Origin of the sequence: Stenotrophomonas nitritireducens, from assembly GCF_001431425.1 — a bacterium.
Lineage (GTDB): Bacteria > Pseudomonadota > Gammaproteobacteria > Xanthomonadales > Xanthomonadaceae > Stenotrophomonas > Stenotrophomonas nitritireducens.
In genome coordinates this window covers 1-45,392 of sequence record NZ_LDJG01000026.1, presented here as the reverse complement: position 1 = coordinate 45,392, position 45,392 = coordinate 1, and the positions used below count along the sequence as shown (strand labels likewise).

At 67.2% G+C, this 45,392-nt stretch carries 44 protein-coding genes and 1 riboswitch; of the genes, 23 read left to right on the top strand and 21 right to left on the bottom strand.

Annotated elements, in window-relative coordinates; translation table 11 throughout:
- Positions 1-125: 125 nt before the first annotated feature.
- Positions 126-1,334 carry a beta-ketoacyl-ACP synthase I gene (gene fabB / locus ABB22_RS15070; RefSeq protein WP_057505315.1) on the bottom strand — a complete coding sequence of 403 codons (1,209 nt, stop codon included), beginning with the start codon at positions 1,332-1,334 and terminating at the stop codon, positions 126-128.
- The gene (gene fabA / locus ABB22_RS15065; protein WP_055772609.1) at positions 1,334-1,849 is read right to left on the bottom strand and encodes a 3-hydroxyacyl-[acyl-carrier-protein] dehydratase FabA; all 516 of its coding nucleotides are present in this window, start codon (positions 1,847-1,849) and stop codon (positions 1,334-1,336) included. The genes fabB and fabA overlap by 1 nt, the downstream gene beginning before the upstream one ends.
- 202 nt (positions 1,850-2,051) lie before the next feature.
- On the opposite strand from fabA, the gene dinB reads away from it, so the two are divergent.
- Complete coding sequence (dinB, locus tag ABB22_RS15060) at positions 2,052-3,128, top strand: DNA polymerase IV (RefSeq protein ID WP_055772608.1); 1,077 nt, start codon at positions 2,052-2,054, stop codon at positions 3,126-3,128.
- 52 nt (positions 3,129-3,180) lie between these two features.
- Positions 3,181-3,828: a phosphoglycolate phosphatase gene (gph, locus tag ABB22_RS15055; protein WP_055772606.1), complete on the top strand. Its 648-nt coding sequence runs from the start codon at positions 3,181-3,183 to the stop codon at positions 3,826-3,828.
- 469 nt (positions 3,829-4,297) lie between these two features.
- Here gph and btuB read toward each other — a convergent pair whose 3' ends face one another.
- The gene (btuB, locus tag ABB22_RS15050) at positions 4,298-6,154 is read right to left on the bottom strand and encodes a TonB-dependent vitamin B12 receptor (protein ID WP_055772604.1); all 1,857 of its coding nucleotides are present in this window, start codon (positions 6,152-6,154) and stop codon (positions 4,298-4,300) included.
- A gap of 113 nt (positions 6,155-6,267) precedes the next feature.
- Positions 6,268-6,509, bottom strand: a riboswitch (cobalamin riboswitch).
- Positions 6,510-6,642: 133 nt separating this feature from the next.
- Between btuB and cobT the strand changes: the two genes are divergently transcribed.
- Genes cobT through cobS form a run of 3 tightly spaced genes read left to right on the top strand, consistent with a single transcriptional unit; the run spans position 6,643 to position 9,046 of the window.
- A complete protein-coding gene (cobT, locus tag ABB22_RS15045; protein WP_055772602.1) occupies positions 6,643-7,713 on the top strand; it encodes a nicotinate-nucleotide--dimethylbenzimidazole phosphoribosyltransferase in 1,071 nt (356 codons plus the stop codon).
- Positions 7,710-8,306, top strand: coding sequence for a histidine phosphatase family protein (locus ABB22_RS15040; RefSeq protein ID WP_055772599.1), 597 nt, complete (start codon positions 7,710-7,712; stop codon positions 8,304-8,306). Before cobT ends, ABB22_RS15040 begins: the two co-directional genes overlap by 4 nt.
- On the top strand, positions 8,303-9,046 hold the full coding sequence (cobS, locus tag ABB22_RS15035; RefSeq protein WP_055772672.1) for an adenosylcobinamide-GDP ribazoletransferase: 744 nt from the start codon (positions 8,303-8,305) through the stop codon (positions 9,044-9,046). Before ABB22_RS15040 ends, cobS begins: the two co-directional genes overlap by 4 nt.
- A gap of 30 nt (positions 9,047-9,076) precedes the next feature.
- Here cobS and ABB22_RS15030 read toward each other — a convergent pair whose 3' ends face one another.
- From ABB22_RS15030 to queD, 4 genes are all read right to left on the bottom strand, one after another.
- A complete protein-coding gene (locus ABB22_RS15030; protein ID WP_055772596.1) occupies positions 9,077-9,454 on the bottom strand; it encodes a TfoX/Sxy family protein in 378 nt (125 codons plus the stop codon).
- Complete coding sequence (locus ABB22_RS15025) at positions 9,451-9,933, bottom strand: GAF domain-containing protein (RefSeq protein ID WP_055772594.1); 483 nt, start codon at positions 9,931-9,933, stop codon at positions 9,451-9,453. The genes ABB22_RS15030 and ABB22_RS15025 overlap by 4 nt, the downstream gene beginning before the upstream one ends.
- A gap of 430 nt (positions 9,934-10,363) precedes the next feature.
- Complete coding sequence (locus ABB22_RS15020; RefSeq protein ID WP_055772591.1) at positions 10,364-10,732, bottom strand: phasin family protein; 369 nt, start codon at positions 10,730-10,732, stop codon at positions 10,364-10,366.
- A 91-nt stretch (positions 10,733-10,823) separates the two neighbouring features.
- A complete protein-coding gene (gene queD / locus ABB22_RS15015; RefSeq protein WP_055772588.1) occupies positions 10,824-11,180 on the bottom strand; it encodes a 6-carboxytetrahydropterin synthase QueD in 357 nt (118 codons plus the stop codon).
- Positions 11,181-11,240: 60 nt separating this feature from the next.
- On the opposite strand from queD, the gene ABB22_RS15010 reads away from it, so the two are divergent.
- From ABB22_RS15010 to ABB22_RS14990, 5 genes are all read left to right on the top strand, one after another.
- Positions 11,241-11,504, top strand: coding sequence for a hypothetical protein (locus ABB22_RS15010; protein WP_055772585.1), 264 nt, complete (start codon positions 11,241-11,243; stop codon positions 11,502-11,504).
- Between the two features lie 239 nt (positions 11,505-11,743).
- Positions 11,744-12,535 carry a DUF4198 domain-containing protein gene (locus ABB22_RS15005; RefSeq protein ID WP_055772582.1) on the top strand — a complete coding sequence of 264 codons (792 nt, stop codon included), beginning with the start codon at positions 11,744-11,746 and terminating at the stop codon, positions 12,533-12,535.
- Positions 12,536-12,561: 26 nt separating this feature from the next.
- Positions 12,562-13,422 (top strand): EF-hand domain-containing protein, encoded by an 861-nt coding sequence (locus ABB22_RS15000; protein WP_055772579.1) that lies wholly within the window; start codon positions 12,562-12,564, stop codon positions 13,420-13,422.
- A 16-nt stretch (positions 13,423-13,438) separates the two neighbouring features.
- The gene (locus ABB22_RS14995; RefSeq protein ID WP_161809374.1) at positions 13,439-14,911 is read left to right on the top strand and encodes a DUF2271 domain-containing protein; all 1,473 of its coding nucleotides are present in this window, start codon (positions 13,439-13,441) and stop codon (positions 14,909-14,911) included.
- A 121-nt stretch (positions 14,912-15,032) separates the two neighbouring features.
- Positions 15,033-17,363 (top strand): TonB-dependent hemoglobin/transferrin/lactoferrin family receptor, encoded by a 2,331-nt coding sequence (locus ABB22_RS14990; protein WP_055772573.1) that lies wholly within the window; start codon positions 15,033-15,035, stop codon positions 17,361-17,363.
- A gap of 121 nt (positions 17,364-17,484) precedes the next feature.
- Here ABB22_RS14990 and ABB22_RS14985 read toward each other — a convergent pair whose 3' ends face one another.
- The gene (locus ABB22_RS14985; protein ID WP_055772570.1) at positions 17,485-18,897 is read right to left on the bottom strand and encodes a DEAD/DEAH box helicase; all 1,413 of its coding nucleotides are present in this window, start codon (positions 18,895-18,897) and stop codon (positions 17,485-17,487) included.
- 476 nt (positions 18,898-19,373) lie between these two features.
- On the opposite strand from ABB22_RS14985, the gene ABB22_RS14980 reads away from it, so the two are divergent.
- The gene (locus tag ABB22_RS14980) at positions 19,374-20,363 is read left to right on the top strand and encodes a fumarylacetoacetate hydrolase family protein (protein ID WP_057505314.1); all 990 of its coding nucleotides are present in this window, start codon (positions 19,374-19,376) and stop codon (positions 20,361-20,363) included.
- A gap of 113 nt (positions 20,364-20,476) precedes the next feature.
- Positions 20,477-21,133: a maleylacetoacetate isomerase gene (gene maiA / locus ABB22_RS14975; RefSeq protein ID WP_057505316.1), complete on the top strand. Its 657-nt coding sequence runs from the start codon at positions 20,477-20,479 to the stop codon at positions 21,131-21,133.
- A gap of 189 nt (positions 21,134-21,322) precedes the next feature.
- Here maiA and ABB22_RS14970 read toward each other — a convergent pair whose 3' ends face one another.
- On the bottom strand, positions 21,323-22,456 hold the full coding sequence (locus tag ABB22_RS14970) for a PilT/PilU family type 4a pilus ATPase (RefSeq protein WP_057505313.1): 1,134 nt from the start codon (positions 22,454-22,456) through the stop codon (positions 21,323-21,325).
- Between the two features lie 96 nt (positions 22,457-22,552).
- Here ABB22_RS14970 and ABB22_RS14965 point away from each other — a divergent pair, with 96 nt between their 5' ends.
- The 5 genes from ABB22_RS14965 (at position 22,553) to ABB22_RS14945 (ending at position 27,245) form a co-directional block, all read left to right on the top strand.
- A complete protein-coding gene (locus tag ABB22_RS14965) occupies positions 22,553-22,939 on the top strand; it encodes a DUF4398 domain-containing protein (RefSeq protein ID WP_055772561.1) in 387 nt (128 codons plus the stop codon).
- Positions 22,939-23,823, top strand: coding sequence for an OmpA family protein (locus tag ABB22_RS14960; RefSeq protein WP_055772558.1), 885 nt, complete (start codon positions 22,939-22,941; stop codon positions 23,821-23,823). The genes ABB22_RS14965 and ABB22_RS14960 overlap by 1 nt, the downstream gene beginning before the upstream one ends.
- Positions 23,824-24,215: 392 nt before the next feature.
- Positions 24,216-24,434 carry an HP1242/YdcH family protein gene (locus tag ABB22_RS14955; protein WP_055772555.1) on the top strand — a complete coding sequence of 73 codons (219 nt, stop codon included), beginning with the start codon at positions 24,216-24,218 and terminating at the stop codon, positions 24,432-24,434.
- A gap of 185 nt (positions 24,435-24,619) precedes the next feature.
- On the top strand, positions 24,620-25,990 hold the full coding sequence (locus ABB22_RS14950) for a pyridoxal-phosphate dependent enzyme (protein WP_055772553.1): 1,371 nt from the start codon (positions 24,620-24,622) through the stop codon (positions 25,988-25,990).
- A gap of 70 nt (positions 25,991-26,060) precedes the next feature.
- Positions 26,061-27,245, top strand: coding sequence for a cystathionine gamma-synthase (locus ABB22_RS14945; RefSeq protein WP_057505312.1), 1,185 nt, complete (start codon positions 26,061-26,063; stop codon positions 27,243-27,245).
- Positions 27,246-27,328: 83 nt separating this feature from the next.
- Here ABB22_RS14945 and ABB22_RS14940 read toward each other — a convergent pair whose 3' ends face one another.
- The 12 genes from ABB22_RS14940 to ABB22_RS14895 all read right to left on the bottom strand — a co-directional run bounded on the left by ABB22_RS14940 (position 27,329) and on the right by ABB22_RS14895 (position 38,662).
- Entirely contained in the window at positions 27,329-29,461 is a 2,133-nt protein-coding gene (locus tag ABB22_RS14940) for a secretin N-terminal domain-containing protein (protein WP_161809373.1), read from the bottom strand.
- Between the two features lie 32 nt (positions 29,462-29,493).
- Entirely contained in the window at positions 29,494-29,982 is a 489-nt protein-coding gene (locus ABB22_RS18435; protein WP_161809372.1) for a hypothetical protein, read from the bottom strand.
- Positions 29,979-30,563 (bottom strand): hypothetical protein, encoded by a 585-nt coding sequence (locus ABB22_RS14935; protein WP_057505310.1) that lies wholly within the window; start codon positions 30,561-30,563, stop codon positions 29,979-29,981. Before ABB22_RS14935 ends, ABB22_RS18435 begins: the two co-directional genes overlap by 4 nt.
- Positions 30,560-31,678: a PilN domain-containing protein gene (locus tag ABB22_RS14930; RefSeq protein ID WP_152984207.1), complete on the bottom strand. Its 1,119-nt coding sequence runs from the start codon at positions 31,676-31,678 to the stop codon at positions 30,560-30,562. The genes ABB22_RS14935 and ABB22_RS14930 overlap by 4 nt, the downstream gene beginning before the upstream one ends.
- The gene (locus tag ABB22_RS14925; RefSeq protein ID WP_057505308.1) at positions 31,599-32,702 is read right to left on the bottom strand and encodes a type II secretion system protein GspK; all 1,104 of its coding nucleotides are present in this window, start codon (positions 32,700-32,702) and stop codon (positions 31,599-31,601) included. Before ABB22_RS14925 ends, ABB22_RS14930 begins: the two co-directional genes overlap by 80 nt.
- Positions 32,683-33,327: a PulJ/GspJ family protein gene (locus ABB22_RS17920; RefSeq protein WP_082592183.1), complete on the bottom strand. Its 645-nt coding sequence runs from the start codon at positions 33,325-33,327 to the stop codon at positions 32,683-32,685. Before ABB22_RS17920 ends, ABB22_RS14925 begins: the two co-directional genes overlap by 20 nt.
- Positions 33,314-33,751 (bottom strand): PulJ/GspJ family protein, encoded by a 438-nt coding sequence (locus ABB22_RS14920; RefSeq protein WP_057505307.1) that lies wholly within the window; start codon positions 33,749-33,751, stop codon positions 33,314-33,316. Before ABB22_RS14920 ends, ABB22_RS17920 begins: the two co-directional genes overlap by 14 nt.
- Positions 33,748-34,194: a prepilin-type N-terminal cleavage/methylation domain-containing protein gene (locus ABB22_RS14915; RefSeq protein ID WP_082592182.1), complete on the bottom strand. Its 447-nt coding sequence runs from the start codon at positions 34,192-34,194 to the stop codon at positions 33,748-33,750. Before ABB22_RS14915 ends, ABB22_RS14920 begins: the two co-directional genes overlap by 4 nt.
- Positions 34,160-34,615, bottom strand: coding sequence for a type II secretion system major pseudopilin GspG (gene gspG, locus ABB22_RS14910; RefSeq protein WP_057505305.1), 456 nt, complete (start codon positions 34,613-34,615; stop codon positions 34,160-34,162). Before gspG ends, ABB22_RS14915 begins: the two co-directional genes overlap by 35 nt.
- Before the next feature lie 148 nt (positions 34,616-34,763).
- Positions 34,764-35,969, bottom strand: a complete 1,206-nt coding sequence (locus tag ABB22_RS14905; RefSeq protein ID WP_057505304.1) for a type II secretion system F family protein — start codon at positions 35,967-35,969, stop codon at positions 34,764-34,766.
- 7 nt (positions 35,970-35,976) lie between these two features.
- Positions 35,977-37,674 carry a GspE/PulE family protein gene (locus ABB22_RS14900; RefSeq protein ID WP_057505303.1) on the bottom strand — a complete coding sequence of 566 codons (1,698 nt, stop codon included), beginning with the start codon at positions 37,672-37,674 and terminating at the stop codon, positions 35,977-35,979.
- A 196-nt stretch (positions 37,675-37,870) separates the two neighbouring features.
- Complete coding sequence (locus ABB22_RS14895; RefSeq protein ID WP_057505302.1) at positions 37,871-38,662, bottom strand: ABC transporter permease; 792 nt, start codon at positions 38,660-38,662, stop codon at positions 37,871-37,873.
- Positions 38,663-38,973: 311 nt separating this feature from the next.
- Between ABB22_RS14895 and ABB22_RS14890 the strand changes: the two genes are divergently transcribed.
- The 6 genes from ABB22_RS14890 (at position 38,974) to ABB22_RS14865 (ending at position 45,392) form a co-directional block, all read left to right on the top strand.
- Entirely contained in the window at positions 38,974-40,356 is a 1,383-nt protein-coding gene (locus ABB22_RS14890) for a hypothetical protein (protein WP_152984206.1), read from the top strand.
- A 319-nt stretch (positions 40,357-40,675) separates the two neighbouring features.
- Positions 40,676-41,188, top strand: a complete 513-nt coding sequence (locus ABB22_RS14885) for a hypothetical protein (RefSeq protein WP_152984205.1) — start codon at positions 40,676-40,678, stop codon at positions 41,186-41,188.
- Positions 41,189-41,196: 8 nt separating this feature from the next.
- Positions 41,197-42,471, top strand: a complete 1,275-nt coding sequence (locus ABB22_RS14880; RefSeq protein ID WP_057505299.1) for an ABC transporter ATP-binding protein — start codon at positions 41,197-41,199, stop codon at positions 42,469-42,471.
- Positions 42,468-43,238, top strand: coding sequence for a sulfotransferase family protein (locus ABB22_RS14875; RefSeq protein WP_057505298.1), 771 nt, complete (start codon positions 42,468-42,470; stop codon positions 43,236-43,238). Before ABB22_RS14880 ends, ABB22_RS14875 begins: the two co-directional genes overlap by 4 nt.
- A complete protein-coding gene (locus ABB22_RS14870; RefSeq protein ID WP_057505297.1) occupies positions 43,235-43,915 on the top strand; it encodes a sulfotransferase family 2 domain-containing protein in 681 nt (226 codons plus the stop codon). The genes ABB22_RS14875 and ABB22_RS14870 overlap by 4 nt, the downstream gene beginning before the upstream one ends.
- A 160-nt stretch (positions 43,916-44,075) precedes the next feature.
- On the top strand, positions 44,076-45,392 hold the full coding sequence (locus ABB22_RS14865; RefSeq protein ID WP_152984204.1) for a sulfotransferase family protein: 1,317 nt from the start codon (positions 44,076-44,078) through the stop codon (positions 45,390-45,392).

Here is a 45,392-nt window from a genome sequence, read left to right as displayed (position 1 = left end):
CTCCTGGCAAGTGAAGGGTGGGCATGGGCGCGCAGCTGGAAAGGCGGCTCGATCCCCGTCCCTCACATACGACAACGGCGCCAAAAGGCGCCGTTGCTTCAATCGCCACCGCTCGAGCGCGAAGGTCACACCCGGCCGAACACCAGCGTCGCGTTCGTGCCGCCAAAGCCGAAGCTGTTGGACATCACCGTATCCAGCTTCGCTTCCTGCGACTGCCGCAGGATCGGGAAGCCTTCGGCACGCGCGTCCAGCGTCTCGATGTTCGCCGAGCCAGCCATGAAACCGTCGCGCATCATCAGCAGGCAGAAAATCGCCTCGTGCACGCTCGCGGCGCCCAGCGAATGGCCCGACAGCGCCTTGGTCGAGGAGATCGGCGGCAGCTTGTCGCCGAACACCTCCCGCACCGCACCCAGCTCGGTGATGTCACCCAGCGGCGTCGAGGTGCCGTGGGTGTTGAGGTAGTCGACCCGCCGATCCAGACCAGCCAGCGCCATGTTCATGCAGCGAACCGCGCCCTCGCCAGACGGCGCCACCATGTCGGCGCCGTCGGACGTCACGCCGTAACCGATCAGCTCGGCGTGGATGCGTGCACCGCGCGCGACGGCGTGGTCGTAGTCCTCCAGCACCAGCATGCCGGCGCCACCGGCGATGACGAAGCCGTCGCGGTTGGCGTCATACGGGCGCGAAGCCTGGGCGGGAGTGTCGTTGAAGCCGGTGGACAGCGCGCCCATGGCGTCGAACATCACGCTCATCGACCAATGCAGGTCTTCGCCGCCGCCGGCGAACACGATGTCCTGCGCGCCGTGGCGGATCAGGTCCGCCGCCGCGCCGATGCAGTGCGCCGAGGTGGCGCAGGCCGCGGACAGCGAGTAGCTCAGACCCTTGATGCTGAAGGCGGTGGCCAGATTGGCGGACACCGTCGAACACATCGTGCGCGGCACCATGTACGGACCGACCTTGCGCACGCCGCGGTTGCGCAGCAGGTCCGCCGCTTCCACCTGCCACTGGCTGGAGCCGCCGCCGGAACCGGCGATCAGGCCGGTGCGTACGCTGCTGACCTGCGCCTCGTCCAGATTGGCGTCGGCGATGGCATCGCGCAGGGCGATGTAGCTGTAGGCCGCCGCGTCGCTCATGAAGCGCTTGAGCTTGCGGTCGATCTGCGCGTCCAGGTCGATGTCGACGCGGCCGCCGATCTGGCTGCGCAGGCCGGCCTCGGCGTGGTCGGGCAGGGCGACGATGCCGGAACGGCCTTCGCGCAGGGCGCTGGATACGGTGTCCAGATCGTTGCCGAGGCAGGAGTTGATCCCCATGCCGGTAATGACGACGCGACGCATCAGAAGCTCTCGGTGGAAGTGAACAGGCCCACGCGCAGGTCCTTGGCGGTGTAGATCTCACGGCCGTCGACCAGCATGCGGGCGTCGGCCTGGGCCATCACCAGCTTGCGGTTGATCACGCGCGAGATGTCGATCTCGTACTGCACCAGCTTGGCGCTGGGCAGCACCTGGCCGGTGAACTTGACCTCGCCGCAGCCCAGCGCACGGCCGCGGCCCTCGGCGCCCAGCCAGGTCAGGAAGAAGCCGGTGAGCTGCCACATCGCATCCAGGCCCAGGCAGCCGGGCATCACCGGGTCGCCGATGAAGTGGCAGCCGAAGAACCACAGGTCCGGGCGGATATCGAGTTCTGCCCGTACCAGGCCCTTGCCGTGCGGACCACCGTCATCGCGGATGTCGGTGATGCGGTCGAACATCAGCATCGGGTCGTTGGGGAGGCGGCCCTTGTTGGGCCCGAACAGCTCGCCGCGGGCGCTGGCCAGCAGCTGTTCGCGCGAGAACGCATTGAGACGGTTCATCGAAGCGGTAATCCGGAGCACGGAAACGTGGGTTAACGTCCGAGCATGCATGATGCGCGGGCTTTCAATCAACAGTTTTAACCGTACGCGTCCGTAGTGTTGCAGGGAAAAGCCGGCATGTTCGTTGCAGATCGTACCGGTGCGTATGGGGCGCCGGGCTATCATCATGGCCGTCCTCCGTTCCGCGGCCGCGTTTCCCGTCATGCGCAAGATCATCCACATCGACATGGACGCGTTCTATGCGTCGGTCGAGCAGCGGGACGATCCGGCGTTGCGCGGCAGGCCGGTGGTGGTGGCCTGGCGGGGGAACCGCTCGGTGGTGTGCGCCGCGTCTTACGAGGCGCGTAGATTCGGCGTGCGCTCTGCGATGCCGGCAGTGCGCGCCGAACGGCTGTGCCCCGATGCCGTGTTCGTGCCGCCGGATTTCGCCCGCTACAAGGCCGTGTCGCGGCAGATCCGCGAGATATTTCTGCGGCACACGCCGCTGGTGGAGCCGCTGTCGCTCGACGAGGCCTACCTGGACGTGACCGATTCCCCGACCTGCGACGGCATCGCCACCGAGATCGCGCGCACCATCCGCGCGCAGATCCGCGAGGCGACCTCGCTGACCGCCTCGGCCGGAATCGCACCGAACAAGTTCCTGGCCAAGATCGCCTCGGACTGGCGCAAACCCGACGGCCAGTTCGTGGTGCCGCCGGCGCGCGTGGAGCAGTTCCTGACGCCGTTGCCGGTGAGTCGAGTGCCCGGGGTGGGCAAGGTGATGGAGGGGCGCCTGGCGGCGCTGGGCATCGCTACCGTGGGCGACCTGCGCAGTCTGCCTGCCGAGCAGCTGGAAGCCCTGTTCGGCACGTTCGGCCAGCGCCTGTACCGGCGTGCGCGCGGCATCGACGAGCGGCCGGTGGAGCCGGACCAGCCGGTGCAGTCGATTTCCTCCGAGGACACCTTCAGCGAAGACCTGCGGCTGGGCGAGTTCGACGAGCTGATCGCACAACTGGCCGCGCGGACCTGGCGCGCGACCGGGCGCACCGAGCGCGTCGGCCACACCGTGGTGCTCAAATTGAAGACCGCGCAGTTCCGCATCCTCACCCGCAGCTTCACCCCGGATGCACCGCCGGCCTCGGAGGAGGAGCTGCGCGACATCGCACTGGCGTTGTGCCAGCGCGTGCAGCTGCCGCCGGAAACGCGCTACCGGCTGGTGGGCGTGGGCCTGTCGGGCTTTCGCGACCGTGAGGATTCGGCGGTGCAGGGCGATCTTTTCCGGGACACCTCCGTGGGCTGAAGCGCTTCCGCGCCCCGTTACAATCGGCCGCTTCCTGTCATGGAGTGGATGCGTGGGCATTGCAGCGCTGGTATTCGACCTGGACGGCACGCTGGTGGACAGCGCCGACGACATCGCCGAGGCGGTCAACCGCACGTTGGACGACCTGTCGTTGCCGCGCGTATCCGAGGCGACGGTACGCAGCTGGATCGGCGAAGGCGTGCGCAGGCTGGTGACCACCGCATTGGCGCATGCCCGTAGCACGCGCCCACTGGACGAGGTGATGCCGACCTTCATGCGCCACTACCGTGACTGCCTGCTGCGCAGCCCGCGCCTGTACGGGGGCGTGGTCGAAGTGCTGCAACAGTTGCAGGCGCGCGGCCTGCCGATGGCGATCTGCACCAACAAGCCCTCGGCGCTGGTGCCGCCGCTGCTCGATCACCTGGGTATCGCCGGGCACTTCGCGTACATCATCGGCGGCGACACGCTGCCGCAGCGCAAGCCGGCCGCCGAGCCGCTGCTGCATGCAGCACAGCTGCTGGGGCAGGCGCCGGCGCATTGCCTGATGGTCGGCGATTCGGCCACCGACCTGGGCGCGGCGAACGCGGCCGGCATGCCCATCGTGCTGGTGCGCTATGGCTATCCGCGCGATCTTGATCTGGAGGCTGCCGATGCGGTCGCGGTGATCGACGATCTGCGGCAGCTCTCCGCTTGCATCTGAACGCGGAACGCATCTCTGCCCGATGGCGGTGAATCCCATCGGGTACGCAGGGGAGACCTCTGCCGCATGCGGTCCGGCGCCGTGCGCTGTCGCCGGCAACCGCGTGTCTTCGGCCGTCGCCTGACAGGTGTCTCCATGCCGGCTTCCCGCTGCAACCGCTGCTTTCCGATGGCCGCGGCCGCGTGCCCCAGCTCCAGTTTGTCCGCCAGTCGCCGTGCCGCTGACAGGCCGTTTCATCCATCGCCGCCGGAGCCATGGGATGCCGGCGGGGTCGATACGGCATGGGCCCCTGCCGGGGCCGGATGCGGGGGGATGACCGGAGCCGTATGCGAACTGCCCCGTCGCAGCCCTGGGCAGGGTCCGGCCGGGCGAGGCGGGAGTGGCGGCGGGGCGCTGCCCGGCGCCGCATGAAACAACGCCCCGGCTGGCAGGCCGGGGCGTCGGGAGGAACTCAACCGTCCAGGCCGGCTCAGCGCGAGCGGTAGCGCAGGGTCAGCTGGTACTCGCGGCCGGGCTGGTTGTACCAGGCCACGGTTTCGTACTCGCGGTCGAACACGTTGGCAGCCTTGGCCTGCAGGCTCCATGCCTCGTTGATGGCGTATTCCACGCGCAGATCGACGGTGCCGTAGCCGGCCAGGCGCATGCTGTTGGCAGCGTTGTCGAAGCGGTGGCCGGTGCCGGTGGCGGTCACGCCCACGCGCAGCGGGCCGAAGCCGCGGTCCACGTCCAGGCGGCCGCTGGTACGGGCACGGCGCGGCAGCCAGTTGTCGTAGCTGGTCGCACCGCTGGTGTGGTCGCGCGGGTCGGTGAAGCTGGCCTGGGCATTGATGTCGAAACCGGCCAGCGACACGAAGCCGGTCAGCTCGGCGCCGCGGATGCGTGCCTTCGCGATGTTGTACGGCGTGTAGGTGCTGTCCAGCGCGATCAGCTGGTCGATGCGGGTTTCATAGGCGTTGAAGGTCCAGTTCCAGCCGTCGGCGTACTGCGCGATGCCGACGTTGACGCTCTTGGATTCTTCCGGGTTCAGTTCCGGGTTGCTCGACCACGGGTAGTACAGGTCGTTGAAGGTCGGCGCCTTGAAGCCGGTGCCGGCGCTGGCGGTCAGGCGCAGGCCGTTGCCGAAGGCGAAGCCGTAGCCGAGGCTGCCGGTGGTGTGGTTGCCGAACTGCTCGTTGTCGTCGTTGCGCACGCTGGCCTGCAGCGAGTGCGCGCCGAAGCGGCCCTGGTACTCGGCGAAGACGCCGGTGTTGTCGCGGCTGTCGATCGCATAGGCCGTGGTGCCGGTGACCTCGTCCTTCTGCCAGTCGGCACCGGCGGTCAGCTGCTGGCCCTCGGCGAACAGGACGTCGCCCTGCACGCTGGCGGTGTCGCGGCGCGTGTCGAAGGTGGAAACGAACGTGCGCTTGCCGGCGTCGGCGAAGTAGCTGTCGGCCTGGTCGTTGTTGCGGCCGACCTGCGCGGACAGGCGAAACGCCTCGCCGGGCGTCCACAGCAGCTTGCCGCCATACACCTGCTGGTGGTTTTCGGCCTCGTTGCCGCTGTAGATGCTGCCGTCGTATTCGTTGCGGCTGCTGGCATCGAGCACGTGGCCTTCCACGCTCAGGGTTTCGGCCAGCGCATAACCGCCGCGCAGGTTGAGCGATGCGTTGCGGTAGCCGTCGCGATCGGGTTCGTCGACGTAGCAGCCCTGGAACAGCGCGGCCGAGCCGTTGCAGGCGTTGATGCCGTCGGTCTTCTGCCAGGCGCCCTGCGCCGAAACCCAGCCGCGTTCGCCACGGTTGCTGAAGCCGGCGCTGGCCTGGCGCAGGTTGTGGCTGCCGGCGGTCAGCGCCAGGTTCTGCTGCAGCCCCTTGCCCGCGCTGCGGGTGAAGATCTGGATCACGCCGCCGATCGCCTCGGAGCCGTACAGGCTCGAACGCGGCCCGCGCACGATCTCCACGCGCTCGATCTGGTCGATGGGCAGGTCCTGCAGCGCCGGCATGCCGCTGGTGGCCGCGCCGATGCGCACGCCGTCGACCAGCACCAGCACCTGGTTGGAGGCGGTGCCGCGCATGAACAGCGAGGTGAGCTTGCCGGCGCCGCCCTGGTTGGCGAAATCCAGGCCGGCGCGGCCGCGCAGCAGGTCCAGCACCGAGCCGGCCTGGCTGCGGTCGATCTGCTCGCGGTCGATCACCTGCACCGGCACCACGCTGTCGGCGATGGACACCGGCGTGCGGGTGGCGGTGACGATCACGTCGTCCAGTTCGGTGGGCGCCTGCTCGGCGGCGGCGATGCCCGGCAGCGCGAGCGCCAGGGCGAGGGAAAGGGTGTGGTACGGCAGTTTCATGGGAACTCCTGGACCCGCGCGCTCCCGCGCGGACGGACGGTGGGGGCTGCCAGGAGAAGGGGACGACGGAGCGCGCGCACGGCGTCACTGCCGCCGCCATGCCCTCCGCATCGCAACCAGTCGGCTTCCGGGCCGGTCTCCGGGCTCGCAGGCGAGGCGCGTCGGCGCTTCCGTCCAGGCGCCTTCCCGTGCGATCGATGCACAGTGGCGGTATGCCTGTCCTTGTCCTGCTTACCGTTGCGGGGGCAGCGCCGGAATGGCGCGGCCAGGGGCATCCCTGGCGTGCGCGGCACCGGCTTCCCGTTTCAACCGGCCGGAGCGAGCCCGGCCAGTCACCCGAAAGTGCGCGCATTCTATGCCATCGCCCGCGTCGCCGCCCGGCGCAGCCGATGGCGGGTGGGCAGCGCCGGATTGGCGCCCTGTGCGGCACATCGTGGAAGCGGCCCGCGCCCTACAATGCGCGATTGCAATGCAGTATCGGAACACACGTGACAGAAGCATGGTTCACCCGGCCCTGCCCGGCGCCTTCGCAGGCGCACCGGCAGCATGCCATCGCCCGCCAGCGGCAACTGACCAAACCGGAGGGCGCGCTGGGGCGCTTGGAAACCCTCGCCATCGAGCTGGCTGCGCTGCAGGGACGCGAGCAGCCGCAGGCCGCGCGGGTGCCGGTGCTGGTGTTCGCCGGCGACCATGGCGTCGCCGTGCAGGGCGTATCGGCGTATCCGGCGGAAGTGACGGTGCAGATGCTGCGCAACTTCGCCGCGGGTGGCGCCGCCATCGCCGTGCTGTCGCGCGAACTGGGGTTGCCGCTGCATGTCTGGGACGTGGGCAGCCTGGCCGACGCGCCGCTCGCCGGCGTGACCTGCGACAAGCCGCGCCGTGGCACCGACGATTTCAGCGCCGGTCCGGCGATGGCGCCGGCTGATCTCGAAGCGGTTTTCGACGCCGGCCGGCGCGCGGTCGAAGCCACCTGCGGCGACGGCGCGGACCTGCTGCTGCTCGGCGAGATGGGCATCGGCAACACCACCTCGGCCAGCGCGCTGGCGGCGGTACTCGGGCCATTGCCCCTGGCGGACCTGGTGGGTGCGGGCACCGGCCTGGATGCGGCGCGCATCGCCCACAAGCAGGCCGTGACCGCACGCGCATTGGCCCTGCACGGCGAAGCGATCGCCGCCGCTGCCGACCCCGGCCGCGAAGCCCTGCGCCGCGTCGGCGGATTGGAGATCGCCGCGCTGGCCGCGGCCATGATCGCCGCCGCCCAGCGCGGCGTTCCGGTGCTGGTGGACGGTTTCATCGTCTCGGCCGCGGCGCTGGCCGCGGTGCGCATCAACCCCTCGCTGCAGCCATGGCTGCTGTTCTCGCATCGCTCCGCCGAGCGCGGGCATGCGCGGGTACTGGCGACCCTGCAGGCCGACCCCCTGCTGCAGTTGGACCTGCGCCTGGGCGAAGGTTCCGGTGCCGCGCTGGCGCTGCCGCTGCTGCGCCTGGCCTGCGCGCTGCACAACGGCATGGCGACCTTCGCCGAGGCCGCCATCGCCGGGCGGAGCGCCGCGCCATGATCCTGGACCTGATGCGCCATGCCTCCACCGGCCGCCAGGGCCATCTGGATGGCCGCACCGATCCGCCGCTGCTCGACGGGGCCATGGATGCGCTGCTGCGCTGCCATGGCGATGGCCAATGGAGCCGGGTGATCGCCTCGCCGCGGCGCCGTGCGCTTGATACCGCCACCGCGCTGGTCGCCGGCCGCGACCTGTTCTGCGAGATCCACCCGGACTGGGCCGAACTGGATTTCGGCGACTGGGATGGCTGCCATTACGACGAGATCCCGGCCGAGCTGCTGGCTGGACTCTACGACGCGCCGCACGCGGTGGTGCCGCCCAACGGCGAGAGCTGGCGGCAGTTCGAGGCGCGCATCGATGCGCAGCTGCGGCGGCTGCTCGACGAGGACGAGGACGAAGACGAGGGCGCCGGACCGGTGCTGGTGGTCAGCCATGCCGGCGTACTGCGGCTGGCGGTGTCGCGCGTGTGCGGCATGCCGCTGGCCGCGTTGTGGGCGATGCGCATCGACTACGGCACCCGCGTGCGCCTGCGCGTTGAGCGCGGCGGGGATGGCCAGCTGTGGGGCGAGCTGCTGGAGCTGTGCCAGCCGTGAGCGTGCGCCGCCTGATCCTGGCGATCCAGTTCCTGACCCGGCTGCCGACGCCGCAGGTCAGGGATTTCCGCGACGACGACCTGAGCCGCGCGGCGGTGTACTACCCCTTGGTGGGCGCGATCATCGGCGTGCTGCTGGCCGCGCCGCTGTACCTGCTTGGCGACCGGCCGTGGCTGGCCGGCGTGCTCACCCTGCTGCTGTGGGTGTGGGCGACCGGCGCGCTGCACCTGGACGGGCTGGGCGACGTGGCCGATGCCTTCGGCGCCGCGCACCGCGATCCGCAGCGCTTCCTCGAGGTGCTCAAGGACCCGCACATGGGCGTGTTCGGCGTGGTCACGCTGGTGATGCAGCTGCTGCTCAAGTTCGTGCTGCTGACCGAGCTCGCCGCCAGTCCGCTGTGGTTCGGCATCGTACTGGTGCCTGCGTGGGCGCGCTGGGGCACGCTGTGGTGGAGCCGCCTGCTGCCGTCGCTGCATGGCGCGGGCATGGCCGAGCGCTTTTCCTGGCAGCTGAGCCTGCGCTCGATGTGGCTGTGGGCGCTGCTGCTGGCGGCGGTCACCGCCTTCGTCGCCTGGCCGCTGCTGCTCGCGCTGGGGCTGGTGCCGCTGGTCGCGGCATATTGGCGGCGCCGGTTGGGCGGCATTTCCGGCGATTGTCTCGGCGCCAGCGTCGAGGTCACCGAAAGCCTGCTGCTGCTGGCGCTGGTGCTGCTGGGCGGCGTCGCACTGCCCTTGCCGTAACTGCCGGGCTCGCCCGGCAGGCAGGGGGATTCAATCCTCGCCGAAGCGGATTTCGCCGACCTCGTCGCCGCTGTCGTGATCGCCCGCGTCGGGCGACTGCATGTGAGTCTCGCGCACCGGCCCGGCCATCTGCCCGGCGCGCGCGGTCGGCAGCCCGCCTGCAGCGACTTCGTACTCGGCGACCAACTGCTGGCGCCGCGCCTCCGGCACCTCCTGCCAATGGCAGCCGACCAGCGCGCCTTCCAGCGAATAGAGCAGGTTGAGGCTGGGCTTGAAGCCGGCGCGGCGCACCTTGACGAAGGCGCCGACCGCACCGACCGCGGCCAGGTCCTCGGCACTGCGCAGCCCGACCTGGCGCAGCCAGGCCGCACTCTTCGGGCCGATGTTGCGCAGCTTCAACGCGCTCATGCCAGCGCCTCGACGAAGACCCGGGCGATGGCTTCCAGCCCCGCCTGGTCGTCGGCATCGAAGCGCGAGGTGACGGGGCTGTCCAGGTCGAACACACCCACCAGCGCGCCGTCATGGACCAGCGGCACCACCAGTTCCGAGCGCGAGGCCGAGTCGCAGGCGATGTGGCCCGGGAAGGCATCCACGTCTTCCACGCGCTGGGTCTGGCGGGTGCTGGCCGCCGCGCCGCACACGCCCTTGTGCAGCGGAATGCGCACGCAGGCCGGCAGGCCCTGGAACGGGCCGACCACCAGTTCGGTGCCGTCGAAGAAGTAGAAACCCACCCAGTTGAGCTGCGGCAGCGCGTGATACACCAGCGCCGACAGGTTGGCGGCGTTGGCGATGCGGTCGGTTTCGCCATGGACGAGCGCGCGGGCCTGGGCCAGCAGCTGGGCGTACTGTTCCGGCTTGCTGCCGGTGAGCGTGGTGGAACTGAACATCAGCAGAGTCTAACCGCTGCCCGAGCGCGATTGTTTCCGCGGGGGCCGGCTGCCGGCCTGTGTGCAGCGAGGGAGCGCAGGGCATGGATCCCGGGATCGCCCATTGATGACATCGCAGGATGCCGAGGCCATGGCCGGAACCACGGACGCGGGAGGGCCCCGTGCTCTGTAGTGCCGGGCAGCGCCCGGCGGGGCTTTATCGGGAAAGCTCCAGCGGGGCGTTGCCCCGCTCTACAGGAGGGGCATGTTTTCCCGGTGGTCGGTGAGAACCGGAAGGCCGCATGGAGCGGTTCTGGGAATTGCTTGTCGACGGCGGGAAGGGGGCGCCAGGAAGGGCGGAACAAAAAAGACCCGGCAACGGGAGAGAGATCGTTGCCGGGTCCGGACAGGGCGCGGGGGAGGGGGTTCCGCGCGCTGTTGAGCGGGTGGGTCAGCTGGCCTTGGCGCGTGGGCGCCTGGCGGTTCTGCCCTGGAGCGGTTGCTGCGCCAGTTCGATCAGCGCCTGCCCGGTCTTCAGGCCCAGGCCGGCGATTTCCTGCCCGGCCGAAGCCAGCCGCTGCAGGTTCTCCTGCGCCACCTGCAGGCCCTTGGGCAGCAGCGACGGCAGGTCGGCCTGCGGGCCGGGATGCGCCAGTTCGCCGAGAAAGCCGGCGGTGGCGGTGGCATTGCGCTCGAAGGTGCGCAACTGCACGCCGACCGCGCTTTCCGCGTTCTCAAGTGCCAGCCGGTTGGCGCGATTGGCCAGTGCCGTGAACTGCCGTGTGTAGTCGCTGAAACCGTCGCCGAACCGGGCGGCCATGGCCGTGCTCCGTCATTTGTTGCGACGCAGCATATCGTCCGGGGTGGCGGTGCGGAAGCCCGGCGCCTGCGGTTGCCGGGGATCGTTCAGGTCAGGTGCCGCGGTAGCGGCAGCCGGAGGTGCAGGTCTCGTGCACGGTCACCGCGCTCAATTGCGGCAACCCCGGCTTGAGCCGGTCCCAGATCCATATCGCCAGGCGCTCGCTGGTCGGGTTTTCCAGCCCGGCGATGTCGTTGAGATAGTGATGGTCGAGCTGCTCATAGAGCGGCTGGAAGGCCGCTTTGATGTCGCCGAAATCCATCACCCAGCCGGACTCGGCGCCGGGTTCGCCGCTCACTTCCAGGCGCACGCGGAACGAGTGGCCATGCAGGCGCGCGCACTTGTGGCCAGGCGGGACGTTGGGCAGCCGATGGGCGGCCTCGAGGGTGAAATCTTTGAAGATGTCCATGGCGGCGATTGTACTGGCGGGGACGGGAAATCCCTTTGTGGCCGAGCACGCCGCTCATCGATGATGAAGGAAGGCGGCTTTGGTGCCTGGTCATGCGCGCATGCGCAGACGCGATTGCGCCCGATCCACCGGGCACTGCGCGGCTGGTCGCGCACAGCGCAGGGCGCCGCGATCGTGGCTGTACCGCACCGCCGCGGCGTGTGGTCGGCGCGACCGGGCCGCGAGCCGCCGCTCGATCCGGCCGCGGTCCTGGTAGCCGGGACAGGCGCCACGCTGCGCGGGTGGCGAATGCCGCGTTCCAAGGTGAAAAAGGGCTTGCGCTGATGCCTTCGCGGACGTGTGGTAGTGCGCGTGGCCTGTACGTAGGCGGGTATCGGCAGCCCGCAACCCGGTTCAGCCATGGATTGCGCGAGATGCGCGCGGCAGGGGCGGCGGACGCGGGTACCGGCATCGGAGCGGAGTTGGCAGCAGGTTTTTGGAATGAATTCCTATTTGCAAATGATTCTCAATAAAATATAATGGTGAAGCCGGGGTGAATGTGCCCCGTTCATCGGGACCTGTTCATGAGAATCCATTCGTTGGCCCTGCTGCTGGCGGCGACCGCCCTGCCGACGGCGGCGCACACCCCCTTCCTCGCCCCCGCCAGTTTCGACGCCCGCGAGGGCAGTACGGTCAGCCTCGACGCGGCTTTCGCCGAAGCTTTCTTCGTGCCTGAAGCCGCGTTCGACGACAGCGAGTTCGTGGTGACCGATCCAACCGGCAGGACCCGCGCGCTGGAAACGGTGCAACGCCTGCGTACCCGCACGGTGGCGGAGCAGCGGCTGGATGCGGGCAAGGGCACCTATCGTTTCAGTACCGGACCGCGGCTCGGCGCGCTGTTCCGCACCTGGGAGATCGGCGGCAAGCGGGAAAGCAGCCGCGACCCGGCGGCCAGGATCCCGGCGGGTGCCAAGGTGATCTCCAACTTCCAGTCATTGACGCTGGCCGAAGCCTACGTGAGCGTCGGTGCGCCCGACCGTGCCGCCTTGGCGCCGCGCGACAAGGGGCTGGAGTTCGTTCCGGTCACCCATCCGAGCGACCTGTATGTCGGCGAGGACTTCGAATTCGTCGTGCAGTACGACGGCAGGCCGTTGCCCGCGCAGAAGATCGAAGTGACCGAGGCGGTGTGGACGTCCGACCGCAAGCCGGCGCTGGAAACCGTGGAGAGCGATGCCGCCGGCCACGTGCGGCTGAAGCTGGCGCAGGCCGGCACCTTCCTCGCACTGGCCCGCCATCGCAGCCCCGCGCCGGCAGGAGCCCCGGTGCCCGAGTACAGCAACAGCTACACGCTCACCTTCCATGTACTGACGCCGTGAGGCGCCGTCGTTTCCCGGAGACACCCATGCGCAAGTTCCTTTCCGTCGCCCCGCTGCTGCTGGCGATCCCCTTCGTTTCCCATGCCCAGGCGCAGCGTCCGGCAACACCTGGCCCGGCGCTCGCGCCGTCCGTGGCTGCTTTCCTGGAGCAGTTCGACGAGGCCGGCACCGGCAGCGTCAGCCGGGAGCAGTTCCTCGCGTTCCGCCAGCAGCGCTATGCGCAGACCGACGAGAACCGGGATGGCGCGGTCGATGAGGACGAATACGTCAACGAATACCTGGCCCGCCTGGACGCCCGGCTGGAGAAGGCGCGCGCCGGCCATGTCGCGCAGACCCGCACCCGCTTCGACGCGCTCGATGCCGACAAGGATGGCAGGGTGAGCCGCGCCGAGTTCGATGCGGCCGGCGAGCGGACCTGGAGCGGCTACCAGAAGCTGCTGGCCGAGGGCGAGCCCAGGCGTGCAGCGTCGCCGCGCGCCATCGACCCGCTGCGCATGCCGACCTCGCACAGCCTGGCCGGGATGCTGGAGATCTACGACCGCGACGGCGATGGCCGCATCGACCGTGCCGAGTTCGAACAGGTGCGGAAGGACATGTTCGCCGCGGCCGATCGCGGCGGCACCGGGCTCCTGGATTTCGCGGACTACCTGGCCGAGTTCGAGGACCGCCTGGACCGCCGCGCCGCCAGCGTGCGCGATGCCGCGGCGCAGCAGGCACGCGTGCGCTTCAAGGCGCTGGATACCGATCGCGACGGGCGCATGACCTTCGCCGAGTACCAGGTTTCGGGCAAGCGCCTGTTCGACCGTGCCGACAGCAATGGCGACGGCGTGGTCGATGCGCGCGATCCCGAGCCGGCGCCTGTCGCGCCCGCGCGCACCGCTCCCTGATCGCGGCCCGCTGTCCATGTCGATCTCCCTGCGCTCGCTGGCCACGCTCGTCCTTGCACTCGCCGGTGGCGGCGTGGCGGCCGCACCGGTGCTGCAGCACTACCAGCACGAGCAGGTGCTGGGCACGTCGCTGCGGATGAGCGTGGCCGGTGTCGGCCCGGCTGAGGCCGAGGCGGCGCATGCGGCGGCGCTGGCGGAAATCGGGCGGCTGGAGGCCGTGTTCAGTACCTGGCGCGAGGACAGCGAACTGTCGCGGTTGAACCGCGCCGGCGCGCCGCTGCCGGTGTCGCCCGAACTGCGCCGGCTGCTCGCGTTGTGCGAGCACTGGCGCGAAGCCAGCGACGGCGCTTTCAGTTGCCGGCTCGGTGGCCCGTTGCAGGCCTGGCGCGAAGCGGCCGCCACCGGCGTCCTGCCGGATCGCGTGCAGCTGCGCCGGCAGGCGCGCGCGCTGGCGCAGCTGCAACCGGAACCGGCCTCGGTGCTGCCGGCGCCATCCCCCGGCCTGCTGCAGTGGCAGGTCGACGGCGTGGCCAAGGGCCACATCCTCGACCTGGCGCTGCAACGTGCGCGCGACGCCGCACCGCAGGCGTCAGGGATCGCGCTGGACATCGGCGGCGACGCTGTCTACTGGGGCGGGCCGGAAGCAGGGCAGGGCTGGCGCGTCGGCGTCGCCGATCCGCTTGCGCCCGCCGACAACGCGGCGCCGCGCGCGACGCTGCAGCTGCGCTCGCTGGCGATCGCCTCCAGCGGCCATCGCAGCCGCGGTTTCAAGGTGGGGCGCCGCCAGTACAGCCACCTGCTCGACCCGATGGAAGGTTGGCCCCTGGCCTATCCGCCGTCGGCCACCGTAGTGGCGCCGGATGCGGCCACCGCCGATGCATTGGCCACGGCCCTGAGCGTGATGCCGATCCGTGACGGCCTGGCCTGGGTGGAGCAGCTGCCCGGCGTGGAAGCACTGGTCGTCAGCGACCGTGGCGTGAGCTTCGCCAGCAGCGGCTGGCATCGCCTGTTGTCCGTGGAGACGGGCGCAGCAGCGGCGGCATGGCCGCGACCGCTGCGCATCGACTACGAGATCCCGACGCATGACGCGGCCCGCTACCGCGCGCCCTACCTGGCGCTGTGGATCGCGCGGCCCGACGGCAGCCCCGTGCGGCAGCTGCTGGTGCTGGGCGACCGCTCGCGCTACCTGCAGGAACTGCCGCAATGGTGGCGCCTGTACGGGCGCGACGACGAGTCCGCCGTGCACGGCATCGCCCGCCCGACGCGGCTGCCTGGCCACTATTCGGTGACCTGGGATGGGCTCGATGACCAGGGCCGGCCATGCCCGCCCGGCGAGTACCGCATCGAGCTGGAGGCGGCGCGCGAACACGGCGGCCGCCAGCGCCTCAGCCTCGCCGTGCATGCGCTCGACGGGCAGGCCCGGCACCTGCCGCGCGCTGGCGACGAGATCGGCGCGCTGTACGCGCATCGCGGCGACGACGCGCCCTAGCGTCCGCCACACCCGCAAACGCCCCCCAGCACCGCGCCGGCGACCTCCGGCCTCCGCAGCCAGGAACGGCATGCCGCCCACGCGGCGAATCCTTCGACCCTTCCTTCTGTGGAGCTTGACCATGAAACCCGCCCCCTCCCTGCTGACCCTGGCGATCCTGTCCGGCCTTTCGCCGCTGGCCCATGCCGATGCCACGCCGGACGCGCGCACGCTGGATACCGTGAAGGTGGAGGCCGCGCGCGAGAACAACGCGCGTTCGGCCACCCAGAACGTGCGCGTGGTGACGCGCGCCGAGCTGGACGACGAGATGGCCGAGAGCATGGAAGACCTCGTGCGCTACATCCCCGGCGTGAGCATCGCCGACATGGGGCGTTTCGGCGACAACGGCTTCAACATCCGCGGCATGGAAGGCGACCGCGTGTCGATGACCATCGATGGCCTGGGCATGGCCGAGGGGCTGGAAACCGCGCGCAGCTACGAGTTCTTCCGCGCTGGCCGCGGCGGCGTGGACATCGACACGCTGAAGCAGGTGGAGGTGATCAAGGGCGCCGATGCCATCGCTGCCGGCAGTGGTTCGCTGGGCGGTGGCGTGGTTTTCACCACCAAGGATCCGTCCGACTACCTCAAGCCCAGCGGCAACGACAGCTTCGGCAGCGTCAAGCTCGGCTATACCGGCTACAACGACGAGAAGCTCGGCTCGTTCACCGCCGCCAACCGTACCGGCATCGTGGAGTCCATGCTGGTCTACACCAAGCGCAAGGCGCATGAATCCGAAGGCTGGTACGACTCCACCGCGGTCGCCACCGGCAGCGCCCGGCGCCTGCCGGACCCGATCGACCATGACAGCGACAACGTGCTGGCCAAGGTCGATTTCGTGCTGAGTCCCGAGCACCGCCTGGGCGTGGTGTACGAGCGCAACCGGGTCGACAACCTGGTGGACAACCTCAGCCGGGTCAGCGCGCCGGGCTATCTGCAGCGCTGGGGCGAGGACAGCAACAGCCGCGACCGCTACGGCCTGCGCTATGTGTGGAATGCCGGCAATGCGGCCTTCGACACCGCGCAGCTGCAGGTGGACCGGCAGAAGACCGACAGCCGCGGCATCACCCGCGTGGTGAGCGGCAGCGGCAGTTCGGCCAATCCCACGGTCACGCCGAACACCACCGCCTGCACGCTGGCCGCGACCTGCCAGCGCGCCGAGGACCGCCACACCGCGCAGGTCCTGGACCGGGTGGCGCTGGACATGGACAAGCGCGCCGGCGCGCATGCGCTGATCTACGGCGCGTCCTGGCAGAACCGCGAGATCGACTACGGCGCCATCGACTACCGCTGGAACAATGCCGGCGTGCTGGATACCGCCACCGTCGATCCCGGCCAGGTGCCGCGTACCGACGCCGCGTCGTGGAACGTGTACCTGCGCGACCGCATCGACCTGCTCGACGAGCGGCTGCAGCTCAACCTGGGCGCGCGCTACGACCGCCACGACTACACGCCGCACCCGGATGCGACGTTCGTCGACCGGACCGGCACGGTGCGCCCGGTGCGCTTCGCCTCGCCGACCTGGCAGGCCGGGTTGAGCTACCTGGTGGCGGCGGGACATACGCTGTGGTTCCAGGCCGGGCGCGGCTTCCGCGCGCCGACCACCGGCGAGATGTATGCGCCGACCAGCACCACCGACATCACCGAAGTGGCCACCGGCAAGCTGGTCACCGTACCGACGAGCGCGGCCAATCCGGACCTCGCCTCGGAAAAGAGCCTCAACCTGGAACTGGGCTGGCGCTGGGAAGGCGTGCGTTCGCGCCTGGGCGTCTCGGTCTTCCGCGACCGTTACGACGACTTCATCGAAAGCGTGCGCGTGCTGCGCGATCCCGGCATCGAGTACCGCACCTGCACCGGCACCCGCTGCAGCACCGCGCTGGGCTACAGCTTCTCCAGCCAGGCCAACGTCGGCGAGGTCACCGTCAAGGGCGTGGAAGCCGAGGGCCTGTGGCAGCTGGGCGACGCCTGGCTGCTGCGTGCGGTGTACTCGCACAACGAAGGCGAGCTGCGCGGCGGCAAGCCGCTGGACAGCATCAACCCGGACCGCGGCGTGCTCGGCCTGAGCTGGCAGGGCATGGACGAGCGCCTGCGCCTGACCGGCGCGCTGACCCACGCGCTGGCCAAGAAGCGCAAGGACGTGGCCGTGGCCAGCGACGTGTTCGGACAGGTCGCCGAGCCGTTCCTCAGCGATGCCTACACCGTGTTCGACCTGTTCGGCAGCCTGCGCGTCAATGCGCACCTGAAAATCAGCGCCGGCGTCTACAACCTGTTCGACGAGCGCTATTACCAGTGGGCGCGCATCCGCAATGTCACCCGCGGCGACTTCTACCTGTACGGCTATGCCACCGAAGAGGGCATCGGCCGCTACAGCGAGCCGGGCCGCAACTACCGCGTCAACCTGACATGGACGTTCTGAGCGCTTGCCCGCCGCTCCGGTGAAAGGGCCGCAGGGATGCGGCCCCCTGCACCGGCGCTGGCGGGGTACCAAAAGAAAACGGCCGCATCGCGGCCGTTTTCTTCAGGGGCACAAGCGCCGGTCAGACCGCGCTGTTCGGGCGCGAGGCGGCGCCGCGGCCACGGCCGCCACGGCGGCGGCGTGCCGGGCCGGCCGGCTGGCCTTCGCGGCGTTGGCCGTTGCCTTCGCCACGCGGTGCGCCGGAGGGCTGCCCGCCTGCGCCGCCGCGGCGCTGGCCCGGGGCGTTGTCGCGGTGACCCGCGGGGCGGCCGCCATTGCCGCGGCGCGGCGGGCGTTCGCCACCCGGCTGCTCGGCCTTGCCCGGAGCGCTGTTGCCCCAGCGGATCGGCGTCTGCGGCTCGAAGCCGGCCACGTCGCGGATGTCCATGTCGCGGCCCAGCAGGCGCACGATCTGGCGCAGGTACTTGGCGTCTTCCTGGGCCACCAGCGAGACCGCCTGGCCGCTGGCGCCGTTGCGGCCGGTGCGGCCGATGCGGTGCACGTAATCTTCGGCCACCATCGGCAGGTCGTAGTTGATGACCTTGGGCAGCTCGTTGATGTCGATGCCGCGGGCGGCGATGTCGGTGGCCACCAGCACGGTGACGCGGCCGGCCTTGAAGTCGCCCAGCGCGCGCAGGCGCTGGCTCTGGCTCTTGTTGCCGTGGATCGCCGCGGTCTTGATGCCGGACTTGTCCAGGAAGGTGGCCAGCTTGTCGCTGCCGTGCTTGGTCTTGGCGAACACCAGGGTCTGCTCGCGCGAATCGGCTGCCAGCAGGTGCAGCAGCAGCTCGCGCTTGCGCCCGGCGTCGACCGGATGCACGCGGTGGGCGATGGTTTCGGCCACGGTGTTGCGCGGGGTCACCATCACCTCGCGCGGGTTGCGCATGAACTCCAGCGCCAGCTGCTTGATCGGGTCGGCGAAGGTGGCCGAGAACAGCAGGGTCTGCCGGTTCTGCTTGGGCAGCTTGGCGAGGATGCGCTTGATCGAGGGCAGGAAGCCCATGTCGAGCATGCGGTCGGCCTCGTCCAGGATCAGCACCTCGATGCCGGACAGGTCGACGCTGCGGCGCTCCAGGTGGTCGATCAGGCGGCCCGGGCAGGCCACCAACAGATCCACGCCGCGGCGCAGGATGTCGAGCTGGTTGCCCATGCCGACGCCGCCGTAGATGCAGGTGCTGGGGATGCGCAGGTACTTGCTGTAGCCGCGCAGGCTGTCATGCACCTGGGTGGCCAGTTCGCGGGTGGGGGTGAGGATCAGCGCGCGCGGCCGGCGAGGGCCGTTGCGCACCTCCTGCGCCGAGGTGGCCAGGTGCTGCAGCAGCGGCAGGCCGAACGCGGCGGTCTTGCCGGTGCCGGTCTGCGCGCCGGCCAGCAGGTCGTGGCCTTCCAGCACCAGCGGGATGGCCTGCTGCTGGATCGGGGTGGGGTTTTCGTAGCCCTGCTCGGCGAGCGCGCGCAGCAGGAAGGGCGCAAGGCCCAGATCTTCGAACGACATTGGAAACTCCGTAATGGACGTGCCGGCCGGCAAAGGCTGGCACTGACGGTCGGCATGACCGACCGGCTCGGAGCGTTCCCGTGTAACCGCGCTGCGAGGTGGGGTACGACCGGCGCAGGCGCGCAGGCCGGAATGCATGACGAAAGGCGTCGGAGTGGGAGCGGGCGGGCGGATTCCCCTGGAGGATCCTGCGCCGCCGGTAATCCCCGAGGGAAACGGACGGCCGCTGGCAGACCGCGATAGTCTAAGGGATGTTCGGGAGCGGTACAAAAACCCCTGTTCAGGTATGGTCGGGGCGCCTGGAACTCCCGGTATCGCCGGGGAAGGGTCCCGTTGCCGGCCCGACGTACAGGCCGGGTGGGCGCACGCCATTGCGCGCATGCCCGATGGCCCGGCGTTCTTTTCGCGGCGCTGGTCGTTGCCGGACTATTCGTTACAATCGAAACTTGTTTTCCGCCCCTGGACTGGACGCTCCGATGAAGCTTGGTTCCTTGAAGGAAGGTGGCCGCGACGGCACCCTGATCGTGGTCTCGCGCGACCTGGCCCGCGCCGTGCGCGCCATCGGCATCGCCGCCACCCTGCAGCAGGCGCTGGAGGACTGGTCCAACGTCGCGCCACGGCTGAACGCGCTGTCCGAGTCGCTCAACCACGGCGATGCCGACGGCGTGTTCGACCTGGACATGCAGGCGCTGGCCGCGCCGCTGCCGCGCGCCTACGAATTCGTCGACGGCAGCGCCTACCTGCCGCACGTGGCGCGGGTGCGCAAGGCGCGCGGCGCCGAGGTACCGGAAACCTTCTACACCGATCCGCTGATGTACCAGGCCACCAGCGCCGGCTTCTACGGCCCGCGCGATGCGGTCAAGGTGGTCAGCGAGGACTACGGCATCGACCTGGAAGCCGAGATCGTGGTCATCACCGACGACGTGCCTATGGCGGCGACCCCGGAGCAGGCCGCCGGCCACATCCAGCTGGTCGGCCTGGTCAACGACGTCAGCCTGCGCAACCTGATCCCGGCCGAACTGGCCAAGGGCTTCGGCTTCCTGCAATCCAAGCCGCGCTCGGCGCTGAGCCCGGTGTTCGTCACCCCGGACGAACTGGGCGAGGCCTGGCAGGGCAGCAAGGTGCACCTGCCGCTGGTGACCCACATCAACGGCGAGTGGTTCGGCGCGCCGGAAGCCGGCGTGGACATGCAGTTCGACTTCGCCCAGCTGGTGGCGCACGCGGCCAAGACCCGTCCGCTGTCGGCCGGCGCCATCGTCGGCTCGGGCACCATCGCCAACGAGGACACCTCGCTGGGCGCTTCATGCTTCGCCGAGCGCCGCACGGTGGAAACGCTGCGCGACGGCAAGCCGTCCACGCCGTTCATGAGCTTCGGCGACGTGATGCGGATCGAGATGTTCGACCGCGCGGGCAACAGCATCTTCGGCGCCATCGAACAGCGCATCGAGCAGGCCGCGCGGCCCTGACGGCCTCACGCGCATCGGCTCCACTCCCGGCCGGCGGCGCGATGGACCGACCGGCGGTGCGGGCCACCCCATCGCCGGCGGGTAAGGTGGCCTGCGGGCAACAGGAAACGGACATGCAACAGGCCTTGACGCTCTACAGCTACTGGCGCTCCAGCGCCGCCTACCGGGTTCGCATCGGCCTGAACCTGAAAGGCCTGGATTACGCCATCGTGCCGGTGCACCTGGTGCGCGACGGCGGCCAGCAGCACGCGCCGGCCTATGCCGCGCTCAATCCGCAGGAACTGGTGCCGGCACTGCGCGATGGCGATCGGGTACTGACCCAGTCGCTGGCGATCCTCGAATACCTGGAGGAAACCCATCCGCAGCCGGCCCTGCTGCCGGCCGACGCCGCCGGCCGCGCACGGGTGCGCGCGCTGGCGCAGCTGGTGGCCTGCGACATCCATCCGCTCAACAACCTGCGCGTGCTGCAGTTCTTCGACCAGGAATGGAACGTGCCGCAGGCCGAGCGCGACGAATGGATCCTGCACTGGATGCGCACCGGCTTCGCCGCGATGGAGGCCTCGCTCGCGGCATCGGCGCAGGGCGGGCGTTTCTGCCATGGCGACGCGCCAGGGCTGGCCGACTGCTGCCTGGTGCCGCAGCTGTACAACGCGCGCCGTTTCCACCTGGACATGGAGGCCTTCCCGACCCTGCGCCGGATCGAGGCCGCCTGTCTGGCGCTGCCGGCCTTCGACGCCGCCCGCCCGGAAAACCAGCCCGACGCCGCCTGAGCGCTGTCCATCGCCGCTTTGGGGGCGATGGAGGAACAGCCTCCCGGCTGCTGAATTTGCCACGCCGGGCTCCGCTGCACTCCTTCCCGTCTGCGTATCGCCCGATTGCGTTGCGGACGCAGGACAACAACGACAAAGCCCCGCTTCTGCGGGGCTTTGTCATTGTGCCGTCGAAGCGGCACGGTCCGTTCAGAAGCCGTGGGTGATCGACGCCGGCGCCGCCGCCGCGGAGAAATCGGCATAGGGATCGTGCTCGCCGCTGGCGCCCTCGGACAGGCGGAACTTGAGCGCCAGCCCGTCGCGCGAATCGGCCGCGCGCAGGGCTTCTTCCTGCTCGATCAGCCCGTCCTTGGCCAGCCGGAACAGGCACTGGTCGAAGCTGTGCATGCCTTCCTCCAGCGACTGCTCCATCGCCTGCTTGATCTCGTGCACCTGCCCGCGGCGCAGCAGGTCGCGGATCATCGGCGTGTTGATCAGGACTTCGGTGGCCGGGCGGCGGCGGCCATCGGTGCCCTTGACCAGGCGCTGGCTGATCACTGCGCGCAGGTTCAGCGACAGGTTCATCAGCACGTTGCGGTGCGCGCTCTCGGGGAAGAAGTTGAGGATGCGCTCGATGGTCTGGTCGGCGTTGTTGGAGTGCAGCGTGGCCAGGCACAGGTGGCCGGTCTCGGCGAAGGCGATGGCCGCCTCCATCGTCTCGGCATCGAGGATCTCGCCGATCAGGATCACGTCCGGCGCCTCGCGCATCGCGTTCTTCAGCGCGTTGTGGAAGGCGTGGGTGTCCAGGCCGACCTCGCGCTGGTTGACGATGGACTGCTTGTGCCGGTGCAGGAACTCGATCGGGTCCTCGATGGTGAGGATGTGCCCGGTGGTGGTGGCGTTGCGGTGGTCGATCATCGACGCCAGCGAGGTGGACTTGCCCGAGCCGGTGGAGCCGACCACCAGCACCAGCCCGCGCGGGGTCATGATCACGTCCTTGAGCACGTCCGGCAGCTTCAGCTCCTCGATCGAGGGAATCCGGTTCTTGATCGCGCGGATGACCATGCCCACTTCGCTGCGCTGCTTGAACACGTTCACGCGGAAACGGCCCACGTCGGCCAGCGCGATGGCCATGTTCAGCTCCAGGTCGCGTTCGAACTGCGGCACCTGGCCCTCGTCCATCAGCGAGTAGGCGATCTTCTTGACCATGCCTGGCGGCAGGCCGGTGTTGCCCAGCGGGTAGAGCTTGCCCTCGATCTTGATATGGACAGGCGCTCCCGTGGTCAGGAACATGTCCGATGCGTTCTTTTCGGTCATCAGCTTCAGGAAATAGCCGATATCCATGGATGCGATTCCCCGGGCAATGGCCGCCCACCGTTGCAAGCACACGGCGGCCTTGACGACAATGGCCGCGCTCAACTCTTTCGCGACGGCTCCCCAATGAAACCTAGCTTCGCACACTTGCGACACCTCCTGTATGTGACCGCGTGCGCATCTGCGCTCTGTGCCAGTGCGATGGCGCAGGATCCGGCCGCGGCCGACCTGCTCGCCGCGCAGCAGGCGGTGGAGCGCGCCGATCGCGCCGACGCCGACCAGTACGCGCCGGACACCATGGCCCTGGCCCGGCAGCAACTGGAGCAGGCGCAGCGCGCGGCCGGCGACCGCCGCGAGCGCAAGCAGGCGCCCCTGCTGGCGCAGCGCGCGATGGTCGATGCCGACCTGGCCCGCGCGCAGAGCGGCGAGGCCGTGGCGCTGGCCACGCTGGCGCAGCGCAAGGCCGAGGTGGAACGCCTGCAACGCCAGCTGGCGACCGGGGAGGGACGCTGATGGATATCCGCACTCTGCTCGTGGCCGGCCTGCTGGCCATGCCGATGCTGGCGACCGCCGCCACCGAAGACCCGGCCGTGGCGATGTTGAACCAGCGCCTGATCGCGCTGCAGGCCGACATGCGTACCACCGACCTGGCGGCGCTCGAACGGCTGCAGGCGCAGCAGGCGATCGCCGTGCTGGCCAAGGCCAAACGCAAGGAACTGGACCAGGCGCGTTACCTGGCCGAGCGCCGGGTGGCGATCGCCGAGGCCAGCGCCCGCGCCGAAGCCGCGCGCCGCGAAGTCGACCAGTTGGAGCGTACCCGCAGCGAACTGCTGGTCGAGGCCAGCCGCCGCGAAGCCGCCCGCGCGCGCCAGGAGGCCGAGCGCCTGCGCGTGCAGGCGCAGATCCAGGCCGAGGAGACCGAGCGCATGCGCCAGGCCGCCGAGGCCGAGACCCTGGCCCGGCAGGACGCCGAGGCGGCGCTGACCAGCGTGGCGGGCAAGCAGGCCGCGCGGGTGAATTCGGCCCAGCAGAACGCGGCCAAGCTCGCGCGCGAAGAGGCCGAGCTGGTGTCCGGGCAGAAGCTGCCGGCCTCGAAGTTCGACAACCGCGGCGAGATATTCACCCTCGCTGGCGACGCCTTCGCGGCGGGCCAGGCCACCCCGTCCAGCGCCGCGCGCGACCAGCTCAAGGCCCTGGCCGAGTACCTGAACATCGGCAGGAAGGGGCGGGTGACCATCGAGGGCTACGACAGCGCCACCGGCGTCGGCCAGCGCCGCGCGCAGGCGCTGAAGGACGCGCTGGTGGCGGCCGGCGTCGGCGCCAACCGCATCCAGGTCAGCGGCAAGAAGGCTGCCGCCACGCGCGCCCGTTCGGCCGAGGTGATCGTCGCACCGTGATGCCAGGCCGGCTCACCCGGAACCCATGGAAGGGGGTATCGCCCCGCTCCGGCACTACCGCTTGTGTTGCTCCGGCGGGTGCCGCCGCGGGTCGCACAGGGCTGCCGTAAGGGCTGAATGTGCGGCCGTTCCTGAACCTTCGCCAGCTCTCTCCGCTCCCCTTGCCGGAACCTTTTTTCAGGCGTAGGGTCAATCGTCCGGGCGACATTTTCGTCGTCCGGACAGCGGAGGACCGGGCCAGTGCAACCGTGGCGCGAACCAGTACCAGACAGCTTCCGGGGATTTGACCGGAAGGCGGCTGAGGGTTCGGCCGTGCCCCGCCCGGATCTCCATCCCAAACGCCCCGTGCCGCAAGGCCGGGGCGTTCGTGTTTCCGCATGTAGGAGGTAGTCATGTTCGAAGGGCAGCCGCAGAGTGAGATCGACGCGTTGATCAAGGTCAACCCCGAGTTCAAGCAGCTCTATCAGCAGCACCAGAAGCTGAACAAGAAATGCATGGATGCGGAACTGGGGGTACTCCCCATCGACGATATGACCCTGGGGCAGATGAAACGCGAAAAGCTGCTTGCCAAGCAGAAGCTTCTGCGGATTTATGAAGAACGGCTCAACTGAACCTTCCCCACGCTGAGTTTTTCCGTCGCGGGCAATGGCGGCCTCCTCGTCGGTCGCCATTGCCCGCGTCACTTGCGCAGATTCGGGATGGCAATGGCGCAAGAACCAATCGTCGCCTGACTTTCGGCCATATCCATCGGATAATCGGACTCCGGCCGCCGCGCGGCGCGATCCCAAGCATATCGATGGCAATCCACTCCTCCGTACTCGAACTCATCGGGCGCACGCCGATCGTCAAGGCCCAGCGCCTGGACGCTGGTGTCTGCGAGCTGTACCTCAAGCTCGAAAGCGCCAATCCGGGCGGCTCGATCAAGGACCGCATCGGCCTGTCGATGATCGAGGCGGCGGAGAAGCGCGGCGACCTCAAGCCCGGTGCGACCCTGGTGGAAGGCACGGCCGGCAATACCGGCCTGGGCCTGGCGCTGGTCGCCCAGCAGAAGGGCTACAAGCTGATCCTGGTGGTCCCGGACAAGATGAGCCGGGAGAAGATCTTCAACCTCAAGGCGATGGGCGCCGAGGTGGTGCTGACCCGTTCGGACGTGGCCAAGGGCCACCCGGAGTATTACCAGGACCTGGCCAGGACCATCGCCGAGCGGACCCCGGGCGCCTATTTCATCAACCAGTTCGGCAACCCGGATAACCCCGCTGCGCATGAGTTCGGCACCGGCCCGGAAATCATCGAGCAGATGGGCGGCGAACTGGACGCCATCGTGTTCGGCTGCGGCAGTTCCGGCACCATGACCGGCCTGTCGCGCGCCTTCGCCAAACTGTCGCCGAAGACCGAGCTGGTGCTGGCCGATCCGGTCGGCTCGATCCTGACCCAGTACATCAACGAAGGCACGCTGAGCGACAAGTCGGGCAGCTGGCTGGTGGAAGGCATCGGCGAGGACTTCCTGCCGTCCATCTCCGATTTCAGCCGGGTCAGGAAGGCCTACGCCATCACCGATGCCGAGAGCTTCCATACCGCGCGCGAACTGCTGGGCAAGGAGGGCATCCTCGGCGGTTCCTCCACCGGCACGCTGCTGGCGGCCGCGCTGAAGTACTGCCGCGAGCAGACCGAGCCGAAGAAGGTGCTGGTGCTGGTGCCCGATACCGGCAACAAGTACCTGTCCAAGATGTACAACGACTACTGGATGCTGGACAACGGCTTCCTCGAGCGCCCCCAGTACGGCGACCTGCGCGACCTGATCCTGCGCCCGTACAGCCAGCGCGACACCGTGGTGGTCGGCCCGAACGACCTGCTGACCACCGCCTACCAGCGCATGAAGCTGTACGACGTGTCGCAGCTGCCGGTGATGGATGGCAACCGCCTGGTCGGCATCATCGACGAGAGCGACGTGCTGCTGCATGTCTACGGCGACGAGGCGCGCTTCCGCGACCCGGTGGCCATCGCCATGGTCAGCAAGCTCGACCGCCTGGACGTGAAGTCGCCGATCGAGGCGCTGCTGCCGGTGTTCGACCGCGGCCAGGTCGCCATCATCATGGACGGCGGCGATTTCCTCGGCTTGATCACCCGCATCGACCTGCTGAACTATCTGCGGCGCCGGGTGCAGTGAGCCCGGCGAACCGGGGCGGCTGGTTCAGGCCGCACCGGTAGAATCCCACTTCCTCCAGCCGGAAAGCATCATGACGGACCAGCATCCACCCAGCAGGGATGGCGCGCGCGACCTGTCGCTCGCCACCTTGGCCATCCATGGCGGCCAGTCGCCGGACCCGAGCACCGGCGCGGTGATGCCGCCGATCTACGCGACTTCTACCTACGCGCAGTCCAGCCCGGGCGTGCACCAGGGCTTCGAGTATTCGCGCACCCACAATCCCACCCGCTTCGCTTATGAGCGCTGCGTGGCAGCGCTGGAAGGCGGCAGCCGCGGCTACGCGTTCGCCTCGGGCATGGCCGCGACCGCGACGGTGATCGAACTGCTCGATGCCGGCAGCCACGTGGTGGCGATGGACGACATCTACGGCGGCAGCTTCCGCCTGTTCGAACGCGTGCGCCGCCGCACCGCCGGGCTGGATTTCAGTTTCGTCGACCTGACCGATCCGGCCGCGTTCGAAGCGGCCATCACGCCGAAGACGAAGATGGTGTGGATCGAAACGCCCACCAACCCGATGCTGAAGATCGTGGACATCGCCGCGGTCGCCGCCATCGCACGGCGCCACGGCCTGGTCGTGGTGGTGGACAACACCTTCGCTTCGCCGATGCTGCAGCGTCCGTTGCAACTGGGCGCGGACATCGTCGTGCACTCGGCCACCAAGTACCTCAACGGCCATTCGGACATGGTCGGCGGCATGGTCGTCGTCGGCGACAATGCCGAGCTGGCCGAACAGATGGCCTTCCTGCAGAACTCGGTGGGCGGCGTGCAGGGGCCGTTCGACAGCTTCCTGGCCCTGCGCGGCTTGAAGACGCTGCCGTTGCGCATGAAGGCGCATTGCGCCAACGCGCTGGAACTGGCGCAATGGCTGGAAGCGCACCCGGCCATCGAAAAAGTGATCTACCCGGGCCTGCCGTCGCATCCTCAGCATGAACTCGCGACCCGGCAGATGAGCGGCTACGGCGGCATCGTCTCCATCGTGCTAAAGGGCGGCTTCGAAGCCGCCAAGCGCTTCTGCGAGCGCACCGAACTGTTCACCCTTGCCGAGTCACTGGGTGGCGTGGAAAGTCTGGTCAACCATCCGGCGGTAATGACCCATGCTTCGATTCCACCGGTTCGCCGCGAAAAGCTGGGCATCAGCGACGCACTGGTGCGGTTGAGTGTGGGGGTGGAAGACAGCTGGGATCTGCGCGCAGACCTGCAACGCGCTTTGTCCTGATCGGGTTCCGGCGCGTTGGCGCAGGCAAGAAGATCCAATCCCGCATGAAGAAAGCCCCGGCCTTTGGCCGGGGCTTTCCTGTATCAGTGCACCGTTGCAGGTGGAAATACCGGAGGATGCTGTTCCGCCGACGGAAGCGGGAGCATTAGCGTGGACGAAGGCAGTTCCAGCAGTTCCAACTGGTCGCCAATGGCACGGGTCAGTTCGGTCGCACGCTCATTGGAGCCGACGATATAGGGCACGATCATCAGCACCAGTTCGGTCTTGTTCTTGGTCTTGCTCTGCGACTTGAACAGGTTGCCAACGACCGGAATATCCTTCAGGAACGGGACCCCATTGCCGCCGCCGCTCTGGCGATGGGACATCAGGCCGCCGATGACGATGGAGCTGCCGTCGCGCAGGCTCAGGCTGGTGCCCACCGAGCGGTTGTAGATGGAGGGCGAGCCCAGGCTGTCGCCTTCGGCCATCGGCAACGCCTCGCTGACTTCCTGGCTCAAGGTAAGGTCGACGCGGTCGTCCGAATAGACGGTCGGCGTCATCGACAGGATGATGCCCGTCTTCCGGTACTGGATGGACTGCAGCAGGCTGGAGGTGCCTTCGGTGGTCTGCGGAGAAGTATTGCGCGAGGTGATGATGGGGACTTCGGTACCCACGTCGATCTTCGCCTCCTCGCCACTCTTCACCATCAGTCGCGGCGTGGACAGGATGGTCACACGTTGGTCGTTGGCATAGGCACGCAGCATTGCCCGGCTCTGGCCTGCGACATCCAGAAGGTAGTTCAGGCCAGTGCCTGCCACCTTGCCGACTTCGGGCAGCGTGCCGAATGACAGGCTGCCATTGAAACGACCTGGATTGGTCTTGGCAAACCAGTTGATGCCGAATTCCTCGCTGTCGTCCAGGGTCACCTCGGCGATGGTCAGCTCGATCATCACCTGCCGGGTTTCCTTGTCCATCTGCTTGATCAAGGGTAGCAGGCGCTCCCATTCGGCGGGGTCGCCCTGGAAGATCAGGCTGTTGCGGGGCTCATCGACGACGATGCCGCTGCCGATACCGCCAATGCTGCTGGCAGATACCTGAGGAGCTGCGGTGGCAGTAACGGCGCTGCCGGCGTTCGGGTTTCCGGTCGCGGAAATGGTTGTCGCAGACGAGAAGCCAGATCCCGCCGAGCCAGCAAGTACAGACGCGATGTCGGATGCCTTGGTGTTCTGCACCTGGTAATAGAAGATGGAACGGTTGCCGGAAGCAGGGTTGGGGCGATCCAGATCCCTTGCCCAGGCGGCCGCATGGCGCAGTGCTGCTGGGTCGGCAGCGAAGAGGATCACGCTGTTTACGGCAGGCACCGGCATCACCAGGATGCTTGCAGGCACGCTAAGCGTGGTGCTGGCGCCATAGCCTTGCGCAGCCAAAACCTCAGTCAACTTTGTCGCCAACTGTTCTGCGCTCATGAAGGCCGGCTCAAGCCGGGTACTGACCCGGCCGCGCATGGCTGGACGGTCGAAGACACGTACGGCTTCGGAGGCTTGTCGCACCTGGTCAGGGCGCCCGCTGAGCAGCACCGCGTTGCGCTCGGAGCTTTCTTCCACCTTGACGTCGCTACCGTAGATCGCCTTCAGCCACCGGGATGCTTCGTTGGATCGGATCGTATCCAGCTGCATCAGATAGAAGACCGGACGGTGGGTGATCGGCACCTCAGGCAAGGCACGTCCGCTATAGATGATGGGCGGTTCCAAGGTCGAACCGGCGGTGGCCATCTTGACCTTGACGATCGGGCCGTCGGCGATCATTTCCACGCCATAGTCGCCGAGTACCTGTCGGGCGATGCGGTAGAACTCGGTCGGGGATTGGGGGCGGGATGTCCGCAAAGTGACCAGCTGGTTGAGTTTCTCGACCTCCGGATCCATCTGGAACGTCAAGCCCAGCGAATTGCCCAGCACTTCGTTGATGAATGTCGGCAGCGGCAATCCAATCAGGTTGACACTGAGGGCCTGTCCCCGTAGACCGACAGGAAGCGTATCGCGCAGGGATACGCCGGCAGACGTGCCCCCCACGTCCTCCTGGGATTGCGGGGTAGGCAGTTCGCGCAATTCGGTGCGCGGTTCCGTCGCTGCGGACAAGGAGGTTCCGGCGTTTGCCTGGCTTTGCGAGTTTTTGCTGACGGGCAGTGGGGCCGGCAGGCGGGTCGGTGCCACGGTGCAACCTGCCAGCAACAGGGCCAAGGCGGAAACCAGCCGCGTCGGGGCAGGGCATTTCATGGTTGCTGCGCGTCCTTCTGGGCAGTAGCGGTTTTGCATTCGGATGAATCGGAATTGGAGGCACGGGGATACAGAGGCTTGTCGATATGGCAGCCATCCAGTTCGACAACGATGGTATCTCCGCGCAATGCAACAAGGCGGGAGCCATCGGGTAGCGTAGCACCGACATCGGCGCGGGAAATGAGTGGTTCCTTGCCGCTCTGCATGAGGATGGCGTTCTCCGCGCCCAAGATGGCTTTCAGCGTCCACTCCTGAGCAGCACCGCCCGGACCTGCAGCCCCATCGTCCATCCATTTCAGTGTGCGTGCCTGAGAAGACAACGCCGCGCTGGATCGCTCCAGCATTTCCCCGGGTGGCAATCGCCAATCAACCTGGAGCTCTCTATCCGGAGCGGAGTCCATGGCAGGCAGGGGGCGAAACCAGCCTGCCATGCCGCCTGCAGCTAAAGAGGCAAGGAATGCGGCGATGATTCTGGTGCGCGTCACGGTTGTGGTTTCCCGGTCTGCAGGCGGTAATAGCCCTGTATCGTCAGGGAGAAAGATCGATTAAGGCCATCACTGCGCAGAGTGGCCATGGGAATGGTGGCCAGCGACTGCCGGCTTTCGATCCGGTTGATCAACTGCGTCACCTGGCTGGGCGACATGCTGCCGTTCAAGGTGGCGGTCACCTTTACGATGTCGGCAGGATCTTCCAGTCGAACGGGGGCCTGCACGTCCAGCCGTAATTGGGCGGGCTGGACGTCGGCGAGTTGGCGCAGCCAACCTTGGAAGTCGGCCTGAGCCAGTCCGGGGGATGCCGCCGAGGGTATTTCCGCCTGTAGTCTTTCCGCCATCTGCTTGGCTTGCTCGGCGCGTTCCGCCCAGTTTTTCTGCCGGGCGAGGTTGCGGGTCTGCTCCAGGCGATGGTTGGAGGCCTGCAGCACCGTGATTCTTGCCTGGCGCCAATCACCCAGCAAAAGGAACAGCCACAGCAATACGATGGCAGCGATCAGCCCCAGGCCGATCTGCAGTCTGGAATTTCCTCGGATTTGCGCCGTCAGAGGCAGTAGTTGCGCGGGCAGCTTCATTCGGCCGGTTCCGCAGCAGGAGTCAACCGCGCACGCAGCACCAATTCATCCGGTCGGTTTGAAGAAATGGGCGTGACGTCCTGCATCAAGGGCGACTGCTCCCACGCATTGACAACGGCCGCTGCATCCAGTGCGCTTCCCTTCAGGGTTATTTCCAGCGTTTCTGGTCCTGGCTGTTGCCATTGCATGACGTTCCAGCTGCCCGATGGGGTGATCTTCGCGATTTCCGCCAGCAGCCGGGTCTGGGAAGCGGGGGGGCGTAGTTTCAGCAGCGACCTGACCGTAGCGCTCGCCTCATCGGCTGCATTGCGGGCGGAGATGACCGAATCCAGGCGCTTCTCCAACTGGCTGATCCGGCTTTCCACCTTGCTATTTTCGGAATGGGCTCTGGCGATACCGGCAAGCTGCCAGCAGAACGCTCCGATGATCAGGCACCCTGTTCCCGTAGCAAGCAGCGGCCATTGTGCCTGCAACTGCCCTGCCCAGGTATCCAATTGGGTGCTTGTCCCCATGGCGTGTTCATGCAGTGCGGTCGGCAATGGTTCGGGCATCGCCAGTGTCGATGGCATGCCCGCACCGCGGAGGAAAACCTGCCATGCCGGAGTGCTGGGCACGCGCGGCCACCACCGGCTTGCGACCAGGTGGCCATGTCGCCACAGCCTGGCTTCGATACCGGCGGACGGGGTCTCAGAGCCAGTGAGCGACAGGTCCAGGAGCTCCAATTTCTCATCATCGAGGTGCATGGTGCCACGATGCGAGGCCTCGCCATGAATGCGGGTGCGGGCCGGAAGTGGTCCCGCCAAGGAGCGCGCGCGGGAGGCTGACCAGTACCAGACAGCGGCGTGATGCCCGCACCAAGTGATATCCGCCTCCGGGTCGTCGAAAGGCGCCGCGCGGCGCACGGCCAGCATCACGAAGCCAGCCCGTTCCCTTGCCGGAACCGCGCTCGCGTCCACATGCAGGAACAGGCACAACTCGCGTGCCACGAGTACGCGCAGCGGCCCGCTTCCCTCGCCGGGCAACGGATGCAGGCCATCAACGTCCAGGCGTGCCTGGGTCGGCGAAAAGCGGCGAAGGAATCGTGCGAGCTGACGTTTGATTGAAGGCAGGGTCACGGGGAAGAACCAAGGTGTAATCCAGACGCCACGGTCGGCCACCTTCATCGCTGGGAGTGAGTGTCCAATGCAGTAGGCGGCTGGGGCCAACTGCATTGTGCCAGAGTTGCAGTGTTCCGCTGCTGATGGGGAGGATGCCAATTGGGTCCAATTCATCCAGCGGCAGCTTGAAAGTTTCCAGGAACTGCCAGTGGAGCATAAAGGGGAGGGGCTGGCGCATGGCAACCATTCGTTGCGCCATGTCCTTGTCCACCCCCGGCAGCGTTTGCAGTACTTCGGGTGGAGCGCTGTTTATGTTGACCATCAAATTGCGACTCATGGTCAGGCGCGAAACCAGCTGAGCATCATCCAGATCCTTCAATGCTTCGCTCCAGCCCATGACGTGGCGCAGTTCCAATGGTGTTACCAGCGTGCGATTGCTGGGGGGCGGCAACCCTTTGCGGCGGTAATCTTCTGCTTCAGCCCCGCCCAGCCGGAACAGATCGTCTGGATCCTGATAATCCAGTCGCTTTGCCTCAAGCTCGGGCCACAATTCAGGTGGAACACCCAATTGCGTGAAAAAGCCCGGGCGATACAACTCGAACGTCCAATTGGGGCTGAACATTCCGCCGTCGTCACGCAGCGCGAAGCTGACGCCGTTCAACCCTTTATATGTCGTGCCGTCAAGGCGAATCTCATTGCCAATGGGCAACGGTGGCGGCAAGTCTGAATCCTCTGCGGAGGTTGGGCGGATGGCAGTGGCTTCGCCTGCCGACCATGACACCTGCTTGTCGATCGTCAATCCACCAACGGTCTGCCGTTGGGTGTTGAGCATGAACAGCACCGTGTCCCGCGTGCTGGCCATCGCCACCTCCGCCTCGAACGCATCGCTGTTCTGGCGAGCTTCCTGCACCGCCCGCTCACTGGTGGTGGAAATGGCCGTGGCCAGCAGCGTCAGGATCACCAGTGCCACCAGCACAGCCACCAGCACGAACCCCTGTTGCGCACGGTGCATGGGGCGGGAGTCAGAAAGGTTCAGGTTCATAGGGAATCACTCTGGGCTGCTGCGGGCCGGTTATGGGGGCCACGATCACTGCATTTGAGCCGCCGAGTGCCAAGGTGATGGCTGCCGGCAACTGCCGCCAAGGGCTTTGCTGTGCGGGTGGCCACTGAGTGTGCGGATTGCCATTGGCGTCAAGGTAACCTAATACCAGTTGGCCTGAATCGGGGAAGGGCAAGGTCAACGCCTTCCCCTCCTCGTCCAGCATTAGCATGCCATTGCCGAAGCGATTGGGTGCAATCGTCCATTTCTGAAACGTTGGAATCCCTTGTCCGGCCAGTACCGGTAGTAGCGTCAAGCCGGAAAACCCGTGCGCATCGCCACGGAATGCCAAGGCATCTTCGGGCGAGGCCACAGTGTTGGGCATCGGCGTCGTACCGGTTTCCCCCGGTTTGCCTGCCGGATACAGCCCCGAGACCGATTCCCTGAACCAGCGCTCGGCCAACTGGTACTCGCGCCCTCCTTGCGTACTGGCCGATACCCGCTCGTACGCACGCTTGTATTGTGAAAGCGCCTGTGAAGTCAGCGCCAGCGCCATGCCGGCGATTAGTAGCACCACCAGCATTTCCAGCAAGGTGAAACCCCGTGCGTGACGGTCAAAAATCATCATCGTGCATCGTCCGTACCGTTTCCCAGCCAGCCCGACGTACGACGAAGCTCGCCACAACCCTCCCGTTGCGCAATGCGGACACGTTCATGTCGTAAAGCGCTATGTCGAACACCAGCATGCTGCCAGCCGGTCCCGTACCAGGCGCGCGTGGCACAACGACGTTGCTGTTCCAGCGCACCTCCAGCCCGCCTGGCAACTTGTGGCTACCTTCCGGCTCGCTCATCGGATTGACCAGTTCCAGGGTTGCCAGCGCCGCCCGCCCGTCGCGCACGGCCGCATCGCGCGCCTGCACTCGCACCAGTGCGGTCTGGTTAACCGACATCCACGCATACAGCGCCATTGCGCAAATGCTGAAAATGGTCAGCGCGACGATGGCTTCCAGCAGACTGAAACCGGCCTGCCTGCGTTTATCGGGAAACTTCATTGCCCGGCGCCTGTGCGCTGCGTACGGCAAAACGGAGCTGACACAGTGAACGGCTGCTCGTAGCTATCCGGCCCACGCATGCGGCCACGGCTGTCGCCACAGGCGCCATTGGCCTGCACCGCCAGCGGCGCATCCAGTTCCACCTGCCAGCCTTCGGGCAGGCCGGGCAGTGCGTCAGCGGCTACCGGCCCGGCTTCCAGCGTGCGTGCACGCCCATCCTGTGCGGCGGCAGTGCCCAGCGCGGCGACTGCCTGCAACGTCGCATCCACTTCCGTGGCACGCCGCCAACTGGCGATCATACGGAACCCCGATGGCGCAACCAGCGCGGTCGCCAACGCAAGCAAGGCCAGCACTACCACCAACTCCAGCAGTGTGAAGCCGCGTCCGGGCAGGGGGCTGCCGTCGGGCTTACTGGCGCGGCAGGTAGCCGATGTCGGCGTCATAGCCCGAGCCGCCCGGCTTGCCGTCCGCACCCCGCGAATACAGCGTCAGCGCGTAATTGGCCGAAGGCGTCGGCGAATACTGGTAAGGATTGCCCCACGGGTCGGAAGGCAGTCCTTCGTCGAGGTACGGGCCGCTCCAGCGCGCGGCGGTGCGTTCGTCGCCGGGTCGCTCCACCAGCAGTCGCAGGCCTTCCTGCTCGGTAGGGAAACGGCCGATGTCCAGTCGCATCGTTTCCAGCGCGCCCTTGAGCATCTTGACTTGGGTCTCGGCGGTCTGCACCTTGGCCTTGTCGGCCTGGGTGAACAGGCGAGGGCCGACCAGGCCCATGATCAGGCCGATGATGACCAGAACCACGATCATCTCCAGCAGGGTGAAGCCCCGTGAGCGCGACGGGGAGGTAACAGGGCGGCGGATCTTCATCGGAGGGCGTGCGCGGCAGGAAGAACTGGGCGGGCAGTGTAGTACAAGCGGGTTGGCGCGATCATCTCCCCATTCGTATGGCGCCAGGGCATGGGGCATGAAGGCGTGGGCCGGCGAGACATCGGCAAGGGAATGTCGAAGAGGCTGGCTACACCGCGATGTCGTTGGCACTGGTGATGGCCAGGATGATGCCGATCATGATCACGCCGATGATCGAGCCGATCACCAGGATGGCCAGCGGCTCCAGCAACGCCAGGAACTGCTTCATGCGTGCCCGTCCGGCATTGGCGCACAGCCGTGCGAGCGAGCGCAGCATGGCGGGCAGTTCGCCCGAGCGCTCGCCCACCCGGATCAGGTTGTAGCCGGTGGCGGTCAGTGCCTCCTGTGCCTCCAGCGCATCGGCCAGGGGCGTGCCGGTGCGCACGCTGCGGGTAGCCTCCTGCAGCTGGCTGCGCCGGCGTGGCGAGTGCACGCCGGATTGGGCCAATTCCAGCGCATCCAGCAGCGGCACCCGGTTGCCCAGCAGTGTCGCCAGCACGCTGGCCCAACTGGCGGTTTCCGATTCCACCCGCCACGGCCCCAGTACCGGCATGCGTTCGATGCGCTCATGCCAGCGAGCCCGCTTTTCCGCGGTGGCAAGGCTGCGCCATGCCAGTACCGCCCCGGCGCCCAGCAGCGCCAACAGCCACAGGATGTGGTTGCGCGCGAACATGCCTCCGTGCAGCACCACCCATGCCAGCCACGGCAGGTCGGCCCCGCGGTTGAGCAGCGAGGCGAACTTGGGCACTACGAAGGTGAACATCATCACCACCGCGCCGATGCCGGCGGTCACCAGCACCGCCGGATAGGTCAGCGCCTGGCGGATTTCGCCGCGCACTTCCAGGTCGTATTCCAGCTGGGCCACGCCATCGGCCAGCGCCTGCGCCAGCATGCCGGCCTGCTCGCCGGCCTTCACCAGCGTCAGGAAGTAGGTGGGCAGCGGCAGTTTGATCGAGGCCAGCGCATCGGAAAACGCCTGGCCCCGGCGCAGTCCGTTGCCAATGGCTTCGAACCCGGCCAGCAATTGCGGATGGTGGCTGCCACCGGTCTGTGCGGCCACCGCCTCGGCCAGCGCCACGCCAGACTGCAGCATCGTCGCCAGCTCGTGGAAGGCGATCACCATGTCCTGCTGCCGTAGCCTGCGCCGCCGCGCCGAGCCTGGCTTGCGCGTATTGGCACCTTCGGTGGCCAGTGAAACGGTGGTCAGGCCGCGACGCTCCAGCTGCCGTGCCGCCTCGCGCTCGCCGGCCGCATCCAGCGTGCCGTCCAGCAAGGTGCCATCGGCGTTCAGCGCCTTGTAGCGATACCGTGCCATGTCCGCCTCAGACCGCCGTCACGCGCAGCACTTCATCCACCGTGGTGATGCCCTGCCATGCCTTGAGCAGCCCATCTTCGCGCAGGAAGCGGCAGCCGCGCTCGCGCGCCATCGCCTTCAACTGCATGTGCGTCGCGCCGGATACCACCGCCTGCTGCATCGCCTCGTCCACCGGCACCAGCTCGTAGATGCCGATGCGCCCGCGGTAGCCCGTACCCTGGCAGCGCGGGCAACCCGCCGCCTGCATCCAATGCGCCGGCGCATCGCCCAGCACCTGTGCCGCCAGTGCCGCCGTTTCACCCGCAATGGCGGGCAATACCGCCGTGGCCGGAACCGCGCAGTGCGGGCACAGCCGGCGCACCAGCCGCTGCGCCTGCAGGCCGCGCATCGGCGTGGCCGCGAGGAACGGCTCCACGCCCATGTCGATCAGGCGCGTAAACGCGCCCAGCGAGTCGTTGGTATGCACCGTGGACAGCACAAGGTGGCCGGTCAGCGCCGCCTGGATGGCGATCTCGGCCGTCTCCTTGTCGCGGATTTCGCCCACCATCACCACGTCAGGATCCTGGCGCAGCATCGAACGCAGCACGCTGGCGAAATCCAGCCCGATGTCCGCATGGGTCTGCACCTGGGTGATGCCCGGCAGTTGGAATTCCACCGGGTCTTCAACGGTGATGATCTTCTTCAGCCCGTCGTTGCTGGCTGCCAGCGTGGCATACAAGGTGGTGGATTTGCCCGAGCCGGTGGGGCCGGTGACCAGCACGATGCCATGCGCCTCGCGCGCCCATGAAGACAGCTGCGCCAGATGATCTGGCGCCATGCCCAGCCGTTCCAGTCCGAGATCCTTGCGCTCCTTGGGCAGCAGGCGCAGTACGATGGATTCACCATGAACCCCCGGCAGCGCCGAGGCGCGGATGTCCATGGCCTGCCCGCCGGCACGTACGCTCAGGCGGCCATCCTGCGGCAGGCGCCGCTCGGCGATATCCATGCCCGAGATCAGTTTCAGGCGCGAGGCCACCGCGTTGAACCGCTCGCGCGGCAGGGTCAGTCGCGGGTACAGCACGCCGTCGATGCGGAAGCGCACCGCGAAGTGATGCTCGCCAGGCTCCAGGTGGATGTCCGAGGCGCGCTGCTCCACCGCCTGCGCCATCAGGTTGTTGACCAGTTCCACTACCGGCGCTTCTTCAGCCAGTTCGCGCAGGTGGCGCACGTCGTCGCCCGCGGCATGCAGCAACCGGCCCCGCTGGGCCAGCAGGTCCAGCGAGCGCTCCATCACCTGTGCCGACGCCAGCACCGGCCATGCCTCCACGCCAGGTAGTGCATATTCGAGTGTCTCCAGCAGGGCGGGAGCCAGCGGATCGCGGCTGGCACACCACGCCTGGCCATTCTCGTCGCGCCACAGCAGGGCTTCCTGATCCTGCATCCAGTCAATGCCCGGGGCCCCGGCATCCGGCAGCCCCCACTGGGTTGGGTCTGCGGGCAATTCCACTTCGCGTCCCAGCAGGGGCAGCTGCAGCTGCTCGCACAGTGCATCCAGCAACTGGTCCTCCGACAACGCGCCCGTGCGCACCAGCAGGGCGCCCAGCCGTACGCCCATCTGCGCATGCAACTCCAGGGCGCGGTCGAGATCGGTCGCGCTGATGGCGCCGCGTTCCAGCAGCATTTCGCCCAACAGGCGCGGGACAGGAGCGGCAGCGGTTGCGGTCATCGGCATTGAAGGCGGCGGAAGCAGGCTGCCATTGTGCCGGCTTTCCCTCGGGGCGGGCTATGGCAGGGCAAGGTCATGGCCGCGATGGGGCTTTGCCGCCCCGGGGGCAAAGCGTGCGCAGCCACCATGTAAGGGCGACGGCCCGCATCGGGCAGTCGCCCTGCATGTGCATGGAGTCCAGGGCGCTGTTCCCTGCTTACAGCACGTCGGCGAAGCCGCGGCGCAGGGAGCGGAAGCAAAGATGGCCGAGCACCAGCACCAGCGCCGCCGCCGCGCTGTAGGCCAGCAGACCGCCGATGGCTGGCCACTGCCCATGCAGCAGCGCGCCGCGCAACGCTTCCACGGGCCAGCTGATCGGATTCAGGTCCACCACGCCGGCCAATGCTTCTGGCACCCGTTCACGGGGGAAAAATACCGTGGACGTGAACAGCGTCACCATCACCAATGCGCCTATCACCTGACCGAGGTCGCGCACGTATACCCCCAACGCGGCCAGTGCCAGCGAAAGGCCCTGCAGCATCGCCAGATAGGGCAGCAGCACCAGCGGCGCAGCCAGCGCCGACAGGTGCAGGCCGCTACCCCACCCCGCATTGGCTGCCACCAGGATCGCCAGCCCGAGCGCCAGATTCACCAGTGCCACGCCCAGCGGCACCGCCGGCAGTATCTGCAGGGGGAACACCACCTTGCGCACGAAGTTGCCGTAGCGCTGCATCAGCCCTGGCGCCTGCCCGACCGATTCGGCCAGCAGGCCGTGCACCAGCAGCCCGGTGAACAGGTTCAAGGTGAAGCCAAGATGGTCGTCCTCGGCCAGCCCCGGCCAGCGGGCGCGGAACACAACGCCGAACACGAAGCCATAGATGGCCAGCATCAGCAGGGGCAACAGCACGGGCCACGCGCGGCCCAGCAGCGAGCCACGGTAACGGCTGCGCAGTTCCTGGGCCACCAGGGTGCGCCAAAGGTAGAAGTGTGATGTGGTTCGCGGCGACATCGGTGATCTGGCGGCGGTGGTAAAAGGGAGGCAGGGTAACGCAGGCGAACCAGAGTCGGGAGCGTCCGGATCATCGCCTTGGCCAGCTTGATGAACCCCCCCCTAACATATTGACGGTGCGGCCACGCTCCGTTAACGTGCCGCTCGTAGCTCGCTATCAGGGGGATTCCTGTTCGTCGCTCGCAGGGGTGAGGGGAAAGGGCTCAGTGATACGCCGGCCGCCGTGGTCGCCACGGTACCGGGAAGGACGCGGCATGCGCCGGTGGACGCTACAAAACCTCAAACACGCTTAAAAACGGAGTTTTTTCGACATGTCGAAGTTCAATCTGATTGCTCTGGCCGTTGCCGCTTCGCTGGCCGCCCCGAGTGCCTTTGCCGCTGAAGCGACTGTTACTGCTGCGGTCGTGAATTCGAACCAGTTCACCACCAGTGCTGTTACCGCCACCATCCCGGTCGTAACCGTCAAGGCTACGGCGGCTGACAACTACCTGGGCCGTACCGTTGGTTACAACGTGCGTGTCAAGGTGTCGGCTGGCAAGATTTCCACGGCTCCGACCATCGCTGTCACTGGTGGTGCTGTCTCGGCTACTCTGGTCACCGGCACCGGCGCTGTCGGTTCCACCGAGTTCGTGGTCAATGTCGTTCCGGCGGCAGGTGGCACGCAGGTTGGTGAAGGTTTCACCATCACCGGCTTGGCGGTCGATAACGTTGGCTCGCTGAATGCCGGTGGCAGCATTAGCGTCAGCGGTGCGGTGTTCGACCCGACCACCGCCATCGAACTGCCGGGCTCGGCCTTCACCAAGGTGGCTTACACCGCGAAGGAAGGCGTTTCGGTTACCGTGACCCAGGAAGCTACCCCGGCCAAGATCGACGTCGGCGTTCCGTCCAACAAGAAGTTCTTCGTTGCCACCCCGTACACCGTGGGCAATGGCACCAACGCCAATCTCTTCACCGCTGGCGAGATCAAGATCGCCGATGCGGTGGGCGTGACTGCCTGGTTGCCGGGTACTGGTACGGCCGATATCACCATCACCGGTGACGACTTCTCGGCGTTCAAGACCTCGACCGCTACCGGCAATACTCCCGCCAAGATCGGTCTGGCTACCGATGCCACTTGCGGCACGGCCATTGGCACCGCTGCCACCATCTCGGCTGACGGCAAGAGCGCCACGTTCACCGGCGTCGTGCTGAATACCTTGAACGCCGGCACCACCGCTTTCGTCTGCCTTGATGCGAACAGCGTCACGTCGATCGTCCGTCAGGACCTGTCGGCTTCGGTCGTCGTCAAGCCGGGTTCGGCATTCAGCAGCTTCAGCATTGCCAACCAGGGCCTGGCCTCGATGGTGTACAACGGTTCGGTGGCCTACGCTGACCACTTCAACCCGGCCAGCAACATGAACCAGCGCTCTTACCTGCGCATCATCAACCCGGGCACCGTTGCCGGTCTGGTGAGCGTGGAAGGCGTGTGCGACGACGGCACCGTGCAGCCGGCCGTCTCCATCGGTACGCTGGGTGCTGGCCAGGCCAAGCTGGTGAATGCTTCCGATCTGGCTGGCCTGGGCTTCACCCAGTGCACCAGCGGCAAGTCGCGCCTGACCGTGACCGGTGAGTTCGGCGGCATGCGCGTGCAGAACTTCCTGCGCAACGCCACCACCGCTGGCGACGTCAACACCAACGTCAACCTCCAGAACTAATCTTCTGGTTGCAGACCAAGGTCTGTTGATTGCAACACGAGACGGGCGGCCTTCGGGCCGCCCGTTTTTTGTTACCGCCCTCGGTGGCGGCAACGCTCTTTGTGCCGTACGCCGGGTGACGCGGATTGCCGGGGCTGGTGCATGTCGGCTAGGCGCTCATACTCCTCCAGCCCAAGCGCCTGCTCGTTGATGAGCCGGGCGTCTTGCAGGACTGATTCGGCCACGGTGTCGTTGGAAACTTCCTGCTGTGCTTGAGTTTCGTTCCAGTGGCGGGCGGTGTTGGTAGGATAGGCTCCCCTTCATTCCAAGGTTGCCTGTCATGCGTTCCCCCCGTTTCCTGCTTCCTTCCTTGCTGGCCGTGGCGCTTGCGGCATGCGGTGGTTCCAGTGATGAACTGAACCCCGATGATGCGGCCCTGTTGGGGGAGGCGGCGCCTGCCGATGCGGGTGTAGTGGCTCCGGTATCGGCTGCGGCGCCGCCGGTCGCAGCGCAGGTAGTGGAGCAGGTGGTATTGAGCAAAGATGCGGTGTTGGTGGGCAGTGCGCTGAATACCGATGGCGCGGTGTCGGCAGCCAAGCCTGAGTACGCGGTTGGCGACACTGTGTATGCCTCGGTGCCGGTGGGTGGGCATGCGCCGGGCAAGGAGGTGGCCATTTACTGGTTTTCGGAGAAGGGCGCTTCGATCAAGAACGAGCGCAAGCCGATCCTGGCCGGGGCCAATTTCGTGAGTTTCAGCTTGAGCAAGGCCGACGGCATGGAAGCGGGCGGCTATACGGTGCAGGCGGACATTGGTGACGCGCCGGTCGGCATGGCCGATTTCACCGTCAAGTAAGCAGATCGATGGAAGGCAATGCCAATGCTCCCGCGCTGATCGTCCAGGGGATCAGCAAGACCTATCGCCTTTGGGCGACGCCGGGCGGCCGCTTGTGGGTGCCCTTGCTGTATCGCGTGGCCGGCCTGTTGCCGTTGCCGCGCTTGGCGCAATGGCTGCGCACGCGCGCGCAGGCGCGCATCCACGACCACCCGGCGTTGCAGAAGGTTGATTTCAGCCTGCGGCGGGGAGAGGCGCTGGGCATCATCGGCCACAATGGCAGCGGCAAGAGCACTTTGCTGCAGATCGTGGCTGGTGTGTTGGAGCCGACGGCCGGTACGGTGCAGGTCAATGGCCGGGTGGCGGCGCTGCTGGAACTGGGCTCCGGCTTCAACCCGGAATTGACCGGGCGCGAGAACGTGAAGGTGAATGCAGCCATCCTGGGCTTGTCGGCCACGCAGGTGGCCGAGCGGATGGACGACATCATCGCCTTCGCCGACATCGGCGATTACATCGACGAGCCGGTCAAGACCTATAGTTCGGGCATGGCGTTGCGCCTGGCGTTCGCGGTGCAGGTGCATACCGAGCCGGACATCCTGATCGTCGATGAGGCACTGGCGGTGGGTGATGCGGCGTTCCAGGCCAAGGCGATGGCGCGCATCGAGCAGATCCTGACGCAGGGCACGACGCTGCTGTTCGTGGGCCATGACCTTGCGGTGCTCAAGGCGTTCTGCCACCGGGCGATGCTGCTGGAGCGCGGCCAGGTGGTGATGGAGGGGTTGCCGGAGGATGTCATCACCGAATACCTGCACCGCGCCCATACGCAGACTCTGAGCAAGCTGGGCTACCAGCAGGATGGGCGGGCGCTGCAGCGGCTCGACGATGGTTTCGGCTTCGACGATGTGCGGGTGCTGGAGGCCAGTGTGAATGGCGTGGCTCACGTGGCGGTGGGATACGATGCGCCGCTGGAATTCGTGTTGAAGGTGCGCCTGCGCCCCGACGTGGTGAACCCGCTGATGATTTTCGACCTGATGGATACGCGCGGCATGCAATTGTGTGGACGCCGCATCCGCATGCCGCGGGTGGCTGTAGCTGGCGAAGTGACCGTACGGGTGGCGTTGCGGGCCGGCCTGCAGATGGGCGTATACCGGGTGCGGATGCGGTTGTTGGATTCGGACAGCGTGCAGCAGCACGTCGTACTGGCGCGACAGGAAGGTTCGCCTTCGTTCGAGGTGGTGGATGACAGCCGCGAAGTATTCACCGGTCTGTTCAACCTGCCGATGGACGTTGAGGTGTCGGCATGAGATCCGGCGGTACGCCGCGCGTCGATTTTGTCGTGGGGGGCGTGCAGAAGGCGGGGACGACCGCGCTTGCGAGCTTCCTGGGGCGGCATCCGGGCGTTGTGTTGCCACAGGGGAAGGAGGCGCATGTATTCGATGCGCCCGATTTCGACGATGGCTGGGATGTAGAGTCGGTGAACCGCCTCTATGACGCTCATTTCTCCGGGCGGGCGCCAGTGGACGCATTGCATGGCGATGCCACGCCCATATACCTGCTGCATCCCCGGTTCGTGGAGCGCATTGGCCGCTACAACCCCGCCATGCGTTGGATCATCCTGCTGCGCGACCCTGTCGACAGGGCTTTGTCGCAATACCACATGGAGCGAAGCCGGGGCCATGAGGGCCTGCCGTTATGGTGGGCATTGCTGGCCGAGTCTTGGCGGTTGGCCGGGCATCGCGACGATTTCGAGCCCGGTTCGCCGTTGCGGCACCATAGCTACCGCTTGCGTGGCGACTATGCAGCACAACTGGATGTGCTGCACCGCGTGTTCCCGCCAGAACAGATTCTGACGCTGCGCAATCATGAACTGGCGCGGCAGCCGGCTCAGGCGTTGGCTCGAGTGCATGCGTTCCTGGGATTGCCGGTGGACACGGGCGATATGGACTACGGGCGGGTTTTCGAGGGCGATTACTCGCGCTGGCCGAAGCGGGGTTGGCAGAGGAGGTTGCTGCGTTGGTGGTGGCGCCATGACCTCGCGCGGCAGGCTCGCCATGGATTGGAGTGGGAATGATGGAAAATACCGGGTCGCTGCCTTGGGCGCTCATATCGGTGCATGTTCCCAAGACGGCGGGCACCAGCTTCGCCGAGGTGCTGCGGCGGATCTACGGTGATTCACTGCGTGTGGACAATGCAGACCAGCCGCTTGCGCACGCCCGGGGCGAGCGGCGCCTGGCCGCGTTGCGGCATGCTTGTACAACGGCCTCGCGCGCGCTGCCCGAGGCCTGTGTGCATGGCCACTTCATGCCCCTGAAATATGCGTTTGCAAGGCGTACGCGCTTTTGCATCTGGCTGCGCGATCCGGTGCAGCGGGTGGTCTCGCGTTACCATCATTATCGCCGCCATGGCGAGAACGAGCCCCACCATCTGCGCTGGGGGCTGGTCCCGGGGCTGTCGTTGGAGGAGTTCGTGAGGCTGCCCCAGTACCGCAATACCTATGCCGAGTACCTGTGGGCTTTCCCGCTGCGGAGGTTCGATTTCGTGGGCAGCGTGGAGCGGTACGAACAGGACATGGAGCGTTTTGTCGACTGCTTCGGCTTTGCTCGGGAGCTGGCGGCTGAGGTGCGGACGAACTGCAATCCGGAACGGGATGCAGGGCGGGAATACAGGCTTGAGCCGGCCCAGGAACGCTTGATCCGACAATGCAATGCGCGCGATCTGGCCCTCTACGAAAAGATGCTTAGGGGGTAGGGCGGGCCGCGATGGAGGGGGCTGCGGCCATGGGGCGCTGTGCTCTTCCTCTGCCTCCTTCTTGTCTTCGGAAAAGACAGTGGCTGCACAGGCCGGTCAGGTTGGTGCTGTTACCATTTGAGGGTGTTTTCCCACCTCCGTGATGGAGGAGTTGGCTACGTTGGACAGATTCATAAAAACCCAGACAGTTGGCGGCAGGCAGCGGGCGATACTGGTGCTTGGCATGCACCGCAGCGGAACGTCCGCGGTGACCGGCGCGCTGCGCCTGCTTGGTGTGGAGCTTGGCTCCGAGCTGATGCAGCCCGGGCCGGACAACCCCAAGGGATTCTGGGAGCATGCGGGCGTCGTGGCGATCCACGACCGGCTGTTGGCCTCGCTTGGACGGTCGTGGAATGATCCCCGGCCGCTGCCGGCAGACTGGTTGCAGAGCGGTGCGGCCAAAGCTGCGGCGAAGGATCTCGAAGTTCTGCTGCGCGCGGAATTCGCCGATTGCGCCCTGTGGGCGGTGAAGGATCCCCGTGCCTGCCGGTTGTTGCCGTTGTGGTGGCCGGTGCTGGAGAGGCTGGGGGTGGAGCCGGCTGCGTTGTTCGTTCTGCGCCATCCGCGCGAAGTGGCCGACTCGCTGGTGGCACGCAACGACTGGCCGCCGGGATTGTCGCGGTTGCTGTGGATCGAGCATCTGCTTGATGCGCAGGCAGCCACGGAAAACATGCCCAGGGTGGTTTTGCCCTATGAGGCTTTGCTTGAGGATGCCGAGGCGGCATTGGTGGGCGCCGTGGAGTCGCTGGGTATCCCTCTGCCCGGACCCACGCCGGCGCAGCGCGCGGCTTTGGACCAATTCATAGCAAAGGGCGATCGTCACCATGTGGCGGCGACTGAAACGGCGCCGGAGTGGCAATTGGCCCAAGGCTTGTTCGATGCCTTGGATTCCACGGACGATCCCTGGTCGGCGCTGCTTCCTCTGCGCGAACGGTTCGAGCAGGCCGAAGACGTGTATGCCGAAGCTCTGGATGGTTTCGCTCAGCTTGAAGCGCGTGAGCGCGCAGGACGCCTGGAGGGACTCAAGCGGCTTCAGGAGGCCGATGGCGAGTTGCGGACGCGCGGCGAGCTGATCGTCTCGCTCAATGGACAGATCGAGAAGCTTGGAGAGCAATTGCGTTCGCTTCAGGTCGATCATGCCGATAGAACTGCCTGGGCACATGGGTTGGATGAGCAGTTGTCAGTGCTGCGGGACACCCACGCCCGGCTGCAGTCGGAATACGACGAGCGGGTGGGCTGGGCGCAGTCCCTGGACCAGGAGTTGTCGGTGCTGCGGGACACCCATGCCCGGCTGCAGTCGGAATACGACGAGCGGGTGGGTTGGGCGCAGTCCCTGGACCAGGAGTTGTCGGTGCTGCGGGACACCCATGCCCGGCTGCAGTCGGAATACGACGAGCGGGTGGGCTGGGCGCAGTCCCCGTCACTGATAACGACCTGA

What these genes read in the sequence shown, in the direction of transcription:
- ABB22_RS14885 (WP_152984205.1), top strand. Translation starts at nt 40,676, where the DNA reads ATGCGTTCCCCCCGTTTCCTGCTTCCTTCCTTGCTGGCCGTGGCGCTT.
- ABB22_RS14895 (WP_057505302.1), bottom strand. Translation starts at nt 38,662, where the DNA reads ATGTCGCCGCGAACCACATCACACTTCTACCTTTGGCGCACCCTGGTG.
- ABB22_RS15010 (WP_055772585.1), top strand. Translation starts at nt 11,241, where the DNA reads ATGATGAAGGAAGGCGGCTTTGGTGCCTGGTCATGCGCGCATGCGCAG.
- ABB22_RS15020 (WP_055772591.1), bottom strand. Translation starts at nt 10,732, where the DNA reads ATGGCCGCCCGGTTCGGCGACGGTTTCAGCGACTACACACGGCAGTTC.
- ABB22_RS14970 (WP_057505313.1), bottom strand. Translation starts at nt 22,456, where the DNA reads ATGGATATCGGCTATTTCCTGAAGCTGATGACCGAAAAGAACGCATCG.
- ABB22_RS14960 (WP_055772558.1), top strand. Translation starts at nt 22,939, where the DNA reads ATGGATATCCGCACTCTGCTCGTGGCCGGCCTGCTGGCCATGCCGATG.
- ABB22_RS17920 (WP_082592183.1), bottom strand. Translation starts at nt 33,327, where the DNA reads ATGATGATTTTTGACCGTCACGCACGGGGTTTCACCTTGCTGGAAATG.
- ABB22_RS14980 (WP_057505314.1), top strand. Translation starts at nt 19,374, where the DNA reads ATGAAGCTTGGTTCCTTGAAGGAAGGTGGCCGCGACGGCACCCTGATC.
- ABB22_RS14935 (WP_057505310.1), bottom strand. Translation starts at nt 30,563, where the DNA reads ATGAAGCTGCCCGCGCAACTACTGCCTCTGACGGCGCAAATCCGAGGA.
- gspG (WP_057505305.1), bottom strand. Translation starts at nt 34,615, where the DNA reads ATGAAGATCCGCCGCCCTGTTACCTCCCCGTCGCGCTCACGGGGCTTC.
- ABB22_RS14905 (WP_057505304.1), bottom strand. Translation starts at nt 35,969, where the DNA reads ATGGCACGGTATCGCTACAAGGCGCTGAACGCCGATGGCACCTTGCTG.
- btuB (WP_055772604.1), bottom strand. Translation starts at nt 6,154, where the DNA reads ATGAAACTGCCGTACCACACCCTTTCCCTCGCCCTGGCGCTCGCGCTG.
- ABB22_RS14985 (WP_055772570.1), bottom strand. Translation starts at nt 18,897, where the DNA reads ATGTCGTTCGAAGATCTGGGCCTTGCGCCCTTCCTGCTGCGCGCGCTC.
- ABB22_RS14965 (WP_055772561.1), top strand. Translation starts at nt 22,553, where the DNA reads ATGAAACCTAGCTTCGCACACTTGCGACACCTCCTGTATGTGACCGCG.
- ABB22_RS14990 (WP_055772573.1), top strand. Translation starts at nt 15,033, where the DNA reads ATGAAACCCGCCCCCTCCCTGCTGACCCTGGCGATCCTGTCCGGCCTT.
- maiA (WP_057505316.1), top strand. Translation starts at nt 20,477, where the DNA reads ATGCAACAGGCCTTGACGCTCTACAGCTACTGGCGCTCCAGCGCCGCC.
- queD (WP_055772588.1), bottom strand. Translation starts at nt 11,180, where the DNA reads ATGGACATCTTCAAAGATTTCACCCTCGAGGCCGCCCATCGGCTGCCC.
- ABB22_RS14900 (WP_057505303.1), bottom strand. Translation starts at nt 37,674, where the DNA reads ATGACCGCAACCGCTGCCGCTCCTGTCCCGCGCCTGTTGGGCGAAATG.
- dinB (WP_055772608.1), top strand. Translation starts at nt 2,052, where the DNA reads ATGCGCAAGATCATCCACATCGACATGGACGCGTTCTATGCGTCGGTC.
- ABB22_RS14945 (WP_057505312.1), top strand. Translation starts at nt 26,061, where the DNA reads ATGACGGACCAGCATCCACCCAGCAGGGATGGCGCGCGCGACCTGTCG.
- ABB22_RS14925 (WP_057505308.1), bottom strand. Translation starts at nt 32,702, where the DNA reads ATGAACCTGAACCTTTCTGACTCCCGCCCCATGCACCGTGCGCAACAG.
- ABB22_RS15000 (WP_055772579.1), top strand. Translation starts at nt 12,562, where the DNA reads ATGCGCAAGTTCCTTTCCGTCGCCCCGCTGCTGCTGGCGATCCCCTTC.
- ABB22_RS14955 (WP_055772555.1), top strand. Translation starts at nt 24,216, where the DNA reads ATGTTCGAAGGGCAGCCGCAGAGTGAGATCGACGCGTTGATCAAGGTC.
- ABB22_RS15040 (WP_055772599.1), top strand. Translation starts at nt 7,710, where the DNA reads ATGATCCTGGACCTGATGCGCCATGCCTCCACCGGCCGCCAGGGCCAT.
- ABB22_RS15025 (WP_055772594.1), bottom strand. Translation starts at nt 9,933, where the DNA reads ATGTTCAGTTCCACCACGCTCACCGGCAGCAAGCCGGAACAGTACGCC.
- ABB22_RS14890 (WP_152984206.1), top strand. Translation starts at nt 38,974, where the DNA reads ATGTCGAAGTTCAATCTGATTGCTCTGGCCGTTGCCGCTTCGCTGGCC.
- ABB22_RS14920 (WP_057505307.1), bottom strand. Translation starts at nt 33,751, where the DNA reads ATGAAGTTTCCCGATAAACGCAGGCAGGCCGGTTTCAGTCTGCTGGAA.
- fabA (WP_055772609.1), bottom strand. Translation starts at nt 1,849, where the DNA reads ATGAACCGTCTCAATGCGTTCTCGCGCGAACAGCTGCTGGCCAGCGCC.
- ABB22_RS14875 (WP_057505298.1), top strand. Translation starts at nt 42,468, where the DNA reads ATGAGATCCGGCGGTACGCCGCGCGTCGATTTTGTCGTGGGGGGCGTG.
- ABB22_RS14880 (WP_057505299.1), top strand. Translation starts at nt 41,197, where the DNA reads ATGGAAGGCAATGCCAATGCTCCCGCGCTGATCGTCCAGGGGATCAGC.
- ABB22_RS14950 (WP_055772553.1), top strand. Translation starts at nt 24,620, where the DNA reads ATGGCAATCCACTCCTCCGTACTCGAACTCATCGGGCGCACGCCGATC.
- ABB22_RS15030 (WP_055772596.1), bottom strand. Translation starts at nt 9,454, where the DNA reads ATGAGCGCGTTGAAGCTGCGCAACATCGGCCCGAAGAGTGCGGCCTGG.
- ABB22_RS15005 (WP_055772582.1), top strand. Translation starts at nt 11,744, where the DNA reads ATGAGAATCCATTCGTTGGCCCTGCTGCTGGCGGCGACCGCCCTGCCG.
- ABB22_RS14995 (WP_161809374.1), top strand. Translation starts at nt 13,439, where the DNA reads ATGTCGATCTCCCTGCGCTCGCTGGCCACGCTCGTCCTTGCACTCGCC.
- ABB22_RS14870 (WP_057505297.1), top strand. Translation starts at nt 43,235, where the DNA reads ATGATGGAAAATACCGGGTCGCTGCCTTGGGCGCTCATATCGGTGCAT.
- ABB22_RS14915 (WP_082592182.1), bottom strand. Translation starts at nt 34,194, where the DNA reads ATGACGCCGACATCGGCTACCTGCCGCGCCAGTAAGCCCGACGGCAGC.
- fabB (WP_057505315.1), bottom strand. Translation starts at nt 1,334, where the DNA reads ATGCGTCGCGTCGTCATTACCGGCATGGGGATCAACTCCTGCCTCGGC.